Raw genomic sequence first — 57,105 nt, forward strand, 5'->3', positions numbered from 1 at the left:
ATAACGTCTTTGGTGCCGATAATGAAATAGTTCAAAATTATCAAGAGCGTTTTGTTCAGATTCAAAAAGCATTTGATAGGATTTGCACGAGCTTAAATTGAAGGAGAAGTGATGGAAGCAGAAAATATATCAGGACAAATTCCTAAAAAAAGAGGGGGAGTTTTTACATTTTTGCTAGGTTTTATGAGTGTATTGATCCTCTTTGGAACGCTTGCTGGGGTTGCTTATTATTTTTTTATTTTTAAGCAAGAATTAAAGCATCAAGAGGTAGATTCTAGTGTTTTGGAGAGCACGGAGGTTAAGAAGCTTGTCGAGCAGATTAAGGTTAAAAATAGTCAGATCAAGGTCTTGCAAGATGAGAATACTTTGCTAAGGGGAGAGGTATCAAATATAACTCAACGCTTGAAATATGTAATCAAGCCAAAAGCCCAGTTTGTAAGTGAATGCTATGATGCAAAGATTGGTGCTTGGAAACTCCCGCAAAAATGCTTCAATGAACTCAATCGCAATCTAGCTCAACTTCTTCAAAGTGATAAGCGTATTTTGGTTTTGGAAGTTATAGGGGTTGTTGATGAAAAAAAATATGCAGGAAGAAGTCCAGAGCTTAAGCAAGAGGGGCTTGCTTCATTCCGCGCTAAAAATGTGATTGAGCGATTACGCAAGGATTTTCCGCAAGTTGTGACACTTGAAGGTTTGAGCTTGCAGCAACCACAAAAGCGTGGGTTTGCAGTGCGTGCTTACTATGTTGAATAGGGCAAAGACTTGAAGAGTCTTGGGGTTTTTTTACGAAATGATGTTTATAAAATGGGGGAGATACTGCAATCTCTAGAAGAGATATGTCAGGCACACAAAGTTTCTTTATATTATGAAGAGGGGAATTCTTATGGGAAAGAGGGGATTGGTTTGCAAGAGATTCAAAAGCGGTGCCAGATTCTTTTATCTCTTGGGGGGGATGGAACTTTGATTTCGACTTTTCACAAAATCCCATCATTGCCAATTTTAGGAATCAATGCGGGTCATTTGGGGTTTTTGACTAGCGTGTCTTTGGAGAGTATGTCTGCATTTTTGCCTTGTTTGTTTGAGGGAAAGTATCAAATTTATACACACTCTATTCTTTCTGTTTATTTGGATGGGAGGAAAATCGCATGTGCGCTTAATGAGGTGTTGATTTCTAAAAAAATTTTTCCATCATTGATTGAAATCAGTGCAAAAATTCAAGGCAAGCAACTCAATCATTATCGTTGCGATGGCTTAATTGTCGCAACACCTACAGGATCAACAGCTTATAATATTTCTGCAGGAGGAAGCGTTGTCTATCCGTATTGTAAAAATATTTTGCTCACACCTTTGGCTCCTCACTCTTTAACACAACGTCCAATGATTGTGGGATCTGAGATGGTTTTGGAATTTGATGTTGGGCAAGATTCTCAAATCATTATTGATGGGCAAAAAGTTTTTCATTTTCCCAAAGGATCGCGTCTTGAAATTTGTGATGAGGGGGAGGTCGCTCAATTGGTCTATCCAAATGATTGGGATTATTTTGCCTTGCTACGTGAAAAATTTAATTGGGGAGATTAGGAATGCATATTCAGCAAATTCTCATTAAAGATTCGCCGAGTTTTGAGAATCTAGATCTGTGTTTTCATCAAGGGTTGAATGTGATTAGCGGATCAAGCGGGGCGGGAAAATCTGTATTTTTTGCCTCTCTTTTGGCTCTTTTTGGACACAAAGAAAGCAATGCAAGTGTGATTGAGGGGTTTTTGGAGGGAGATATAGAGCTTTTTGAATATTTAAGTGAAGAAGAGTTAAATATCCAGATTCTCAAAAAAGAAAAAACGCGCTATTTTATCAACCATCAAAGCACATCAAAAAAGCGTTTAAGTGAAATCTTTTCCCCTTATGCAAAATTTCTTAGCCATAAAAATTCCAATGAATTAGAGAGTGCATTTTTGCTCACATTGCTTGATGATATGATTGCAGATCCTCATCATCACCAGAATCTAAAGCTTTATCAAGAGCAGTTTTTGTACTCCCAGGCTCTTCAAGCTCAGCTCCAACGCTTAAGAGAAGATGCGCAGAGGCTTGTAGAGCTCAAGGAATTTGCACGATTTGAAATTGAGAGAATCTCAAGCATCAATCCGCGTGCTGGAGAGTATGAGGAGCTTTTAGAATATAAAAAAATGCTTTCAAAAAGAGAAAAATTGCAAAGCCTTGGAGCAGAGGCATTGGTAGCCTTAGAGCAAGCAAGGAAGATTAGTGTTTTTTTGGAGGCCTTGGAAGAGAGAGTTGAGGGATTTGATGAGATGATTTTGGAGCTTGATGCCAAAGTTGAGAGTGAAATGCAAAAACTTGCAGAGCTTGAGGAGCAAAACCCCGAAGAGGTTTTAGATCGATTATCAAAATTGTCTTCTTTGATTTCTCGTTATGGAGGAATTGATGAGGCTTTGGAATATTTGGAAGAGCAGAAAAATAAACTAGCAAGCTATGAAACCATTGAGGATAATCAAAAAGAGCTTGAATCTCAACTTAATCAGATTCAAAAAACTCTTCAAGAACTTGCTTGTAGTCTTTCTGAAAAAAGAAGCCAACATTTGAGGCTTTTTGAAGAAGAGATTAAGCAATATGCATCTTTGCTCTTGCTTTCTTGCGTCAATTTTTCTCTTCAAGAGAGCGCAATGCATCAGCTTGGGAGAGATTATCTTGAGGTTAGATTGGGATCTTCTTTGGTCCATACTCTTAGTTCTGGGGAATACAATCGTTTAAGGCTTGCTATTTTGGCTTTACAAAATAAAAAAAATATGGGGATTTTGTTGCTAGATGAAATTGATGCAAATTTGAGTGGGGAGGAGAGTGAAGGAGTGGCCAAAGTACTCAAAAAGCTTTCTTTGTCCTATCAAGTGTTTGCTATCTCTCACCAACCTCATCTGCCCTCTGTTGCCAATGCGCATTTTGTAGTCCAAAAAACTAATGAAGGAAGCAAAATGCAAGAGCTTGATCGCGAAGGTAGAATCAGGGAAATCGCGCGTATGATTAGTGGAGCGCATTTAACTCAAGAAGCGCTAGAGTTTGCTCGCAAGAAGGTAGAGGCGCAGTGAAATTAGAGCTTTTGGAGGCCATTGCTCAAAGATTTGGGCAATATGAAATGATTTTTAGCCTGCGTCGCATTGATGATAATTTGTTGCGATTGACTTTGGATTTTGATGAGTTTTATTTGGATATGAGCAAGTCTAAAAGTTCTATTTTTCAAACAAAAGAAAGAATTTTAGGAAATCCCTATCATTCTCCATTTGATTTAGCACTCACTCGATATTGCTCAAGGGCCAAGCTGATGGGCTGTCGCGTTGATGGAAAAAATCGCATTTTAATTGTTGAGTTTTTGCATTGTGCTGGATATAAGCAAAACCCATATGCTTTGCATTTTGAATTTACTGGGCGACACACAAATGTTATTTTGATTGATCAGAATCAGAGAGTTTTAGAAGCACTGCGACATATAGGTGAGAGCAAAAGTTCAAGGGTGATTAAACCCAATAAGCCATTTTCACCTCTTCCTCAACCCATTCAAGATTATCCCAATCATAAGCCTATTACCAATGAAGAATTGGATTTGTTGCTGATGGAGGCATATGCAGAAAGAATGCAATCAAGGATTGCGCAAAAAAAACAACTTCTCATCTCTCAAAGAAAGAAAAAAATAGATGATCTTGTTTTGTTGATAAAGCAATTGCCCGATCCTTATGATCTGCAAGATCAGGCACGAACTTATGCTTTGTGGGGGGAGTTGATTTTTTCCTCTCCTCTTCCTAAGCATTTTTCACATTCTTTTGTGTTGCAAGATTATGAGCATAGGGAGATTAAGATCGAATTGCCCTCTAGAATTAAATCATTTGCTCAAGGCGGAAATTTTTGTTTTGCACAAAGCAAAAAGCTTAAGCAAAAGCTTAAAAATCTTTCAATCCAAAAAGAATTTCTAGATTCTAAGATTGCGTTTTTAAAAAGAGAAATTGCCTATATTCAGAGTATTGAGCAAGAATGTGATTTGCAAGTCTTTCTTCAAAAAAAGCATAGGCATAGAGAAAAAGATAAAAAAGACTATGAAAGTTTTTTCATTGATGGGATTAAGGTCTCTATTGGGAAAAACGCCAAAGAGAATCAAAAGCTTCTTGAAGATGCAAAGGCTAATGATCTTTGGTTGCATATTCAAAATATCCCCTCTTCGCATATGATTATCCATTGTGGAAAGACGTATATAAGAGAAGAAATACTTATGCAAAGTGCAAAAATCCTCTTGGGGATGAATGGGATTTTGGATAAAAATATTTCAGTCGATTATACACAAAGGCGATTTGTCAAAATTATAGAAGGGGCAAATGTTTTGTATTCTAAGCAAAAAACCTTGAGGTTTTAGGAGGGATTTATGGCTGTATCATCGATTGGAAATTTAACTTATATCAATCAAAATGCGCAGATAGGTGCAAGTGCTCAAGCCCATGCTCAACATCGTGGCGATATTGCCCATCTTGCTAATATGCAAGACTTTCAAAATAGATTGGGCGAAGTGCAGGAAGTCAAAAAGCTTGAAGAAAATGAGGCGCTCAATCCAGATAGAGATTCCAAAAGACAAAGACAAGAAGATCAAGATCGTCAAAAAAGACATTTACAAGAGCAAGCAAAAGAAAAAACTTGTTTTGTAAGCGATCATATTTTAGATATTAAGGCATAAGATGAAGATCAGTGGTTTTACATTTTTGAAAAATGGAAATATCTTGGGGTACCCCTTTAGAGAATCTATTTTATCTATCTTGCCCTTGGTTGATGAGTTTATCGTCAATGTAGGTGAGAGTGAAGATGATACATTGGAACAAGTGTTGGCTTTGCAAAAAGAACATCCAAAAATCAAAGTGCTGACTTCATCTTGGTGTGAGAAGATGATAAGCAAGGGATATGTTTATGGACAGCAAAAAATGATCGCACAATTTCAATGCAGTGGAGATTGGGCATTTTATTTGGAAGCTGATGAGGTCTTACACGAGGAAGATTTGGAGCGCATCAAAAGTGCGATGGAAGCTTATTTGAATGATCCTGAAGTGGAGGCTTTGGCTTTTTCGTATCGTCATTTTTATGGCAATGCTCATACTTATGCTTCTTCTCCTGCATGGTATCGCTCTGAAGTGAGGGCAATCAAAACAAGTGTGAGGAGCTATGCCCCTGATGGACTTTTTTGGGTTGTTTTAGATGAGAGCAATAAAAAGGGGCGTTATCCTCAAGCAGTTTTAATCAATGCGACTATTTATCATTATGGTTGGGTTAGAAGCGAAGAAAAAATGACACTCAAACACAGCAAGGTCGCCAAATATTGGAAGCATCGTCCCAATACATATCATTACAGAGAGATTGATTCTCAAGTTTTGCATTTATTTAACGGGACGCATCCTCAGGTAGCACACAAATGGCTAGAAGAAAACACAGATCATTTTTCTGTCCATCAGCTTTTTGAGGCAAATCCTCGCCACAAGCTTACTTCAAGAGAAAAAAGGCATCGCATTTTAATGAAGTTTGAAAAACTCTTTGGATGCGATTTTTCACTGAAGCACTATAGGGCGATCAAAAAATCTCCCATTCAAATTTGTTGCCACAAAAAGCAGTGTTGCTGTTCTTAGTGAGATTGTAAGAGCTGTTGGGATATGTGGATTGTATCTGTAATGGCTTGATGGGAAGAAATTTGGTCCAAAATCACATAGTGCATTTGATCTCCTCCCCATTTGATTGTATCTTTATGTGAAAATAAACCAATACTTGGAATGCCAAGATTGTCTGCAATATGGATATTTCCTGTGCTTGGGGAGATAACTAAATTCATTCTTGTAATGAGTTCTACAAGATTAAGAAGATCTGAATTGTTTTCAAAGATAAAAAAATTAGGATGGTCAATCAACTCTTGGGAAAAAGTTTTGTAAATAAGCGTTGAGCGATTCTCAAAGGTGGGCAAGATGATGTTGTGTTGTTGTACTAAGTGAAGTGTGATCTGTTCATATTCTTGCAAGGTGAGATTGTTTTTTGCTGCAAAGCCAAAGGGATTGAGCATTACGATTGATTTTTGATCTTTTGCAAGGGGTGCAAGAAAAGAGTCGATGCGTTCTTTGTGTTTGGGAAGGGTTTGGAGTTTGTAATCTTGGATGTCTGAAAGCTTGAGTTTTGGGGATGGTAAGATCAGCTGAATAAGATCAAGAAGATTTTGTTTTTCGCTTTGGGGTTTAGCTTTATAAGAGATAAAGGTGGATTTGATTCTGAAATCAAAAAGATTATAGAGTTTAAGATAGGTGATGATTTTTTTGGCATTGCTCTGTTTAAGCATTGAAATGGTGCGTTTATCGCAATTGCTTGAGATGAGATAATCTAGATTAAAATGAGAGACTTGCGCAGGGTTTTGATAGGGAAGTATTTGCTCAATCTATGGGAGGCCTTGATAAAGGTTGAGGCCAATTTCATTGGTAAAAATGCAAAGAAAGCATGAAGGATAAGCTTGTTTTATAGCGCGAATAGCAGGGATTGCTACAACACTATCTCCAATCCTTGCATCAATATAAAAACCAATTTTCACTGCAACAATCTCCCAAATATTCGAATAGTTTCTTCAATCAGTTTATCTTCACAATCCTTGCTCATTTTTTCTTTTTTATAAGGAATGGGGATTAGATTTTCTAAAAGCATATTTTCTCCCCTCCAAAGGATTCTGTCCCTTTGGCTAAAAAGTCCCAAAAGAGGGATGTGTAGATTATTGGCAATGTGCGCATTCCCTGTGCTTGGAGAGATGAGCAATGAGAGTCTAGAGATAAGTTCAATAAGGTTAAATAAATCTGAATTATTTTTGAAAACAACAAGATTGGGGAGAGAGTATGGGAGCTTGAGATGAATTGGATTGCCTTCATAAGTTGGAAGAATGAAAAGGATGTGAGGATAGAGTGAAGCTAGAGTTTGGGAGAGTTTGAGCCATCCTTGAAGTGTGAGATTATGAGAACAGGTGCGCGAAAAGGGATTGATCATTACAAACTTAGAATAGGAGCGATAGGGAGTGAGAAAGGCATCAATATAGGCCTTGTTTGAAGGTTTGGTGCGCAAGATTGTAGGAGAAAAATCAATTGAGTGAATTTGAGAATCAAACACTTTGGGGTTGATCTCTCTGACTAGTCTAAGCATTCTTTGGTGTTGAGAGAGTGAGCTAAAGTTTCTTGAGATAAAAAGAGTGCGGAATTTGGTTTTAAAAATACTTCCTAAGCTCAAAAGAGAAATAACCACCTTGGCATTGGTTTGATTGATGAGTTTGCATCTCCAACGATTGGCTTGTGTCAAGATAAAAAAATCAAATTTATAAGAATTGATGTGTGCTTTGATGACTTCTTTTGATTGTGTTTGCATATTAAATAAGACATCAATAAAATCATATTGCTCATAAAGTTCCATTCCAATTGAATTGGTATAAACAATTAAAGTGCATTGCGGATAAAGGGCCTTGATAGCATACATTGCTGGGATAGAGACAAGATTGTCTCCGATGAGAGCATCACGATAAAAGCCAATTTGCATCTTGTTCCTTTTATTCTAAGGGGGTAATTGTTTTGAGATACACATTTTCGCTCAACATGACATAGAGGCGTCCTAGAAGATCTTTTTTGCTTTCTTCATTGAGATCTTCTCGTTCTTCGATTCTGAGCTTTAAGCGACGCTCGATTTCTTTAGTGTCATAATCAATATCATCAAGTGCATCAAGAATTGTTTGAGCCTCTAAAATATTGGTAATCTCATAGCCTTTATTGAGATCAGGATCAAGCACGACGCTAAATTCTGTAGGATGAGTGAAAAGATTGTGTCGCATTCCAAGCACTTCTTGATAGGCTCCTACTAGAAAAAATCCTAAGAAATAATCCTCTTTAGTGACATCTACATCATGTAAAAATAGGGGTTTTGAGCTATCAAAAGCAATCTCTCCATCACTATCACAAGTGATATCCCATAAGCTTGCACTTCGATTTGGGCGTTTATTGAGGCGATCTAGGGGCATAACAGGGAAAGTTTGTCCAAGCCCCCAATAATCAGGCAGGCTTTGGAAAAAAGAACAATTGAGCAAATAACGCTCTTGGACTTGTTCTTGGATTCTTAAAATCTCATTGTGATTTTTGTGTTTGAGCGTTTTGATGACTTTCTTGATTAGAAGATGGACTAAGACCTCTGTATTGCTTCGATCTTGCAAGTCGATATATCCTAGATCAAAGAGCGTCAAAAGAGATTCCATATGATCAAGGCTATCGTGCAAATACTCAATAGCATTTTTTTCATTGATGCTTTTATAAAGATCGTTGAGCTCTTCAATAAGTGGAGGGTTTTTGTCTTTAAGTTTCAGGGCTTTTTCATCAAACTCCTGCGAGAAGAGCTCTAAAACAGGGGCAATCAATACGGCATGAGAGGCTGCAATAAAACGCCCTGATTCGATATAAATATCGGGTTCGGGCTCTTTTTTGTTTTTAACAATTTCACGCAAAGAAAATACAACATCTCCGCTAAATTCACTTAAAGTGTAGTTGCGATGATTGATTCCGGGATGTTGAGTGTACTCTACAGCAAGCCCTCCGCCAATATTGACACATTTGAGATTTTTTGCTCCCATTTTGCGAAGTTCTGCATAAATGTTGCCCGCTTCTCTGATGGCTTTTTTGAGTGGAGATATATCACTGATTTGGCTTCCGATATGGAAATGAATCATTGTGAAGTGGCTTAGAAGATTGTGTTTTTCAAGCAAAGCAATGGCTTCCAAAAGTTCTGTGCTATTGAGACCAAATTTTGAATTGATCCCGCCACTTTTGGCCCACACGCCAATTCCTGTGCTATGTAGGCGGATTCGCAATCCAATATTGGGATAGGGGGGATTGAAGTCTTTGGCTACTTCGATAATGGTTTCAAGCTCATTGAGTCCTTCGATTGTTAGGGTGATCTCGTGCCCCATATTTGCAGCAATAAATCCTAGAGAAATCATTTCTTTGTCTTTAAAACCATTGACTGTAATGGGGGAGTTTTTATTAGTATAAGCCATTGCCAAGATTAATTCGGCTTTGCTTCCAGCCTCAAGTCCATAGCAACGATCTTGACTAAGTTCAACTAAAGGAAGGACAAAGTTTGGCATTTGATTAACTTTGAGGGGAAAAACCGCTTTAAATGCCCCTTTGTAGTTGTACTCCTTAATTGAGTGCTCAAAACAATTAAAAATTTTATCAATTTGATTCTTAATCAAATGAGGGAAGCGTAGCAAAAGAGGGCCACGATAGCCTTGATCGCGTATGTCTTTGACGATATCAATGAGTGCAGGCTTGGTCTGTGTGCCGATTTTGACAACCCCATCTTCAATAATAAAATCATTGTTTGACCAAAAATTTATTCCATAATCAACCATTGCAAAAACCCCTGTGATAGACTTTTGAGAAAAGAAAAAATTATATCAATAATGATAGGGTTTGAGAGTATGGTTTATTTTGAGAATCAAAGTGATCTAGAATTTGGTGAATTGGGACTTGAAAGATTAATTGAGGGGATGAGTGAGTCCCTTGTGGAAGTTTATGTGCTAAATGATAATGAGATGATTGAGCTTAATCGTGATTTTCGTCAAAAGAATGAATTGACTGATGTGCTTTCATTTCCCTGTGATGCTGTAGTCCCAAATTTGCCTTTGGGGAGTATTGTAATGAGTGCATCGCTAATTAAACAAAAGGCCAAAGAATTTGGACATAGTATTGAAGAGGAGCTTCAGCTTTTGTTTATCCATGGTTTTTTGCATCTTTTGGGATTTGATCATGAGGTGGATAGCGGAGAGCATCGTCAAAAAGAAGAAGAAATGATTAGAAAATTTGGATTGCCTGCAAGTTTAATTGTGCGTGTTTAATTTGTGATACCTTTCGCATTTTATTTTAAGTATGAGGGAAAAGATGAAATATTTGATTGCTCTGTGTTTGGGTTGTGTTCTTGCATTTGGTGCGCCCAAAGTCTATGTTTATTCAAGTCCAGGTTGAGGGTGTTGCGGGCTTTGGTCAAAGCACTTAAGAGAAAATGGATTTGAAGTTAAAGATATTAAAGATGTCCAAAAGTGGTTGGAGGTCAAGGCAAAATATAATTTGCCTCAAGATTTTAGAAGTTGCCATACTGCAGTTGTAGATGGGTACTTTTTAGAGGGCCATATTCCTGCTCAAGATATTCAGCGATTATTGCAAGAAAAACCTTCTGGAGTGATTGGGCTGAGTGTCCCTGGTATGCCAATTGGAAGCCCAGGAATGGAGCAGGGGAGCTATAGGGAATCTTATCGCGTATTTTATTTTACAAAGGATGGGGATGTGGGGATATGGGCTAGACATTGATTTTTGATTAATCAAAGAGCATATTTTTTGCTTTTTTACAGAATTCTTTTGTGTAAGGAATGGTGTATGCCTTTTGTATTTGATATGAGAAGAGTTTTGGTTTTTTGTCGCCTGTATTTGCTTCCTTTGTGTTCTGTTTTAATGGGGGTTGTTGTTTATGTGGTTTTTTATTTGAGTTTGAGCGCTCAAGTGCATTGGAAGTTTTTGTCCCTAGATTCTAGTAGGTCTATTGATGGCTCTCATCAGGCCAAATCAAATGAAGTCGGATCTGAAAATCTTTATAGTGTTTCTGTAAAAGCTTTAAATGTTCGCCAAGAACCAAATATTAAATCTGAGATTATAAAAACAATACCTCAATTTGAAAGAGTGTCTGTTTGGGAAGTTAGAAATGGCTGGGCACGCATTGATACTGGATGGGTGATGCTTAGGTTTTTGGGGAGAGAAAAATGAGGTATTTTGGAGTTATTGGATCCCCTATTCATCATTCTCTTTCGCCTTTAATCCATAATTTTTTATTTTCTTATTTGGGGATTTCTGCCCACTATGATAAGTTTGATATTCCCTCTCCCTCTCTTCTTGCATCAACTCTTCAATCTTTAAGCGGGGCAAATATCACTCTTCCTTACAAAGAGGAAGTTTTTGGTTTATGCGATGAGGTTAGGGGATTTGCCCAAGAAGTTGAAGCAGTCAATACGGTGTTGTGTAGAAATCAGAAGCTTTGTGGATTCAATACAGATGGTCTTGGGTTTTGGGAGTGTATTAAGAATCTTGAGTTGAAAACAGCACTGGTTTTGGGTGCTGGTGGGAGCGCTCGCGCAATTGCAATGATGCTAAAAAAACAAGGTGTGGATACAATGATTTATAATCGGACGCCTTCAAAGGTAGATTTTTTTCTCTCTAGGGGAATAGGGGTTTTGGAAACATTGGAAGTAAAAGAAGTCGATCTTTTGGTACATACAACAAGTGTTGGGCTGGATGGAAAATCTCTTCCTTATCAGCAAGAAAAGCTTCAATCTTTGGTGTCTAAAGCAAAATATGTTTTTGATGTGATCTATCCTTCTCAAAAGGGGATTGTTGGCATTGATCAATTTAGGGATTTTTTCTTATCTCGTCCAAAGACAGCTTTTCTTGGTTTGTCAAGTCAAGGAATGGATGGATTAGAAATGTTGCTTTATCAAGCTTTTTTTGCATTTGAGATTTTTTGTGATGGGCAATATTGCTTTGAGGAATTGAAGGCTTTGTTTTATAATTCTTTGAAATGATGATAAGGGAGTAGAAATGCAAATTGATGATGCATTGTTGGATAAACTGCAGAAATTAGGGATGGTCGAGATTGCTCAAGATAAGAGAGAAGAGGTGAAAAATCAACTTTCAGAGATTTTGAGATTTGTAGAGAATCTAAAAAATGTTCAAACAGATGAAGTCAGTCATGTATCAAGTCTCAAAACTCCACTAAGAGAGGACAAGGTGATTGATTCTCAAATACGCCATGATGTTCTTGCACATGCCCCAAAAACACAAGATGGGTTTTTTGTCGTTCCAAAGATTATTGAATAATGGATTTGGATCGCATCAAAATTTCTCAAGAGTGGAAAGAGGCTCTAAAAGAGGAGTTTTCTAAGCCTTATTTTGAAACAATTCGCTCTTGTTATATTGGTGCAAAGAAAAGGGGGGATGTGATTTTCCCTGCAGGAAGACTGACATTTGAGGCCCTAAACCGTGTAGCTCCAAAAGATTTAAAAGTTGTTGTTTTGGGGCAAGATCCTTATCATGGTGAGATTTGTGTTGATGGAAGATGGATCCCTCAGGCAATGGGACTTAGTTTTAGTGTTCCAAAACCGCTTCCTCCCCCTCCAAGTCTCAAAAATATCTATAAAGAACTTCAAGAATCTTTGGGCATTACCCCTCCTAAGCATGGAGATCTATCGCGATGGTGTGAGCAGGGCGTAATGCTTCTTAATGCGATCTTATCCGTCAAGAAAGGAGAGCCCGGATCTCATGCCTATTTTGGCTGGGAATATTTCACAGATTCGATCATTTCTTATATTTCTTCTCATCTTGATGGTGTTGTTTTTATGTTGTGGGGAAAGTATGCGCAAAAAAAGCTCTCTCTTATTGATTGTAAAAGGCACTGTGCTGTTATTGCTCCTCATCCTAGCCCCTTGGCAAGAGGATTTGTGGGGAGTGGAGCTTTTGTCAGTGCCAATGAGGCCTTAAAGAGATTTGGAAAATTGCCCATTGATTGGGGGAAGCTTTAAAATAGAGGTATTGAGCAGATGAGATTGAACGATAATATTTTGTTGCATTTTTTCTAGTAGAATGAAATAGGGTTTAGGAAATCCCTAAACTTTTATAGCTATATGTCGATTTAGTAAAGTATCTTTAAGCTAAAGATCATTTGGCTAAATTAAAAGGAGAAAAAATGAAGAAAAAAATCTTAAGTGTTGTTTTAGCTTCATGTGCTTTGGCTTCAATGGCTCAAGCAAGATTTTATGTTGGGATTGAGGGTGGATATAGTGCTCAGTCGGCTTATGATAGTAAGACAAGTGGAAAAAATACATTTGGTGCTACTTATGCTGGAACAGGAGTTATTAGTAATGCACTTAATAGTGGCTATAGTGGCTATAGTGTAGGGGGAGTATTTGGAACAGAAGATTTTTTTGGTAAGTATTTTGGGACAAGATGGGGACTTGGTGCTGGATACACTTCTGTTTCTAAGACAGAAAATGGAAGCACTCATACTTTTAATTCTGTAGATGCTGGATTAAGCGTTGATTTATTGCTCAATTTCTACAATAACGGAAGCTTTAGCTTTGGTGTATTTGGTGGAGCAAGTGCTGATTATCATTATGTGCTTAGTGGAAGATGGAATGGATTAAATGAACATTTGATGGATTTTTCAGGAAGAGTGGGTGTTACAACAATGATGGCAAAACATCATCGTATCGAGTTTATGGCCAAACTCCCAATTGCTTCAATGAATGCAACAAATTCTTCATCTAGCTATGTATTGGGAGGAGCTTTAGCTCCCGCAAGAACAACATTTAGCGCTAGCTATAAATTTGTTTTCTAATCGATCGTTAGAAAACTTTGAGGGGGGAGGGGGTGTTTATAAATCTTCTTAAATTAATATTTGAGACCTTCAGGAGGTTCCCATGAAAAGATTATCGATCTTGATAAGCACTATATTACTATCAACGACATTGGCTCAAGCAAGGTTTTATATTGGGATTGAGGGTGGATATAGTGTTGAAAAAAGTTATGAGGGGAATAACGCGTTTAATATTTCAAAAACTTATGTCATACGCGATGCTTTTAAAGAGGGTGCGAGGGGCTATAGCCTTGGGATTAATTTAGGAAGTGAAAACTTTTATGCGCCATATTTTGGAACGAGATTTGGGTTTGGGGTAGGATATACCTCTGTTGATCAAAAAGCGGATGGAAGTGGATTAGTAGATCAAAAATTATCTTATATAGATACAGGAATTTATTTTGATCTAATGACAAACCTTTATAGCAGTTCAAAATTTAGTTTTGGTGTTTTTGGTGGGGTTGATATGCGCTATCACTATCGTTTAAATAAGATTCAGATTCAAAAAGAAGAAGGGGAAATTGATTATTTCTTTGATGATCTTTTTGAGGATGTATTTTCTGATCTTGTGAATGGTCGCCATTTGGTTGATTTTGGTGGACGAGTTGGTATAAGCATGTTGATCGCTTCACATCATCGGATTGATTTGTTGGCAAGACTCCCTATTGCTTCGTTGAAATCGGGCTTTATCGGCGGATCCACACTTCCTGCAAAAACAAGTTTAAATGTAGGATATAGTTTTGTTTTCTAAAAAGAAATAGGGGAGGGGAGTGTAATTTTTTATTATCAATATTAAGCAGGAGAGGAAAATGCTTTTGCTTATTTTTTTAAAAGAGGATTTTGATTTAATTTTTGATTTGAAATTTCTATTTGTTAGTCCCCCTCCCCTTTTTTTAAGATAAATTATTTTTGTTTTCCGGCAATAATGAAGCGTAAGGCGTTGAGTTTAATAAAGCCTTGAGCATCAGCTTGATTATATACGCAATCTTCCTCAAAAGTTGAATAAGCTTCATCAAAAAGTGATTTGGGTGATTTTCGTCCAGTGACAATAATGTTTCCCTTATAAAGTTTTAATCTAACTTCCCCTTCAACATTTTCCTGTGTTTTATCAATGAGAGCTTGCAATGCTTCTCTTTCACGACTAAACCAATATCCATTATAAATAAGGGAGGCATATTTAGGCATCAATTCATCTTTAAGATGAGCCTCTTCTCGATCCAAAGTGATACTTTCGATTGCGCGGTGAGCCTTGAGAAGAATGCTTCCTCCTGGCGTTTCATAGCATCCTCTTGATTTCATTCCTACATAGCGATTTTCTACAATGTCAAGACGTCCGATTCCATGCTTTCCTCCAAGCGTATTGAGCTGACTTAAAAGATTGGCTGGACTTAGGACTGTTCCATTCAAGCTGATTGCATCACCATTTTTAAACCCAATTATGATTTCCTCAGCGGTATCTGGAGCATCAAATGGAGAGGTTGTCCATCTCCACATGCTTTCTTCGGGTTCTGCATAAGGATCTTCCAAAATCTGTCCCTCATAAGAAATATGCAAAAGATTTGCATCCATAGAATAGGGGGATTGGTTGGGTTTTTTATCAATAGGAATGCCTGCATTTTGTGCATACGTCAAGAGCTTTTCACGGCTATTAAGATCCCATTCTCTCCAAGGTGCAATTACTTTGATGGAAGGATTGAGGGCATAAGCTCCAAGCTCAAAGCGCACCTGATCATTTCCCTTTCCTGTTGCTCCATGAGCAATTGCATCAGCACCAACTTCTTTGGCGATTTCTATAAGCCTTTTGGTAATCAATGGGCGCGCAATGCTTGTACCAAGCAAATACTCCCCTTCATAAATTGTGTTGGCTCTAAACATTGGAAAAACAAAATCGCGTACAAATTCTTCTTGAAGATTCTCAATAAAGATATTTTCATCTTTAATTCCTAAAAGCTTTGCTTTGGCTCTTGCTGGCTCGACTTCTTCTCCTTGTCCAATATCTGCAGTAAAAGTTACAACCTCACATTGATAAGTATCTCCGAGCCATTTAAGAATGACGCTTGTATCCAATCCTCCAGAATAAGCTAAGACAACTTTTTTGATCTTTTGCATAATATCTCCTTTATTGACAGCATTTTGGTGTTTCATTAGTGGTCAAAAGCCCTTGAGCTTTCCAAGAAGCTAGATCTCCAATGAGGCGATAAACATTATGATAGCCCATTTTTTTGGCCCACATGCTTGCAATATCTGCTGGTGTAGCTTGATATGGGGAAGAAGTAGATTGGTCATAAAAAACAAGAGTAGCAAAAAGATTGTTACCCAATTTTTTGCTAAAACTTTCTTGAGAGCCTTTTTGGGGGTTCCAAGTGAGTTTTCCATCTGGAGAAAGAAAAGCAGAATCAAATTCAAAATGTTTGGTGCCCTTGAGATGTTCTAGAAGATATTTTCCTTTAGGAGAGGCATCAATGAGAACAACCTGCTTATCTTGAAGCCATTGTTTGAGCGTTTGAGCATTAATGAGTTGATAATTAAACGCATAGCTTCGATCTATCATCGTTTGAGCATCATCAATAGAAGTTTGCGGTACATTTGTAACCTTTTCTCCATTTTGAAGTTTTGTGATAATTTCCTCAAGCTGGACTTGATTTTGAGCGACATTGGAGGTCTCTTTGCATCCCATAAGGAACGCCAAAACAATGCAGGGGATTAAAAACTTTTTCATTTTATGTCCTTAATATTTTAAGTTGATTTTGGATTGCTTCAAGTTTTTCTTGTGCTTTTTGAAGCCCTTCTTGATTTGATTGTAGAACTTCAAGAGGAGCATTTTGCACAAATTTTTCATTTTTAAGTAAATTGGAAAGCTTGTTGATTTCTATTTCAAGCTTTTTGTGCTGATTTTCACATCTAGCGATAATGGAACTCAAATTGATCCCGCTAAGTTCTACATAACATTCGCAAAATTCCCCAATATCCCCAATGCAGCTTTGGGGCTTTTGTTCAACAATAATACATTGCTCAACTTTAGCAAGCTTGCATACAAAGAGATTAAAAATTTGAGAATCTTGAAAGTTTGTTTTGACAAAAACTGATCCTTTGAATTCTCCATTGAGATCAAGCATAATTTTTAGTCGTCTGATTGAAGTGATTGCATCTTTGATGATGCTAAACTCTTTTTCTCTTTGTGCGTGACGCTCTTTGGGCTGAGGGAATGGAGTTATCATAATTGAAGTAGAGTGCTCTAGTGTTTGTTTTTGGAGTGTGTGATAGAGATATTCGCTTAGAAATGGCATAAAAGGATGGAGCAATTTTAAGGCCTGCAAAAAGATACTACCAAGCTCTAAGAGGCTTTCTTTTTGGGCTTTTGCAAGCTCAATTCCCCAATCACAAAATTCACCCCAGAAGAAATGATAAAGAATACTTGCAGATTCATTAAAGCGATATGATTCTAATGCAGAAGAAAATTCAGAAATCGTATGGTTAAGACGAGAATGCAGATATTGTCCTAGGGGGGTGCTGTATTCTTGAAGCTCTTTGAAGCCCTCTTGAATTCCGGCTTGTTCAAGATTGAGGAGAAGAAAATTTCCTGCATTGAAAATTTTATTGGCGAAATTTTTGGCAAGGTCTAAATCTTTGTCAGAAAGTTTAATATCTCTTCCTTGTGCGCACAGATAAGCCAAAGCAAAGCGCAATGCATCCGCTCCATGGCTTTGAATTTTTTCCAAAGGATCAATCACATTTCCCACGCTTTTGCTCATCTTGCGTCCATACTGATCCCTTACAAGTGCATGTAAATAAATGTCTTTAAAGGGAATCTGCCCCAATGTAGATTCTCCACTTAAAAGCATTCTTGCAACCCAGAAAAAGAGAATATCAAATCCTGTAATAAGGAGTGAGTTGGGATAGAAGCGTTTTAAATCTTCTTCTTTCCACAAAATTCCCTTCCCCCATTCTCCATTTCCCCACCCCAATGTGCTAAATGCCCAAAGTCCAGAGCTAAACCACGTATCAAGCACATCAGAATCTTGAGTGATTTGATGTCCTCCACATTTGGGGCAAGCTTGAGGAGAATCTTCTAGGCTTACAAACTGTTCTCCACACTCACAATAAAAGACAGGAATCTGATGTCCCCACCAAAGTTGGCGAGAGATACACCATGGACGCAATTCTCTCATCCATGCATTGTAATTATTTTTCCATTGAGGGGGGAAAAATTGAGCTTTTCCATCATTAATGGCCTTAATTGCGCCTTCAGCAATTTTTGGAGACACAAACCATTGTTTGGAGATATAGGGCTCAACAATATTTCCACAACGATAGCATTTCCCTACCTGATTGGTGTATTCCTCTATTTTTTCGACAAAACCCATTTCCTGAAGCTTTTGTATGATGATTTCGCGAGCTTCTAGGCGCTCCAATCCTTGAAACTCTCCAGCATATTCATTAAGGATTCCGTGCTTGTCAAAGATTGTAATAAAATCTAGATTGTGTCGTTTTCCCACTTCATAATCATTGATATCGTGGGCTGGAGTAACCTTTACGCATCCTGTTCCAAACTCTATATCTACAGTCTCATCAGCAATAATGGGGATGGGGCGATTAAGAAGTGGCAGAATGGCGTTTTTTCCGATGAGGTGCGTATAGCGAGAATCGTTAGGATTGACCATAACAGCCGTATCTCCAAAAAATGTTTCAGGGCGAGTAGTTGCCACAATGATAAATTGATCTGAATCTTGTATGTGGTAGCGTAAGTGGTATAGTTTTCCTTGATTTTCCTCATACTCAACTTCAATATCAGATAGAGCTCCATCATGCGTGCACCAATTAATCATATAATTGCCCTGATAGATATAGCCCTTGTCATACCACTGCTTGAATGCTGTTTTAACTGAATGTTTAAGTCCATCATCAAGAGTAAAGCGTAATCTGCTCCATGCTGGAGTGATTCCGAGTTGTTCCATTTGAGAGAGGATGGCGCCTCCGCTTTTTTCTTTCCACTCCCAAACTTTTTGTATAAACTTTTCTCTTCCTAGGTCTTCTTTTTTGATTCCCTCTTTGAGGAGTTGTTTTTCTACGACATTTTGAGTGGCAATTCCTGCATGATCCATTCCAGGCTGATAAAGCGTGATATAGCCTTGCATTCTTTTGTATCGCGTAATAATATCTTGAAGCGTAAAAGTCAGAGCATGGCCAATATGAAGCACTCCTGTGACATTAGGAGGAGGCATCATGATGGCAAAAGTTTTGTCTTTTTGGGCAATTTCTGCATTGCCTTCTATTTCAAAATAACCCCTTTCTTTTGTGATTTGATAAATTTGATGTTCGATTTCTTGAGGATGATAATTTTTCATACACAATACCTTTTAAAAATATGCAAATTATAACATTGAAGTTTTTGTGAAATAGAAGTTGAGGGGCAGAGAAGTAAAAATTGTTGCCCCCCCCCCTTTTTTTTTGTTTATTTGGCTATTGATGCTTTTGAAGCATTTGATAAATTTCGTCTTTGAGTCGCAATTTTTCTTTTTTTAACTCATTAATTGTGGCATTAGATGCAATCTCAATGCCTGATTCCATATTGCGAATTTTTTGATCCAGATCGTTGTGTTGATCAAAAATTTTTGCAAAATGCGCATTGGTTTGTTTGAGCTGAGAGATTTCTTCTCGGTATTCGTGTAGCATTTTTTCTCCTTGATTTGAAATCTCTTTATCGTGCCACGAGTTTTTAAATCTTCATTAAAAAGTAAAACTTCCTCCGATTTTTGCTGAGATGAAGTGTGGGATTTTGTAACTTTTAGCTTCAAACATTTTAGAGCTTGCTTGAATAGCAAGGTCAAGAAAACCTAAAAGATTAATGCCTCCAGTCATAATCACGCCTTCTTCAAATTTGTTTGCCATATCTCCCATAAGACCAAAACGCAAATCAATATATTTAAAATCCATCAAAAGCCCCCCTCCAAGCATTTGTGTTTTTGGAGAATTTTCAAACAAAAAGGAGTTGGGGGTCAAGTCCGCATCAAAAGTAAGTGCAAAATATTTGGCAAACTCATAAGAGATTCCAAAGCGCACTTGAGGAAGGATTTTGAATTTTTGGCCCAAGAGGTCAAAGCTTGGAACATTGATATTTTTGGCTACAAGTCCTAGATGGACGCTTTCAATTGGACTATAAAGGATTCCCAAATCAATTCCAAACCAATGAGATAAGTGAAGATTTTGAGGAGCTGTGGTTGAGAGGGCATAGTTTGTTTCTGTGATTGAAGCTGAGATGGAAGAGTGGATTCCCATTGCTCCCATATACTTAATGCTTGCACCAATGCTTACATCTCCACCATTTGTTTCAAATCTCCACCCCCAGCCAATGGGAACTTCAATTAGAGCGACACTTGAAAGGAGTCCTTGTGCTTGGATTGTTTTGTCTTGAAGAGTTGCAGTGATATCTCCAGATCCATAAACAGACAGAAAGCTTGCCATGGTAAAAGCTCCATAGGGATTGCGTTTTTCTATCATCTCTCCTGTTGGGATGCCTTCTTGATTGAGCTTGGGGACTTTGTGTTCCCCTCCAGTGATTTGTATCACAATACCATTTTGTGAGCTTAGGCTAAGTGAATGTGTAGGGCGAGATTGAAAACGATCATAAATTTCTTGTATATTGTTTGTTCCTTGATTAAGAAAAATAGAAACGATATCTTCTAGTCCTTTTTCTTTTGCCTCTATTCCAAAGCTATAGCCAAATTTTCCGCGATTATCGCTTGCCAAAAGTGCGGGGTTGTAGTAGATTCCCCAAGCTGATTTACGCAAGGCAACTCCGCTGTTTCCAAGACCAGCAGAAGTGTTTCCCATCCCTCCAAAACTAAGTGCAAAAAGCCCATAACTTAAGCTTAAAAATAGAGTGATTTTTTTCATATTTTTCTCCTTTAACTTCGATAATCTGAATTGATTTTGACATATGTATGGCCCAAATCGCAGGCATAAGTCGTAAATTCTCCTTCCGCGATTCCCAAATCACATGTGATTGAAAAGCTTTCTTGTTGCATGATTTTTGCAGCTTTTTGTTCTATTTCTTCTGTAAAGAGAATTTTTCCACAGTCAAAAACACAGATGGAGCCTATAAGGATTTTTAATCGATTTTCATAAGCCTCTACTCCACATGATCCAATAGTGGATGCTATTCTCCCCCAATTGGGGTCGCAACCAAAAAGAGCGGTTTTGACAAGCAGGGAGTTTGCAAGTGCTTTGCCTGCGCGCATCGCTTCTTCCTTTGTTTTGGCTCCTTTGATTTGGAATGATACAAGTTTGCTTGCTCCCTCTCCATCCCGAACAATATCAAGGGCAAGTTTTTTCATAATCATTGCAAGGGCTTGATTGAAAGCGTTTTTTTCATAGGCTCCACTTAACCCATTAGCAAAGACAAAAACAGAATCATTGGTGCTTGTATCGCCATCGACACTGATTGCATTGAAAGTAGCTTGAAGGTTTTGATCAACTACTTCTTTGAGTTCTTCTTGTGTAATATGGGCATCTGTAGTAATAAAGCAGAGCATTGTTGCCATAGAGGGTTCTATCATTCCAGCTCCTTTTGCCATTGCTCCAATGCAAAAAGAGCTTCCATCTTCTAAGACAACTTTAAGTGCAATTTCTTTGGCAAACGAGTCTGTTGTGCGTATCGCTTGGCTTGCCCGATGAGCAGATTCTGGAGTATTTTGAGAAAGATCAAAGAGATTGAAGGAATTGATAAGTTTTTGTGTGTCAAGACGCACGCCAATGACGCCTGTGCTTGAGGGAATTGGGTTTTGGATTTGGGGAAAATGTTTTTGAAGTTCTTGCATGACTTGTGCGATGTCTTCTATCCCCTCTTTACCTGTGAGTGCATTGGCATTTTTTGTATTGATTAAAACAAAATTGCTTTTTTTCTCTTTGAGATTTTGTTTGTAATACTGAATGGGTGCAGCTTGAAAACGATTTGTTGTAAAGACTGCGTATGGAGTGATTGGCGGGTCCATATAGATAAATGCTATATCTAGAGCGTGATTTGGCTTAAATCCAGCACTGATTCCATCAGCAAAAAACCCTAAAGGAGCACATATGCCGCCATGGATTGGATAGATTTCATAAGTTTTCATGGGAGTGTATCCTTGGCTAGAGATTGTTTAAATTTTACAGGTTTATTTCTTGACATAATTAATTGTTTTGTTTCTCTAATTCCTTCGCTTGTGCCAATCATGAGGAGCTTAGATTCACTTGGAATGATTGTTTCTCCTGTGGGCATTGTGATATATTTCCCATCTTTTTGTGTAATGCCTACAATAGAGACATTGGTCAGTGTTCTAAAGTTGGCATCTTTAAGTTTTTTGAGGACAACCCAACTGTATTTTGGAACAACAACTTCTTCTAAATCAAGCAGAGTGTCTTTTTTGTAGGCAAATTGTTCTAAGAGGTTTTCCATATCTGGACGCACAGCCATGGCACTTACCCGTTGAGCCATTAGGTCTGTTGGGGAAACGACAGAATTAGCGCCAAGTTTTTTTAATCTCTCAATATCTTCTTGGGTATATGCACTTGCGATAATGTAGTATGGGCGTCGTCCAATTTCTTTTTCAAAAAGCCTTGCTGAAGCGATGAGAGCGATATTATCAGCAGGGGTTTTTGAGAAAGCTACGATACCTTTTGCACTGGCCAAATTTGATTTTGAGATAGCACTATCTGTATGTGGATCACCCATAATGTAATAGGGATATTTATGTTTTTTGGCTTCTTCTTCAAAATTTGGACTGTTATCAACAACAATAAAAGGGATTTGAGCTTCGCGGAATTTTTTAGAAAGCTCAATAGTGTATTCATTGTGATAGCAAACAACATAGTGTCTTTTGAGTCGAACAATCTTTTGCACCATTTTTCGCTCCTTGATGAGTTGGATTAGGATTCCATTATTTAAAATACTAATAACTGTTGCGATACTAAAAGCGATAACTCCTGCTCCTGCAAACATAATAAATGCAGTAAAAAGAATTGCCATAGGGCCAAAATCTTTTTCTTTGAGTGCGCCAAAACCTGTATTTGTAAAGGTATATGCCGTTTGGAAAAATGCATCCATAAGGGAATAATCTTCAAGCCAAATATAGCCCAAAGTTCCAATTAGAAGAAAAATTTGAATTAATAGAAGAGGGAGTCTAAAGTATTTGAGTTGGCCATATAATTCAGAATCTAAATTCTGTGTCGCTTGATATTTAGATTCTCGCCAATGAAGAAGTTTTTTGATATTCCTAAACAAAGGCTCACGCCCCCGATTTTAGGAGCGTTTTTTCATTGTTCTCAAAGTTGAAGCTGCAACCTTGATTTTCATTGTTGTCCCATCTGCCAAGGCAACACGAACGCTTCTGAGGTTTGGAAGCGATCTTTTCTTGGTTTTATTGTTGGCGTGACTGACATTGTTTCCAACCATTGGCCCCTTGCCTGTAAAAAAACATTTTCTTGCCATTTTCTAACCTTTTAAGAAATATTAAACTTGTGATTATATAGATTTAAACCCAGTTTTTGCTCTAAAGTTTCAATCTTTTGGCAATTTCTTGGGCAATTTTATATCCATGATTGAGTCCAATCGCAATTGATCCTCCGCTAGATAGGGCAATATCTCCAGCAATAAAAAGCCCCGTAATAGATGTTTCATAAATTTCAGAGCTTTTGGGAGTTTGAGAATCATCAAGTTCAAGTTTGCATTTTTGGAGAAAGTCAAGAGGTGTAGCTCCCCCTATAGCGTAAATAACGCGATCATAGATGATTTTTTCTCCATCTGTAAACTCAACGCCCACTTTGCCATCTTCGTTGCTGAGGCCTACAATATCAACCCCAAGTTTTGTTTGAAGCTCTCCACTTGCTATAACCTTTTGGAGTTCTTCGGCGTTAGTATCATTGATTCTGGCAAATTCTGTTCGTCTGTAATTAAGGGTTGTTGGGTTGGTCTTGCATAGATCATAAGCATATTCAACGGCTGAATTTCCCCCACCTACAATAAGGAGTTTTTCATCACTTTTGACACTATTTGCATTGAAATTAACCAAAGAGCGAATAGGAAGAGGGATGGGATAGCTTGGTTTGTTGGGTTGTCCCATTTTTCCAATTGCAATGACTGCAAAGCGTGCCATAAATGTTTCGCCACCACTAGAGGTAATTTCAAATCCATTATCCTTTTTTTCAACTTTTTCAATATCTGTATGTAGTCTAAGATCGAGCTGATGTGAGGTAATAAGAGATTCAAAGAGTTCAAGCGTGCTTTCTTTATTTCCATCTTGAAAATCAATGCTTCCCTCTAGTGTGACTTCTTGTCCTTTGTAGTCTTTATCTACGCGTTTTCCATCTTTGTAAAATTTGCGAATTGTCATTGAATGGGAATCTCCCTTTTCAAATAAGACAATCTTTTGAATCCCTAGATTTTTTGCTTCTATTGCCGTAGAAATTCCTGTCGTTCCTGCTCCGATAATGGCTAAATCAATCATTTTTTCTCCTTTTTTCTTCTTTTTCTCTAGCAAAGTTTAATTCTTCTTCATCATCAAGAAGAGCGCCTTGCATCATTTTTTGCGCATCATCAAATTGATGATTTTTGATAGCCCAAATAAAGGCAATGAGGCCTATAAAACCCAAAAAAAGAGAGACATACAACATCACTCCCAAGATTCCGACGCTCATTATTTCCTTTCTAGAATATTTAATGCATATTCTTTGGCTCTTTGTAGGGCTTGAGTGATTTTGCTTGCATCTTTTCCTCCAGCTGTTGCAAAATCATCTCTTCCCCCTCCATTTCCTCCTAAGATTTGCGCAATCTCTTTGATCCATTCTCCAGCTTTGATTGGGGCATTTTTAACGCCCGAAACAAGTGAGATTTTATCCCCATTTTGGATAATCAAAAGAATGGCGACTTGAGAGTATTGATTTTTTAGATGATCAACAATCTCTTTCCCTTCTCCTTGAGATTGCGAAACAATCAGAGAAACTTCCCCAATTTGTTCGACAGAAAAGTCATTTTGTATTTTACCTTTTGATTCTTTTTTGAGTCGTTTATTTTCTTCTTGGAGTTTTGAAATAGCCAAGAAAAGATCTTGAGTTTTAAGCAGGGCTTTGAGTTCTTTGAGCGTTTCTTGTAGGTCTTGAGAGAAGAAAAGTCCGGCTTTTCCACAAACTGCTTCAATGCGTCTTACTCCACTGCTCACACCGCTTTCTTTGAGAATGTAAAAATTTCCAATCATTCCTGTGTTGGCAACATGCAGTCCTCCACATAGTTCACAGCCTGCATTATCAAAACTTACAACACGTACGATATTTCCATATTTTTCTCCAAAAAGTGCCATTGCTCCCTGTTCTTTAGCTTGTTGGATAGGCATTTCTTTGATCTTGGATTCTTGACAAGATAAGATTATGGCATTGACTTTGTTTTGGATTTGCGTAATTTCATCATGATTTAGGGCTCGTGGAAAACTAAAATCAAATCTTAGGCGATTAGATTCAACCAAGCTTCCTGCTTGAGCAACATTTGAGCCAAGCACTTCTCTTAAAACAAAATGTAGAAGGTGGGTTGCAGAGTGGTGCTTGCGGACTTCAAGCTGAAATGCATCATCGACTTGAGCTAAGAGCGAATCATAAAGAGAAAGGGAAGAGGAAGCATTGACTTTGCAGAGTTCTTTTTGAAAAAAGGTACGCGTATCTAGGACCTCTGCTATGACTGTTTCATTTTTTAAAAGCCATCCTCTATCCCCGATAGCTCCTCCTCCTTGAGCATAGAAAGGATTCTCTTCAAGCATTGCCCATCCTGTTTGTCCACAAAGCGTTTGTACTGCTTTTCCATTCTCATCAAAGAGAGCGATCAGTTTGCTTGTATGGGTTGTGATGTTTTGTTTGGAGAGGGAGATTTGAGGTAGAGAAGCAATGCTCCCAAAGTCTCCTTTTTGGATCTCATCACCACTTCCTTTCCAAGAGGCTTTGGCAAGAGTTTTTTGATGTTGCATGCACTGCTCAAACTCTTCCAAATTTAAGGAGAGCTGGTGTTCTTTGAGCATATCAAGTGTTAAATCAAGTGGAAAACCATAAGTATCATAAAGTTTAAAGGCTACTTCGCCACTAAAGATTTCTTGACAATTCTGCAATTCTTTTTTAAAAAGACTCATCCCAAGTTCAAGTGTTTCAAAAAATCTTTTTTCTTCATTTTTGCACTGTTGGAGAATGTAGTCTTGTTTTTCAATGAGATAAGGATAGACTTGTCCCATTTGGATGCAGACCTCTTTTGCAATTTCAAACAAAAATGGCTTTTTGATTCCCAAAAGATATCCGTGACGCACAGCTCTTCGCAGGATTCTTCTTAAAACATATCCTCGACCTTCTTTGTCAAAATGCACTCCTTGAGCAAGTAAAAAGGCCACAGATCTTGCATGGTCAGCTATGACGCGATAGCTTTCTCCTTTTTCATAGATGTAGGGTTTGTTACAGATAGAAGCAACCTTTTGGATAAGGGGCATAAAGATGGAGCTATCAAAATTGCTTCGTTTCCCTTCTAGAAGTGCGACTACGCGCTCAAGCCCCATTCCTGTATCAATGCTTGGTTTGGGAAGTGGGGTGAGGGAGCCATCACTGTGGCGTTCATATTGCATAAACACTAGATTCCAAATTTCCAAAAATCGATCTCCATCTCCTCCAAAATAGTCTTCTTCTCCCTGAAAATGTTCTGCTCCTTGATCAACAAAGATTTCGCTACAGGGTCCGCAAGGTCCAGTATCTCCCATTTGCCAGAAATTATCCTTATCTCCCATTCTTTTGATTCTATCTTGCTGAATATGCTTACTCCAAATCTCAAAAGCTTCATCATCACTCTCATGGATTGTGACATAGAGCACGCTTTTATCAAATCCTAAGACCTCTGTTACAAATTCCCAAGCATAGGCGATGGCTTGCTCTTTGAAGTAATCTCCAAAGCTAAAGTTGCCCAGCATTTCAAAAAGCGTATGGTGGCGTGCGGTATAGCCGACATTTTCCAAATCATTGTGTTTGCCTCCTGCTCGAATGCAAAGTTGGGAACTTGTAGCACGAGGAAACTCTGGACGTGCAACCTTGCCTGTAAAAATATCTTTAAATTGCACCATTCCTGCATTGGTAAAGAGAAGAGTTGGATCTTGGGGAACAAGAGGCATACTCTCATAAACTTGATGCCCCTTTGAGGCAAAAAACTCTAAGAATTTTGTTCTTACATCAATATTCATTTAAGCATTCCTTGAAATGGGATTTAGATGAATAGGATTTTAGCAAACAAGGTGCTTTTGTGTTTGGTGGATTTTGATCTTACAAAAGACAGAATCTTTTAAAAATGTCTAGATAAAAATTCTCAAAGCTTCTTTTTGGACTGATATTTAGATACCAATAGTAACCATCGGAATATTTTTGTTTTATTTGTGTGGAGCGGATGATGTGAATCATTGGTTTTTTATCATACTGATGAGAACTCTTAAAGAAAGGAAACCTATGAAAACACAATCATCTATTCGATGGCTTACTTTTATTGTTTTGATTATTGGTGCGGGAACGGTTTTTAAGCTTTCCTCATTAAAGGATGCTTTTTATATTCCAATGCAGACTTTTATGGGATTGACAAATACTCAAATTGGAGTTGCCTTATCTGTATATGGGATTGTGCAAACAATTGGAAATTTTGCTTCTATTTATATTGCTGATCGATTTTCTAAAAGGATTCTTATTCCATTATCATTGGTTTGTGTTGGAATTGTAGGGATTTATATTTCTACCTTTCCTTCATATTATGGAATTTTGGTTGCATGGGGATTGCTTTCTCTTTTTGGAGAAGTTGTGTATTGGCCTGTATTGCTTAAGGCAGTGAGATTGCTCGGAGATTCTACACAGCAAGGCAGACTTTTTGGTTTCTTGGAAGCTGGGCGAGGTGTTGTTGATACGATCGTGGCTTTTAGTGCGCTAGGATTATTTGTTTTTATGGGGAAGGGAGAGAATGGATTAAAGAGTGCAATTTTGTTTTATAGTCTTTGTGTGATTGTGGCTGGAGTTTTGGCGTATTTTATGCTTGAAGATGATGAGATAAGGACTACAGATGAGGAAGGGCATATGATAAGCAGAAATCAGGTTGCATGGAATGGAGTTAAGCAAGCGGTTAAAACCCCAGAAATATGGGTTGTTTCATTGGCAATTTTTACGATTTATTCTGTGTATTGTGGATTGACATATTTTATTCCATTTCTAAAAGAAATTTATGGGATGCCTGTTGCACTTGTAGGAGCATATGGAATCATCAATCAATATACTTTGAAATTTGTAGGTGGTCCAATTGGGGGGTATTTGGCAGATCAAAGTTTCCATTCATCGACGAGATATCTTAGATTTGCTTTGATTTTGGCAAGTGCTTCTATCTTGATTTTTGTTTTTATGCCTCACCAAACGCTTAATATTTATTTTGGAATGAGTTTGACATTGGGGTTTGCGGCTTTGGTTTTTACAATGAGAGCCACATTTTTTGCTCCAGTTGATGAGATTCAAATCCCTAGAGAAATCAGTGGAGCTGCAATGAGTATTGCTTGTATTTTTGGATATTCTCCTCAACTTTTTTGTTTTGCCTTATATGGATACCTTATTGATTCTTTTCCTGGAATTAGAGGGTATCAGATTGTTTTTTCAATTATGGGGGGATTTGCTCTTGCTGGGGTGATTGTGACAACTTATTTGCTTAAAATAATTCAAAGAAAAAAGGAGATGGCCGTATGAAAATAGGACTTGAGACGGAAAGTTTGCATCTTTGGTTTCAAAATCAGAAGATGGATATTTTTGATTTTATTGATTTTGCAAAAGAAGAGGGGTGTGATGGAGTGATGATTAATATTATCAAAGATTATGGGCTTGATGAAGAGTGGGGATGTTTGGGCAATGATTCTCAATCTCATCTTGAGCAAATTGCTCAAAAACTTGAACGATATGGAATGTATTGTGAGATTGATGCCAAGGGGTTTGATTATGATAAGTTTGAAAAAATCGCACGTGTATCTAAGATTTTAAATGCAAAAGTGATTCGCTCTTATGTTCCATTGACTGATCGCACAAAGAACGCTATTTATGCAAGTGATGGTGCATATGATGATTCAAAAATTGATGCAAAATTTGACAAAAAAGAGTTTTTAGAATCTGTGAGTGAGATTAGAAAACTTATCCCTTTATTGGAAAAGTATGATCTTAAACTGGCAATTGAGAATCACGAGTATCAAACAAGTCGGGATTTGTTAGATTTACTTTTTTTGATCCATCATCCCAATATTGGATTTTTATATGACTTTGGAAATTCTATGATGGCTTATGAGGATCCCATTTTGGCATGTCAAAATATGGCTCCATATACCTTTAGTACACATGTCAAAGATCATATTGTCTTAGTCGAAGAAGGGGTGCATTATATTTGTGGAGTTCCCCTTGGAGAGGGAAATTTGGAGATTCAAAGATGTATTGAGATCTTAAAATCTTATGGTTTAAGTCATCTTAATGTGGAGCAATGCTTCCCTTATTGTGCAACCTTTAAGCGACCAAAGGGAACAGGCGGAGTGTGGAAAGTGGGGGAAGGTGCGTTTAAGGTAAGAGAGGCATTGTTTAAAGACTTGCGAGCATTACAATATTATTATCCTCAAGAAGTCTCTCAAGAGTCTTTGGATAAGCTTTTGTTCGCTCAAAAAGAAGGTTGCAAAAGAAGCATTGCTTATCTTAAAAGGCTTTGTGTATAAGACATTGTATAAAGCATTGAGAGGCAGGGGGGAGTAGTATCAGCGATGCTCTTAAGGATGGGGGGAGATTTGATATAGATTTTTTGTTTTGTAGATCAATATTTTCTAGTTTGAAGATTTTAATGAGGTTGTGTTTTGATACAAAGAGATTTTGCAAGATGTGCTTCATGTGGACACAACGATAGAGGCGAAGTCTATTAGGATTGATTTGGATACATTAAAAAGCGTTATTTGGGGTGGTGAGATTGTAATGTGTATTTTGAAATGTTTCTAAAAGCTGAGTAATGTTTTTTGGAATCAGGTAAGAAATATATTTTGAATTTAAAATAAGAAATCTTAAAAAATAATGCAATAAGCTTGGTTTTGCAAGAAGTGATTAGGGGCCATTTACTTTCCTCCGCTGAAATATTTGTTTTTATGAAAATAAAGAAGTAGTGGAGACAAGAGCGTGTTGAGAAGATGGGCGTATAGAAAGATGTCTCTTTGAGTTGGATTGAGGGAGCTTGATATAATAAGACATCCAAATTTTTTTAAGGTTGAATCTTGAAGGTCTCTTATCATTGGGTAATTATTGGCGTTTCTTTGCTTTTGGCTGTTTGGGGAAATACGTATTTTTTGAGTTTGATTGCTCCAAATTTTGGCATAGGGACTTTAATTTTGGTGGGTGTATTTTTATGTGCTTTGTTTGCTCTAATGCTTGAGCTTTTATGTATCCGTTGGAGCTACAAAATCATTCTGACGCTTGTGCTATTGATTTCTTCTGGGGCATCCTATAGTATCAATGCACTACATTCGGGAATGACGCCTGATTTGATTTATAGTATTCTTACGGCTAATCCAAGAGAGACTAAAGAGACGCTTAATTTGTCGTTTTTGATGCATATTTTAGTGTTGTTTGTTATTCCTTGCAGTGCAGTTTGGGCATCAAAGACCCCAAAAGTGAAAGTAATGAGAGGGGTGATTGAAAAGTTTGGCTTAATTGCTGTGTATAGCTCAATCATTGTGGGGCTTTGGTTTGGCGTGATTGGCAAAGATATTACTTTTTTGTTTAAGCAAAATCGCCCTTTGTATTATGTTGTAAATCCCATTTCTCCCATTCGTTCTTTTATCCAATATCTAGGCGATCAAGGGAAGAAAAATCTTGTTTATACCCAAGTTGCATTAGATGCAAAGCTCATTTCAAGCACGAAGCCAAAAATGATTGTTTTTGTGATTGGGGAGAGCGCAAGGGGGATGAATTTTTCTTTAAATGGATATGTAAAACAAACTAATCCTCTTTTATCTCAATATGATCACTTAATAAGCTTTCAGAATTTTTCTTCTTGTGGTGTGATTACTGCTATTTCTGTGCCTTGTATGATGACGGACTATACACGTAAAACTTACACTAAGAGATATTTATCAGACTTTAGAGATAACCTTTTGGATATCACACAAAGGGTGGGAATCAAAACTTATTATCTGGGTAATAATGGAGGAGGGTGTATTGGCAATATTTGCATCAGACTTCCAAAGGATCAAGTGAAGTTTTATAATGATGGAAGTCTTGATGGCGTGATGCTAAAAGATTTGGATCAAATTATTCAAAAAGCAAATGGGAATACTTTTGTTGTATTGCACCAAATGGGGAGCCATGGGCAGAGCTATTATAAACGCTATCCCAAAGAATTTAAATATTTTAAACCAACTTGCGATACAGCTCAAATTCAAGAATGTTCTCCAGAAAGTTTAAAAAATACTTATGATAATTCAATTCTTTATACAGACTTTTTCCTCAATGAGGTGATTCAAAGACTTCAAGAGATTGAAAATCGTTTTGATGTGATGCTTTGGTATGTAAGTGATCATGGAGAGAGCTTGGGAGAGAATGGAATGTATATGCATGGTGGACTCCCTTATTTCTTGGCTCCCAAAACGCAAACTTTGATTCCATCTATTGTTTGGTTTGGAAATGGGTTTGATTGGGGATATCAAGCCTTAAAAACAAAAGAAAAAAGAGAACTTAGTCAAGATTATGTTTTTCACACTTTGTTGAGGTTGTGGGGGATTGAGACCAAAGATTATGATGCTAAGCTTGATTTGACGCGTTAGGAACTTTGCTAATGTTTGTAGATCTCTGAATATTTGCTTTTAAAGCGTTTGTGAAACCAAAAATAACTTGAAGGATTGGATTGGATGATTTGTTGCGTAAGATCAGCTTGCTTTTGAGTGGCCCAAATGATATCTTCTTGCATATTGTGTGTGTTGGGGCAGAAAAATGGCTCACAAAAGGTGACTTTAAATCGCGTATAATCCTCATTTAAATCAATAAAGACGGGCAAAATTTGAATGCCAAAACGGCGAGAAAGGATTGAGGCGACAGGAGTGTGCGTCACATCTTTTCCAAAAAACTTGACCCACACTCCTTCGTTTTCAGATACATTTTGATCAATAATGATTCCTGCAATTTGTTTGGGCTTGGCATAAAGTTTTAAAAGACTTTTGAGCGCGCCTTGTTTGTTGATAAGTGTTACGCCATAAGCTTCTCTGCTTTGGATGATGAGTTGATTGATGGCATCAAATTGTGTAAGGCGACCAAGAGAATAGCGACCATATCCTTGGGCAAATCTTGGTAATGCACTTCCAATGGCTTCCCAATACCCAAAATGAGCTGAAATCATCACTGCACTTTTCCCTTCTTTGACGCAGTCTGTTAGATAGTGAAGGTTTTCAAAATCAAACTCTTCAAAATGTTTTTCTTTTTGGAGATAAATCGTTCTTAGTGCTTGAAGAAGGACAAAGGCAAAATTGCGATAAGCACGATAAATGATTGCGTGTTTTTCTTGAGGGGTTTTGCTTTCTCCAAAGACAAAATGAAGATTGCTCATCGCATCTTTGTATCTTCTGCGATCCAAGAGGCGAAAGATAAATGCCAAAAAATCAACACAGGCAATAAACATTTTATGCGGAAGTAGAGCCAAGATTTGAGCAATGATTCTGATGCAAATCACAACAAAAGATCCAAATAAATTCTTCACAGAATCTCCAATAAATGTTTTTTGATTTCAAGGGGAGAAATATTGCCAATAGAAAAATCATTTTTATCATAGTTTGCATGTGGATTACCGCTAAGGGAAATGTTTTTTTCTCCATGAAGGCAGAAACGCTCTAGTGGAGTATTTCCATATAAAGTGATTGAGGGCTTATTCATCGCCCAAGCAAGATGCGTGATTCCTGTATCTCCTCCAATTACAGCATCAACGCTTGAAACAAGAGCTTTGATCTCATCAAGGTTGAGTTTGGGAAGCAAGGTAGCTTGAGTATCTGCACAAAACTCTTGGGCCTCTTTGGGATACATATGGTGAGGGACAAGAAAGGTGATATTCTCATTTTTAAGGCTTTCGCAAAGAGTTTTAAAATGCAAAAGTGGATACATTTTTGTGGGCCTTGAGGCCTCAAGAAGTAGAAGAACTTTTTTGGAGGGAGAGTTGAGGAGGTTGCTGATTGTTTTTTGGGCTTGAGGAGAATATCCAAAGGCATCTTTTGTGCAAGAAGGAATGGGGAGGGAGAGAAGCTTTGCGTTACGCTTTAGGATATTGGCCTGATAGGAAATGTGCACGCGTTGGGAGTAAAAAAGAGCCGAGAGAGATTCTTTGCATGATGAGAAGCCAAATCCTCTAAAGACTTTTTTGGGAATCCACTTTCCTATAATTGCTGATTTGATGAGTCCTTGCATATCAATGAGTAGATCATATTGGGGACATTGTTTGAGCTGTTTGTAGATCTGAGGGATTGTAGAGTAGTTTTTGGATTTGATGGCTTGTTTGAGTGGAAGGGAGATAAGGTTGTCAATACAAGGAGAGTGATGGGCAATTTCTTCAAAACAAGAATCAATAAACCAATCAATCTCGTGCCCTTGTGCCTTAAGCATTGGCAAAAAACTCATTGCAACGACAATATCTCCTAGGCTTGAAAGCTTAATAATCCCAATTTTCACTAGATATACACCCTGTGATGATATTTGTCCATTTTTGCCTCTTGAAAGCGAACCTTGAAATCAAGAATTTTTGCACTTTTAAGGATTTGTTCTTGTGCCAAATAAGATGCGCCTCCAATGAACAAAGTTTCCTCATCAAGCAATTGATAGGTAAGGATTGATGGGGTAATTGTGAGAAATTTGGAGAGTGTAAGGATGGAGATAAGGAGCCTTAGATTTGAGAGTGGGATAAGGTCGCTTTTGTTTTCCTTAGGAAGCTTTTTGCTTGAATGCTCAAGAATGATTCTGATGAGATTTCTTTCTTCAAAAGAGTAGCCATATTCAAGTCCATAAAAGGCCAAATAACCACTATGAAAACACTGCATATGAGATCCAATAGATTCTCCAATGCACGCAAGAGAAGAGGCGATTGCGAGAATTTTTTTGAGAAAGAAGTCGTTTTGATGAATGGGTGAGAAGGTATCAAAAATTCTTAAGGCTTCTTTTTTGATCAATTTGCTTTTTGATTTTTTAGAATCAAAGCGATCAAGAAGGCATCGCAAGGATGGGTTGAAGTTTGAGGGAAATCGATTGTGATGACCTCTTAAAAGATTCTCTAAAAAAACTCCTTCACGCACGCCAACACCGCTTGTAATGACTGTTTTGGCATTTAAATGCTCTAAAAAAGTAGCAAAGATAAGGGCTCCGCTTCGGATGCTATCGATTCTATCTTCCCCAAATCCTAATTTTCTAAGCATATCTGATGATGAAGAAATGATTTTTTGACAAAACGCAATATAGGCTTGAGCCTGAATTTCCATTCCGTGAAAAAATTGCGTCTTGGAATCTTTGAGAATGATTTTTGTAATAGCCCTAATGCTTCCACCAATCCCAAATACACAATCACTTTTGAGCTGAGAAGGGAGGGAAGAAAGAGCTTGGGCAATGAATTTTTGAGCACCCTCAAGATTATCTCCCTTATCAAAAAACAGCTCTTTTAATCTAATGGCTCCAATATCAAGAGAAAACAAATCTTGGATTTTTCCATTTTTTAAAATCGCATATTCACTTGATCCTCCCCCCACATCAATGCTGACCCCTTCTGTTTGATGCAATAAATTTGCACAAGCTAATGCTCCATAGTAGGCTTCTTGTTCTCCATTAATGATCCTAATTTGCAATCCACATTCTTCTTTTGCTCTTTTGAGAAAATCTTTTTTGTTGGGAGCATCGCGCAGGGCACTTGTAGCAACACAAAGGATTTTATGACAGCCTCTTGCTTTAGCGATCTGGACAAATCCATTGAGTGCATTGAGTGTGCGTCTGATTGGTTCTTCTTGCAGATAGCCTTGATTCTCATAGCTTCCCTCAGAGATTCTGACACGAGACTTTTTTTCTTCAAGGAGATAAAAACCAAAGCGACTTGTTCTTGCAAAGATCGCCATTCTTGCGGAATTTGAGCCAATATCAATGACGCTTACAGTTTTTGGCATAGAAGCTCTTATTCGCCTCTTTGGATTTGCTCAAATTTAAGCTTAAGTTCCTCCATACTCTCTGCATTATCTGGATCTGGACCAATTGCATCAACAGGGCAAACACTGATGCAAGCAGGCTCATCATAGTGTCCAATACACTCTGTGCATAAATCTGGATCTACACAATAAATAGGATCCCCTTCCTCAATTGCCTCATTGGGGCATTCTTCTCTACATGCATCACAAGCAATACAATCTTCACCGATTAAAACTGACATATTTCTTCCTTTCTTAGTGGCCTAGAATAATAAACTGCGTATTCTACTCTGAATTACAAGAAGAAAGTAACTCTTTGTGTTTTTTTAGCTCAGGATTTGTTTGGATTTTGTCTTGTGGAATTTTTTCAAATTCTTTTTGGGCCTTGGAGCACTCTTTGAGTTTATAATATCCCCATGCCAAAGAATCAATAAATTCTATATTTTCAGAGTTAATTGCAAGAGCTTGCTGAATATAGGTGATTCCCTCCTTGACTGCTATATCATAATCGATCATGAGGTATCCTAAGAAATTTAGATAATTTGCATAAATCTCTGTTTTTTGATTCTCATCTTTTGATAATTCTTTGATGCCTTTTTTGAGATTTTGAATAATGTGTTGCACTTCCTGCTTGTTTGCGTTGTCTTTGATGAGCTCGAATTGGTAGATTTGTGCAAGAATTAGAAATTCTGGATTTTTTTCTTCTTTGTAGATTAGAAGCGAGAGGTCTTTTGCTTGTTTGAAATCTTTTTTGCCTACATAGAGCTCAAGGAGAATGCTTCGATTGAGAGGATATTTTTTGGCAATCTCTAGAGCTTGATCAAATTTTTTTTGATAGGCATAAACTGCGATGAGATTGGTAGCATTTTGGATGGTGGGGGATCGCATTTCAATTTGTTCTAAAATTTTCTCTACACGACTGATTTGTTTTGTCTTGATATAAAACTCAATGCTACGCTTACATAAATCTTGAGAGCACCCATATTTTTCTAAATGGGTATTGAGCAGATCTCCTGCTAGACCTGTTTTTTCTGTATTGAGATAAATGGCAATAATTTTTTCCAAACTTCCCTCACTGTGGCTTGAGCTATAGGCCTCATTGAGCTCTTTGAGGGCATCATCAAAGCGTTGTGTCTGCATATAAAGTCCGCCCAAAATTTCATGAATGAGTGGAGAGTTTTCTTTATTCTTGATTTGTTCAATTGTTGAGATTGAATTGGGGACATCGCCAAGTTTCAAATAAGAATCAGCTAAGACTTTTTCTACATCAAGATCATATTCTTTGTTTTTAGCATGATAGGAGCGTATGAGATTGATTGTTCCTTGTGGATCGTTTAATAGAGCTGAAACAAGGATGCTCTCTCGCAAATACTCTATTTTTCCACTTTCATCATACAAAACAAGATAAAGATCTCTGGCTTGATCGTATTTTTGGGCATCAATAGCATTGAGAGCTTCATTGACCATATCATCTTCATTAAATCCCCATAGACTTAAAAAGGAGATAAAGAGAGCTAAAATAATTTTATTCAAGGGGTTTTTCCTTCCTTTTTACCCCTTTGCACTCCTTGAGGAGTTGGGGGAGATTTTTTTCATCTAAATAAATTTCCCAAAATGGAAAATCTCTACATTGTTTTGGTCGCACTTCATAGATAGAGCAACATTGATGCTCTGTGTCAAAAAAGATGCATGCATATTCGTGATTGATCTTTTTTTCGATCAAAGAAAATCTGTATCCTACCTTTTTGACATAGCGTAAAAGAAAATCATTGAAAGGAATTTGCAAAAAAAGTGCAATTTTTTCTAATTCACTAATTGAAGCAAAGATATAGCCACTCTCGCCTGTGCAACATTTTCCACCACAGTCTTTGCAGGCTTTAGAATCAAAGCAAAAAGAAAATGGACTCATGCTTTTTTAAGATCCTTTTGAAAAAAGATGAGGAATAAAATGCAAATCATTCCAATCATTACAACTTCGCCAAAAGATCTTAATGCTTTTGTGTTGCTAAAAAGAAAAATCCCAAATGAGCAAAGTGTTGTAAGCGTGGAAAACAAAATGGCGTGTTTGGCTTGTATATCGTCTTTTTCTTTGATGTGGTAGATTCCATAATCAATGCTAACAACAACAATAAGAAGCATCGCAAAAAGGTGCATGATATTGATTGGAATATGCATACTAGATAGATAGAAGAGTGTGCACGCTAAGGGCAGAGTAACAAAACCAAGAGAATCAATGATTCTTGTTCCAGAAATCACAGCAAGAACAGCAATCACTGCGATAAAAGCAAGGGCCAAAATGCTAATCATTGGCGCATAAACACTATTTGTAATTTCTTGCATCAATGATTGGGGTTGTTGTGTGATGACATTGTAGAATTGGGCGATTTTTGAAACATCCGGTAGGGATCCCTGCATATAAAATTGCCCATTATATTGAAGAACATCCAATCCCAAAGATTGCAAATCAGTCAGAGTGATTTGAGAAAAAGTTTTGGGAAAAGAGCGGTAGGCATCTTTAAGCATTTGGGCAAGTTCGGGATTATTTTTTTGAATGCGATAAATGGCTTGTTTGAGCTTGTTTTTTTGATCAGCAAAGCTAAAAGATTTGAAGTATCGTTGTCTGGTGCGAATCTCTTTTTGTGTTGGGAGAATGCTTAAAATCCCAAGATTTTCTTGTGAGATTTTTGAAATTTGTTTGGCTTCCCCAATGAGGGCATTGATTGTTGGAGCTTGGATGAGGAAAAGCTCTTTGGAATAAAGAGAGGCAAAAAATTCTTTTTGATTCTCAAAGTCTTTGTTTTGGTAATCTAATTTGGACAAATCAAAGTCTCTTTGAGTTTGAGTGAGGGCATATCCTCCTAGGGCAAGAGAAAAAATAAGCAAGAGCCATGATGGGAATAGGGGTATATGAAACTTGTTGATGAGTGTGCAGTATTTGGGAGAGGAGAAGCCGATCTTTTGATAAAGAAATGCAAAGCACAAATAAGCAACACTAAGATTTACAATAGCATAAAGAGAAAGTTGATTAAGAAGAGGGAATGGGACAAAAAGACAGATTAAAAATCCAACGAGTGTTGTGATAAAGCCATAAAAGACGGGTTGATTGAACTTAACTTTGCGCGATTGATAGTAGCCCAAGAAATGATGATGCAGCATATAATCAATGCAAATATTACTAATCCCAATCCCAAAGCTCAAAGACATAATGCTTACTTGTGGATAAAAAGAGATAAGAGAAAAAATAGCAACAACATTGGAAAAAAGAATTGTAAGCAGGCTATTGAGTGTCAAAAAAGGCATTCTTAGAATTAAAAGATAAAGCAAAGCAAAAAAGGCTAGGGCAATCCCTCCTAAATAATTGACTTCTTGTATTGCAAATTGTGGATTGACGACATTGACAAAAGAGGGAGAAAAATAGTGTGTAATCCCAAATGTTTGGGCAAGAGAGGAAAATTTTTCATAAAGTTTATAAATATCTTGAGCATTGATATCTTTAAGTTTGATAATGATAAGTGGAAGATTCTGAACTTGTAGTTGAGAGCCAATATCGGAGATATGGATTAGTCCAAGAGGATCGATAGGGTTAAGTGTGTCTTGAGAAAAGTCTTTGAGGATTTTTTGTTCGATTTCTTGAGCAGAGAGTGTAGAGGGGTGGAAATTGCCAAGATAAAAATAATTTTGGGTTATAAAGTCTCTGAATCGAAGATTGAGTGAGTTGTTTGTAACGATTTCTTTGACTTGGGGCAAAGATCGGACTTCATTTAAGAATGCATCAAATTCCTGATCTAGGATTTGATGGTCCTTGGTGACTAGGATAGTGTTTGTATCTCCTATTTTCCTATAAATTTCAATTATTGCTCGATCTTTATTTGAAGGGAACAAATCCAAAACATCAAAAGTAATTTTTGATTTTAGATCAATTTTTTCAAAGAAAATAGCCCCTCCAGCCAAAAGACAAATAATCAAAAATAAAATTAGATTTTGTAATCTCAAGTGTCGCCCTCTTTTTTAAGGATTGTTTAAGATTGTTATTGGTTGGACAAATAATTTTTTGTTTGGCAATCAAAACAAGATGATTAGTCTTTTGAATTATAATACACGATTGCAAAAAACATCAAATTGAGAAGAGAAATGAGTGAAAAAAGTTTTGAAGTTTTGATAGAGCAGGCTAAAGAAGCTCTTAATCGTTTAAATCAAGGAGATCTAAGCCTAAAAGAGAGTCTAGAAATTTATAAAAGTGGTCTTGAAAGCTTGCAGAAAGCGCAAGATCTTTTGGAAAAAGCAAAACTCGAATACTCTCACCTTGAAGAGCCCAAAGATTTGGTATAATCCGTGCCTTTTATTTATCTTCAAAAGATACAAATTGAAACAAAAATTCTCCAATTGAAAGGGTATCAGAGATGGCAGAAACGAGCAAGAAAAAAGACATCTTAAGCGATCTTGAAGATTTGTTTAGAGATGAGGAGATTCCCTATATCTCTTATGAAAAAATTGCGCAAGTTTTGCAAACGATCCCAACAAGTACCCAAGTAAAAAAAATTCGAGATTTAGCAGATACATATAACAAGCAATTAATGAGCTCTTCAGAAGTTGCAAAGCTTCTAAACATCCAAGATAAGACCAAGCTTCAAGAAGAGAAGCGCAAGATTTTGGATGGAGAGCTTGAAGAAGAATTTGACTTTATGAAAGAAAGAGAGCTTCTTGAGTGGAGCAGAAGTGATAGCCCAGTGCGAATGTATTTGCGTGAAATGGGTCAAATCCCCTTGCTCACAAAAGAAGAAGAAATTGTTTTGAGTAAGCAAATTGAATTTGGCGAAAACACTATTTTAGATGCCATTTGTTCTGTGCCTTATTTGATTGATTTTATTCATGATTATCGTGATGCGTTGATTAATCGAGAAAGACGCGTTAAGGAGTTATTCAAAAACTTTGATGATGAGGGAGATGAAGAAGAGAGCGAGAGTGATCAATTTGATGAAAATGGAGAGCAAAAACCAGTTTCTAAAAAAGATCAAAAGCGTATTGCAAATGTCATTGAGAGTTTTAAAAATCTCCAAATCGCCAAGGAAGAGTGGCTTAAGGTTTTGGAATCTGAGCCAAATGCCAAGCAAGATGAGATGATACATATCTTAACTCTTGCACACAAAAAATGTTTGCTCAAAGAGAGACTCTTGGAGCTTGGGCCTACAAGTAAGCTAATCAATGAGCTTGTAAAGGCAATGGAAAATACGCTTAAAAACGGCGATGGGTTTGAAAAAGAGCTTAAAAGATTGGAATATAAACTTCCTTTGTTTAATGAAGCTCTTGTTGAGAATCATAAAAAAATCTTAGAAAAAATTACCACTATGAGTCGAGAGGAGATCGCAGCTTCTGTTCCTGAAAGCACGATGGTGAGTGTATATATCGAGCTTAAGAAGCTTTTTCAAACCAAAGAGGCGAGTGAGGGGGGGTTTAATCTTGAGCCAGAAAAACTCAAAGAAATTTTGGAACAAATCAAGAGGGGGAAAAGTATTTCTGATAAAGCTAAAGCAAAGATGGCGAGATCTAATTTGCGTCTTGTTGTTAGCATTGCGAAGCGTTATACAAATCGAGGACTTCCGTTTTTGGATCTTATTCAAGAGGGAAATATCGGCTTAATGAAGGCTGTAGATAAGTTTGAATATCAAAAAGGATTTAAATTTTCAACTTATGCAACTTGGTGGATTCGTCAAGCGATTTCTCGAGCAATTGCTGATCAGGCTAGAACGATACGAATCCCAATTCATATGATTGAAACAATCAATCGTATTCATAAGATTATGAGAAAGCATATTCAAGAGCACGGCAAAGAACCTGATGTTGAGGTAATTGCTGAAGAGGTGGGGCTAAGTGTGGAGAAAGTTAAAAATGTCATCAAAATCACAAAAGAGCCTGTCAGCCTTGAAGCTCCTATTGGAAATGATGATGATGGGAAATTTGGTGATTTTGTTGAGGATAAAAATGCGACAAGCCCTATGGATCATATTTTAAAAGAGGATTTGAGGGGTCAGATTGATATTATCTTGGATCAGCTTAATGAAAGAGAAAAAGCCGTGATTCGCATGCGTTATGGATTGCTTGATGATGAGAGCGATCGAACTTTGGAAGAAATTGGAAAAGAGCTCAATGTAACAAGGGAGCGTGTAAGACAAATTGAATCAAGTGCTATTAAAAAGCTCAAACACCCAAAAGTTGGACGACAGCTTAGAAATTATATGGAAGAGTAGCTGTGCAAAATGGAGAGGCGATTAGGCCTTGCTCCAAAACGTGCTGATACCATCTATTGCTAGACTTATCCCAAAAAGACCAAAGATACCCATAACAACAAAATCAATCCATTTAGAATAATGCATAAAGATTTTAAAGAATCTTTGGATTGTGAAGATTTTAATAACGCAGAAAAACCAAATAGCAGGAATGAGTGTCATTAATATGAGTAAGATGATAGAGATTTCTAGAGAAAGCGTTTGTGGAAGCTTGCTTAAAATAATGCTTACAAAAATAGGGGGTTTTGGATTGGAAAGATTTGTCAAGATTCCTTGAGATAAGTTTTTCCAGTGATTTTGATCCATATGTTTTTCTGTATTTTCTATCGATGGGTGTTTGTTTTTCAAAGAGAGAAAAATTTGCCAAGCCATATAAAACAAATAACATCCTCCCAAGATTTGAACAATCTCAAAGAAAGATGTTTGTGATAGGGCTTTGATAAAAAAGAATCCAACAATAAGCCACACGAGTGTTCCAATAATGATTCCAGCTGTGGAAAAATAGGCGCATTTTTGACCTTGTGAGATGGCAGTGCGTATAATCAAAAACATATCAGCTCCAGGCATAATGACAGCCCAAAACCAGATCGAAATCACGCTCCAAAAAGCACTTGTTGCAAAAAAATCCAATGTTTAACTCCTTGGTGGGGTAGAATGTAAAAATTTTGGAGTATATCAAAAGGTCATCAGGGCTTAAGCATTTTATTGTGAGGATTGAAGAGGATTTTTCAATAATAAAAATGATTATCATAATGATATAATTTAAAAGAATGATTGTATTAACTAAGAGGAAGTATGGATTTCTTAAGACTTTATCTAGATTGTATTATCTTCTCGATTTTGGGTTTTATGGGCTTTGTGGCAATTTGGCTAAGTGTTGAGCGAATAATTTTTTTCTCTAAAATCAAGCTTGAAGATTTTAAGTGTTTTCATGATTTGGAGGAGGCGCTGACAAAACACATGACGACGCTTTATATTATTTATTCCAATGCTCCATATATTGGTCTCCTTGGGACTGTTGGAGGGATTATTGTGACATTTTATGGCATGAGTGAGGGGGGTGGAGTTGATGCAAAGAAAATTATGGGGGATTTGTCTTTGGCTTTAGAGGCTACAGGGGCGGGTTTGCTGGTAGCGATCCCTGTTTTGGTTGTTTATAATGCATTATTAAGAAAGATTGATGTTTTACTAAATCGCTATAGGGCAAAGCATGAGGCTTAGGAGAGGAGAGGGGTTAAACCTAGTTCCTTTTATTGATATTGTGCTTGTTCTTTTGGCTATTATTTTGTCTGTTTCAACCTTTATTGCTCAGGGCCAAATTCCTGTTGAGATTCCCAAGGCAAGTGCTTCACAAACTCCACGCAATGAAAAGAAAATGAGTCTTATTATTGATAGGCAAAATCGTCTTTTTGTTGATGGAAAAGAAATGGATTTAAAGTCTTTAAATCAAATAATAGATCAAGTTTCGCCCCAAACTCTGATAGAGCTAAGAAGTGATAAGGAATCTAAGTTTGAATCCTTTATTCAAGTCTTAAATATCCTCAAAGAGCATCAACATGAAAATTTTGCAATTTCTACGCAAAAAGATTGAAGCCCCTATCTTTTTGGGCTTTATGAGTGCCTTGGCGGTGTATGGTATAGGTGGAGTTTGGGTTTTTGGAGTTAAGAATCAACAACAAATGCGTATCAAGCAAGATGGAGCTCATCATTTTGTAATGAGGCTTGCTAGCATCAACAATGGAGGAGAGCAAACACAATTTAATCCACAATCTTCTCCCACTCCTCCCAAAAAAAGAGTTCAAAAAAAACACAAGCAACTTCCAAAGAAAGTTGTGACCCCAAATCATACTTCACCCATTCCCCCAGAGGAAAATACAGAAACTCAACAACATATTGCTTCAAATCTTACGCAAGAGGGTGGGGAGGCACAGGTTTTGGCTTATAATGAGGGCGTAAGTGATGAATTTCTCTCTCAGATTCGCATTGCAATTTCTTCACACAATCCCTATCCAAGAATGGCTAGGATGAGAAAGATGGAGGGTGAAGTTGTTTTAGAGTTTATTTTGGATGTAAATGGAGATCTTGATGGGGTTAAGATCTTATCAAGCACAGCTGGAGATTTGCTAAATAAGAGCGCAATTAGTGCACTTCATAAAGCTTCAAAAGATTTCCCAATCCCTCCTCAAAGGGTTAGGATCAAGGTGCCAATTGTTTATAGTCTAAGGACCTAAGGGTTTTTGGGGAAAGAATTGGCAGCAAGATGGACAATTTGTCTTGCAACCTCAAAACTTGCCTCAAAAGAGCTGATGGGTAAGAATTCAAATCTTGAGTGAAAATTATGTGCTCCTGTAAAAAAGTTGGGGACAAAAAGTCCTTTAGCACTGAGTGCACTGCCATCTGTTCCTCCGCGCATGCAAATCACCTTTTCTTCAACCTGAGCATTTTTGAAAGCTTCTTTGAGGAGTTTGAGTGCTTCATCTGATGTCATTGAATCTTTGATGTTGTGGTATATATCTTCCAATTTAAGCTGGATGGAAGCTTTGGGATAGCGTTTTTGTATAAGTGAGACGACTTCTTGAAGATAAAGCTTTTTTTCTTCATAGAGGGTTTTGTGGTGATCTCTGATTTGCAAAAGCATGGAGGCATTATTTTGATCTGAGTGGATTTCATTGAGCCAAATATATCCTTCATTAGATTGTGTATTTTCTGGAGTTTGAAGACGATCAAGACAGTTGGCGATATCAACAGCAATCAGTGTGGGATTGACTAAGATTCCTTTGGCATTCATGGGGTGTGCACTTATTCCTTTGATCTCAATAATAGCACTCCCTGCATTGAAGGTTTCATAAACAAGTTCTCCTTTTTGACAACAATCGATTGTATAGGCATAATCTGCGGGGAAGTCTTTGAGATCCAAAGCCTTAGCCCCCCTTAAACCAATTTCTTCATCGGGCAAAAAACACACATAAACATCCCCCCTAGGTTCATTAGAAGAAATGAGGGATTCTAAAAGGCACATGATGATAGAGATGGCTGATTTGTTGTCCGCACCCAATATACTTGTCCCATCGCTAAAAATAATTTCTTCATTGAGGTAGAGATTAAGTTCTGGATGAGTTTGAGGATCAATCCAAATTTGCTGATCTTGATTGAGTAAAAGGGGGGTTCCAGTATATTTAAGAATCTGGGGCTTGATCACTGGGGAAAGTCCAACATCCACAGTGTCTAGATGGGCGCAAAATCCGATGCTTTTGATATTTGGGGTGTTGCCTTTGAGCTTGGCTGTTAGAATCGCATTATCTTGCAACAATACATTTTCTAATTCAAGTTCAAGCAATTCTTGTTCAAGTAGTTTTGCAAGTTCATACTGTCCTTGTGAGCTTGGGAGCGTGGTTGTCTTTGCATCACTTTGTGAGGGGATAGCTAGATAGTTAAAAAATCTTTTAATGAGTTTATGGCGCATGTTTATGATCCTTGAGAAAAATGATAGAGATAAGAACTTTCAAAGCCAAGTGGTATATTAAAAAACCAAAATAGATAAAGAGTAAGCGTAAGAACAATCATCAATCCAATACTATAGGGAAACATAATTGAGCTTAATGTCCCCACCCCCATTTGAAGACAATATTTGCGAGCATAAAAAATAATGAGAGGATAAAAAGCAAAGAGTGGGGTGATGATATTGATTGCGCTATCGCTAATTCGAAAGGCTGCTTGCGTTAGCTCCGGAGAAATGCCAAGTAACATCAGCATTGGAACAAACACAGGAGCAAGAACAGACCATTTGGAGGTCGCTGAAGTGATAAAAAGATTGAGAAAGCCTGTGATAAGAATGATGCCAAGAATTGTTAGGGGGGCAGGAAGGGCTAGATTTTTGAGAAAGTCAGCCCCACTGATTGCAAGCAATTTTGAAAGATTGGAAGCATTAAACACATACAAAAATTGCGCACAAATAAAGCTAAAAACAATAAAGTCACCAAGAGGCTTGAGAGAATCTCTCATTGCGACACTTAGCTCTTTTGTTTGATGGTATTTTCCGCTTGTTTTTCCAAAGACATAGCCAGAAATAGCAAAGAAACAGAACAAAAGTGGAACAAGACTTTTCATCAACAGGCTATCTCCAGAAGTCAGACTACCATCGCTTCCTCTAAGAAGAGAATCTTTTGGATAACACAATAAGAAAAGAAGTAGGCACATTAATCCAAAGACAAACATTGTTTTTTTGAGTGCTTTATTTTCTTGAGGGGTGATGCTTTGTGGTGAAAAATCTTGATTATCACTTGAATCAATTGGAAGATGTTTTTTTAAAAAGGGTTCGACAATATAGTCACAAATTAACCAGCAGACAAGAACAACTCCCACTACTCCAGCCAAAGAGATAAAGTAATTACACAATACATTGATTCTAAGATCAGGATCAATGATATGCGCGGCTTTTTGAGTGAGTTCTTGCATGATGGGATCGATTGCTGAGGGTGTTAATGAGGCAGAAAATCCTCCAGCCAATCCAGCAAAAGCGACGCTGATTCCAGCTACAGGATGTCGCCCAAAAGACATAAACAATGCTGCTGAAATGGGCATTAAAAAAACATAAGCACTGTCTGCTATGACGTGAGAAAGAATAGCAATAAGCGTAATGATTGGGACAATGAGGCACTGAGGCGTGATGGAGGTAATCTTAATTAGTAAAACTCTAAGGAGTCCAGAATGCTCTGCAATTCCAATCCCCATTGTAACAACAAGGGTGATTGCAAGAGGGGGGAATGATATGAAGTTTTGAACCATTTTGGAGATAAAATCAAGAAGGTTGGGGACAAAAAGTAGGCTATGAATAACAATTTTTTCTTCTTCCCCTTGAGAGTTTAAAAGTGTGTAATTAAAGTCAAAAAATGAGAGAAAAACTGAAAGTAAAAACACAAATGCAAGAGCAAATAAAAACAAAAGATTGATGTCTGGAAGCTTGTTTCCAAGTGTTTCGATTTTTTTCAAAAAGTGTTCCATTTGTTTCCTTTATAAGAGTGTGAGTTCTGATTATAGCTTGCTAATTTTGTAGAAAAGAAAGATTTAGAATCAATGAAGGTGGATTTGCAGATGAGGATAAAAGATCACCCCATCAATTCCAAGTGTGGCTAATTTTTCAATTTCATTTTCATCTTCAATGATGCAAAGCAATAAACAATCAAGAAGATATTCTTTGATGATGGATTGAAATTGTTGTGCTTTTGGTGTTGTGGTGATGAGATATTTTGCCCCTAAATGAGCAAAGAAAATCAATTCTTTGAGGTGTGAGACTTGGACAGCGTATTGAATTTTGTTTTCTTGACAAAATTTGGCTAGGGAGAGGTCAGGATCTTGGGAGGCATCCCACCAAACAATGCAATTGGCCAAAACAGAATCAATATCTTGATGGGATTGGATGTGGATGAATTTTTGTGATGGAATAAAAGGATGACCGATGATTTGCATTTTTAACCTTGTAGTAAGCATTCTTTGGAGCAATAGTAAGCACCATTGGACAAAATAGCCTCATTTTGCAAGACAAAGGTTTTGCATTTTTGACACTCTACCATTGCATTGATTTTTGATGACGTTGTGCGAGTGGATTTTGGACGCTTTTTGAAGAAAAAGAACCAAATGATTAAAGCAAGGATTCCTAAAAATAGTAATGTTTTCAACATTGATTTCTCCGATAAAAGTAGATTTGACGATGAGGTGAAGTAAAAATCTCATGATCTTTGATTTCTTCCCCTTCATATAAGAGATTTGATCCTTTGTAAAATAAAAATGCCCCCATTGGAGAAAGAAGATGCTTAGAAATTTTGATTAGAGAGGGGGTAGAGGCTACTGCCCTTGAGGTGATGAGATCAACTTGTGGAAGCTGAGTATCTTCAAGGCGATGGGGAAAAATTTGGATATTTTTAAGCTCTAGTTCAAAAGCAAGCATTTGCAAGAAGCTAGCCCTCTTTTTTCGCGGTTCTGTGAGGTAAAAAATGCTTTTAGGACAAGCAATTGCTAACGGAATGGCGGGGAAACCACATCCTGACCCAATATCAATGACACTTTCAAAAGGAGTGACAAAATCAAGGGGATAGAGACAATCTTGAATATTGTCTTGGATCTCTTGAAGTGTTTTTGCTCCACTGAGATTATGGGTTTGATTCCACTTAAGAAGTAATGTTGCGTAGTGTTGAAGTTGAATGTGCATACTCATAAGATAAGCATCCCATCCCCATAGGAATAAAAGCGGTATTTGTGCTTGATTGCTTCAGCATAGAGATCTAGGCATTTTTTTCTCCCTACAAGCGAGCTAACAAGCATAATGAGTGTTGATTTGGGGAGATGAAAGTTTGTAAGAAGCGCATTGAGTTTTTGTGGGGGATTGAGCGGGTGTAAAAAGATATTGCATTCTCCTTGAAGTGAAGGGCTTGAAAAATGTGGGGGATTGGCATAGAGATATTCTACAACCCTTGCACTTGTTGTGCCAACGCAAAGTATGTTGTTTGAATTTGAGATCTTTTCCCAACTTGCTTGAGTGATGCTAAATGATTCTGTGTGGATTGTATGGTTTCTAATATCTTGTGTTTCGACGCTAAGGAATGTTCCAGCACCCACATGAAGAGTGACAAAGCAATGGTCATAATGAGATTGAAGATAAGAGATATCGCTAAAATGAAGAGAGGCCGTGGGCGCAGCAACAGCACCACTTTCTTGAGCAAAAACGCTCTGATATTCACTTTCATCAAGCTTTTGATCTTGGCGTTTGATATAGGGAGGAAGAGGGACATGCCCTAAAAGATCAATTTGCGTAAGTACTTCTTGGATAGAGGCCTTTGTGTTGTGAAATAAGAATTCCACTTCCCTAAACCCAGAATCTAATAGCTTGCATACTTTGAGAGAAAAAGAATCTGTAAAAACAATCCGTGTTTCTTCTTGAACCTTTCCTCGTATTTGAACCAAAAAGCGATTGTGTTGAAGTGGGCGATGATAGAAGACTTCTACCCTTCCCCCCAAGATTCCTTTGTTGAGTTTTTTCCCAAACAGGCGCGCTTTGATCACTTTAGTGTTATTAAGAACAAAAAGCGTATCAGGAGCGATAAAGTCAAAGAAGTGCCAAAAATCAGTATGGATAATCGTGTCATTTTTTCGATTATATACAAGGAGTTTTGCACTTTCTCTTGGTGAGGCAGGGTGTGTGGCGATGAGTTCTTGAGGTAGAGAGTAGTCGTAGTTTTGAAGAAGATGATCTTGCATTAATCTTCTTCTTTTTCTGCAGGAGGGGCAGGGTTGATGATCTTTGCAATTAAAATAGATATTCCATAAAGTCCAATAAGGGGAATAGCCATAAAAAATTGAGAGAGCACATCAGGGGGTGTAATAATGGCTGCGATGATGAAAATAATCACAATAGCATATTTAAAAAATCCCTTAAGGGTTTCATCTGTGATTAAGCCAACTTTTGCCAAAAAATAGCTCAAAACAGGTAGTTCAAAAGCGATTCCAAAACCAAGAATTAGCCGTGTGAAGAATGTGACATAGTTTTCAACGCTAATATTGGCGCTAAAAAATTCATTTCCAAACAATAAGACATATTTAATCACATAAGGAAAAACAATAAAGTATGCAAAGCTTGCACCAATGGCAAACATCAAAGTTGCAAAAAACACAAAAGGAATAATGATCATTTTTTCATGTTTATAAAGACCGGGTGCGATAAAGAGCCATATTTGCCAGAAAATTACAGGCATTGAAATAGCAAGAGAGGCAAAAAAGCTAACTTTCATTGCTGTGAAAACACCTTCTGCTGGAGAGAGTTGGACAAGCTCTCCTCTGACATCATTCTGAAAAGCTTGTGTGAGGGGAAGCTTAATCCACTCAAAAATATGATCCCAAAAAGAAAAGCAAACTAAAAATACAACAATCAATGTAAGGCACGAAATAATCAAGCGTTTGCGCAAATCTTGGATGTGAGGCTTTAAATCTTCAAACATTTATGAATCCTTACTTTTGTAGGAAATTTCTTGTATTTGATCAGTGGGCTTGATTTCTAGATTGTTGGAGTGTTGGCTTTGCTCTTGAGCTTTGTTTTCTAAGCTTTGAGCATTAAGTGCATCTTGAAGCTCTTGTGAAGGTTTTGGCTTCTCATCAAGAATTGAATGAAAAGAATCAAATGTATCTTTATTAAGCGTTTCTAAGCCTTGGGTAAGAGAGCTTTTGTATTCAAGTGCTTCTTTTTTGAGTTCTTCAAGATGGAGTTCTTTATCAAGATTGCTTTTTGCATCATCAAGAGTCTTTTTTACAGCTTTGAAAAATTTCGCAAGATCTATCATGGCCTGAGGAAGTTTGTCGGGACCCAAAAAGATGATTGCAATAACAATGATTGCAAAAATCTCAAAAAAACCCATTCCAAACATTGCTTCATCCTTGCTTAAAATATAAAAATGGCGATGATTTATCCCTCTTTTAAATGTGTATTTTACACTTAAAATATAAAAACTTTTATCGTGTTTGTGGAATAAAAATAGCTTGATAAGTTAATATTCTAAGAAGAGTTAAAAATAGAGATTCGGAGGGTTTTGCTATGATTGATACAAGATTGCTTTTGAATAATTTTGATGAAGTTGCCAAAAAGCTTGAAATTAAAAAGATAGATTTATCCACGCTTGATCAATTAAAGCATTGTGCTTTGGAATACAAAAAAAGTAAGCAAGATTTGGAGGAATTGCAAGCTAAGCAAAATGCAGATTCTAAGCGTTTTGGAGAATGGATGAGGGAGGGGAAAGCAATAGATGAGCTCAAAAAGAGCCTTGAAGAAAATAAAAAGAAGATTCAAGAATTGCTTGGCAAGGTGGCGCAATATGAGGAGAATCTAACCAAGCTTTTGCATGCTATTCCCAATATTCCCGATGAAAGGACGCCAAAAGGAGAGGATGAAAAAGATAATGTTGAGCTCAAAAGAATCTTGGAGCCAAAAACATTTGATTTTCCTCCAAAAGAGCACTGGGAGTTGGGACAAAAGAATGGATGGATTGATTTTGAGGGGGGAGTTAGACTGGCAAAAAGTCGCTTTAGTGTTCTAAGGGGTGAGGGGGCAAGACTCAATCGTGCTTTGATTAATTTTATGCTTGATTACAACGAAAAAAGAGGCTTTGAGGTTGTTTCAACTCCTGTGATTGCAAATGCGAAATGCTTGTTTGGAACAGGGCAATTGCCAAAGTTTGAAGAAGATATGTTTAAAATTTCTGGAAAAACAGAAGAAAGTGATGGGAGTGAATGTAGAAGCGAGCTTTATTTGATTTCAACTTCTGAGATTACTTTGACCAATCTTTACAATGACACAATTATTCCCCTAGAGGCCCTTCCAATTAAGATGACTGCACATACGCCTTGTTTTAGAAAAGAAGCTGGAAGTGCAGGAAGAGATACAAGAGGGATGATTCGTCAGCATCAATTTGATAAGGTTGAGCTTGTGGCTATCACCCATCCTAGCCAAAGCGATGCGATGCAGGAATATATGCTTGAAACAGCATCAGGAATCCTCCGTGAGCTTGGGCTTCCTCATCGAATGATTCAGCTTTGTGGCGGGGATCTTGGTTTTAGCGCAAGCAATACGGTTGATCTTGAGGTGTGGCTGCCTGGACAAAATACATATCGTGAAATTAGTTCTGTTTCAAATACACGAGATTTTCAAGCAAGGCGAGCTAAGATTCGTTTCAAAGAGGGGGGAAAGAATTCTCTTGTGCATACTCTGAATGGCTCATCTTTGGCAGTTGGTCGCACTCTTGTGGCGATTATAGAAAACTATCAAAATCAAGATGGAAGCATTGATATTCCTAGTGCTTTAAGAAGGTATTTATAGAATGCAAGATAAAAAGCCCCTGCATTCTAAAATACAGACGCGATTGAGGCTGATACTTACATCGTTAAAAAAAATGGTTTTCATTCGTGAAAATAAAACATTTGTTTATTCTGTTCTTGTTTTGATTGGGGCTTTGCTGATTGCGTTAGTGGTATTTTTTATCTTTAAAGTATTTAATCAAAAGGAGGTGGAAAATCTAGATTCGCAAAAAGAGGTTTTTGCTCCACAAACCCAAATATCTACAAACCAATCATCTTTGCAAGAAGGGCCCATTACTTCTGCAAAAGATTTTTATACAAAGCCCAAGGGGGAGCTTTCGGAATTGATTCAAAAGGCCAATATTTTATATGATAATGGACGCGTGGATGAAGCACTTGAGATTTTTAAAAATATCTCACTTTACTCTCAATCTTTGGCAAATTACAATTTGGGTGTTATCTATACAGGAGAAAAGGATTTTGCTCTTGCAAAGAAAAAATTTGAAGATGCGATTGAGGGAGGAGATGATGTTGCGCTAAGCTCAATAAATGCTGCTTATAGTGCTCTAAGAATGAAAGATGAAAAATCATTTGCGCATTTTCTTAAGCTAGCAGAGCAAACTTTATCTGATTCGGCAAGAGCTCCTTTTTATTCGTATTTATACGGCCTTGTTTCTTTTTATAAAAACCAATATTTCGAATCTCTTTCCCCTTTGCTTAATCCCAATTCTTCCAACTATCAAATTCAAAATAATGCTTTGGCTTCAGAGATGTTTTTGGTTTTGGGAGATGATTATAATGCATTGCAATATCTCAAAAAAGATCACTCAAATCAAAATATGTTGGCCTTGGGAATGTTGTATGCGCGCAATGGAGATTATAAGAGCGCTAGAGATAAAATCCAAGAATATCTTTTGCATTATCCTGACAACCAAGAAGCAATCAGTGCTTTAGAGCTTGTTGAGCTTAAGTTGGGAAATTTTTCAGAGAGTGCAAATCTTTTGATGAGTCTAAAAAATCAAAAGCCTTTTTTTAAGATTCGGGTTGAACTTGATCCTTATTTGTTTGATATCCAAGAAGCGCAAAAGCGTTTTTGGGATACAAAATTTGAATCACGCCAATCATTACAATACAAAATTTTGTTTTATTATGCGCCCTATAGGGTATTTGATGCACAACAGGTTTTTCAATTTTTGTCTGAGGGTGGATTTGAGTGGAGTGTAGGGAATATTGATGAGGCAAGTGATTCTTATACAAGGGGAGAGGTTTTTTCGCGTATCAATCGTGATATTGCCCAAGGGCTTAAGGAAGTGTATTCTGGGGATTTGAGAAAGGCATTGCAGATTTTCTTAAAAAAAGTCAAAACCCATGCTCAGCATCCTGTGCTTTATTACAATATCGGTCTTGTTTATGCGCAATTGGGGGATTTTGAAAATGCTCATTTGTATTTTTCTAAGGCATATTATTTGGACAATGCAGACTTGATGGCAGGAATTTTTGCCATTATGACGGGGAAAATAACATATCAAAATGTCTCAAAAATGACTGAAATGCTAGGGGGAGATTTTTTGAGGGTTGATTTTAAGGATGAAGATCAAAGAATGTTCTTGCATGAACTTTTTTCTTATGCAAAAGGCAAGATGAGTGAAGCTTTTGATTTTGTCAATCAGTTTAAAAACCCCAAACCTATTCATTTTGCACTCCAAGCAATCTATGCTATGGGGCAAGGTGATCAAGAAAAGATAAGCCAATACTTCACACTTCTTAAGCAAAAACTTCCCAAAGATTTGACGACAGATATGATGTATCAAGTTGCTCGAAATTACAAGGGAAATCTCAAAGATATTTCTCTTGAATTTTCTGGTTTTTTTAGAAAAGGAAGTTTTGCAGATATGCATTCCCTCTATTATGGAGGAAGTTTGACGCGTGAGCTTTATATTTATCTAGCTTTTGTGACAGGGAATCTTTCTTTTGTGATTACGCATTTGCAAGACAAACTTACAACACAAGAGGAATCTCCTGTGGGGATTATGCAAGCATTAGGGTTGGCTTATATTTATAACCAAGAGTTTGAAAAAGCGTTTGTGCTTTATAATGATTTGATTGATGGATTAAAGCAAACAGACCCAGCAACAAAGTTTATGGGGGCGGTTGCAGCGATTGGTTCTGGGCATCACAATAATGCTGTTGCACTTTTGCAGATTTCAAAGATTGATTCAAGTGCGACTTTGGAGAGTCGTTATGCATTGGCCCTTCTCTATCAGCAAGAAGGGAATATCAAAAGTGCTATTTCTTTGTTTCAGGGCATTGCAAAAAAGGGATTTGTCTCAGAATTTTTTGATTTTAAGATTGATACAAGTGAGATTTTAGAAAAGGCACAGCAGTGAGATTGGAAGATCTAAATCCTGAGCAAAGACAGGCTGTTGAGCATATTGATGGCCCACTCTTACTTTTAGCGGGTGCTGGGAGTGGAAAAACCAAGACTTTAACGACGCGTCTTGCTTATTTGATCAAAGAAATTGGAATCCCTGCAAGCTCTATTTTGTGTTTGACTTTTACAAACAAGGCCAGTCAAGAGATGCGCGAAAGGGCGTTGAGGCTGATAGGAGGTGATCAAATATCCTATCCGCTTTTATGCACTTTTCATAAATTTGGCTTAATGTTTTTGAAAAAATTTATTTCTCTTCTTGATCGTCCTTCTTCGTTTGTTTTGCTTGATAGAGATGATGTCAAAAAGATTATCCAATCCTTTAAATCCCCTTTTTCTCCCTCTGTGGTGATCAGCTATATTTCTTATTATAAAAATCAGATTCTCTCCCCACAAGAAGTTTTCAAACAAGCAAAATCTGAAGAAAGTAAGCTTATGGCTGAGCTTTATGATCAATATCAGACTTATTTAAATGAATATCATTTGCTGGATTTTGATGATTTGCTCTATTTGTCTTATTTGATATTGGAGAAAAATCCCTCTTTGGCTCAAGAGATGAGTAAGCAGTATCAATACATTATGGTAGATGAGTATCAGGATACAAATTTTTTGCAATATAAACTTCTAAGACTTTTAACTTGTGCACATCAGAATCTTTGTGTTGTGGGAGATGAGGATCAGAGCATTTATGGATGGAGGGGGGCAGATATTCGCAATATTTTGGAATTTGAGAAAGATTTCAAAGAGGCAACTGTGATTAAGCTTGAAAAAAATTATCGCTCTACTCCACAGATCTTGCAATTTGCCAATCAGCTCATCTCTTGCAATACTCAGCGTCTTGGAAAAACATTGTTTGCAACAAAAGAAGATGGGGAGGAAGTGCAGATTTTTTCTTTTTTGAGTGAAAGAGAAGAAATGTCCTTTGTTGCTTGCGAGATAGAAAGTCTTTTACAAAGTGGAATTAGGCCTGAAGAAATTGCGATTTTGTATCGAGTCAATGCGCTAAGTCGTAATGTTGAAGAGGGGCTAAATCGAGCCAAGATTCCTTACAAGCTTATTGGTTCTGTGCATTTTTATGAGAGGGCAGAGGTTAAGGATGCATTAAGTTATTTGCGTTTGATGGTCAATATTTGTGATGATTTTTCGCTTTTGAGAGTGATTAATAAACCCAAAAGAGGACTTGGAAAGGTCTCACAAGACAAGCTTCAAGAAGGTGCAAAGGGCACAAGCATTTATCAATATTTTCAAACCCATCCTCATCAGCTTGCACCAAAGACTTATGAGGTTTTAAAAGATTTTTTTGCTTTGATTGCGGAGATGAAGCAAGCCTTGCGTGTTTCAATGGATGCATTTAAGCATTTGTTTGAGAAAAAAATCCCCTTGCTTGATGAGTATGCAGAATATGAAAGAGATGATCGTAAAGCAAACCTTGATGAACTTTTTGGATATTTGAGAGAGTTTATGGAAGAAAATCCAAATCAATCCCTAGAAGATTTTCTGAATGATTTGAGCTTATCTTCAGAATCTGATAAAGAAGTGGGAAGTAAGATTTCTTGTATGAGTATGCATTCTAGCAAGGGCTTGGAATTTGATTATGTTTTTGTGATTGGGTGTGAGGATGGAGTTTTCCCACTTATTAAAGATGAAGGGAATCTAGAAGAAGAGAGAAGGCTAGGATATGTGGCTTTTACACGAGCCAAAAAAAGATTGTGTTTGAGCCATGTCTCATCTAGATCTCAAAGGGGCAAACGCACCATGATGACTCCATCAAGATTCTTACATGAGGGACAAAGTGGCATATCAGAGAAGAGGGAAATACAAAAAAACTCTTTAGTTAGGCATAAGGTTTTTGGGATTGGAAGGGTTCAAGAGGTCAATGGAAGGGGGAAGGAAGCAAAAGCTAGAGTCAATTTTGGAGGAAATGAACGTGTGATTTTGTTGAGCTTTTTGGAGTTTGTGCAGTGATAAGAGCTATTGTGCTTGGAATGCTTTGTGTGATGTTGGGGGCCAAGGAATTAAAAGAGCATTATTGGGTGATGGAAGATAAGGTCCTTTCAACGCTTTTATTTCCCCAATCTCCCTCATTTGTGATCGCTTCTTTTGGAGAGCAATTTGAGATAAAGATCCCTGTCTCTGAGCTTTCAAAGCTTTTTGAATCTAGAGGATTTGCTTTGGGTGAGCAAAAACTCAAAGAGGTGAAGTTTTCTTATCGCTTGCCTTGGGATGATTCAAAGATCAAAGATCAAATACGCTCCACTTTTGAAACACTTTATGCTTCTTGCAAGCCTCAAGTCAAAGAGATTTGGCTTAAGCCATTGGGAAATATAAAGGGGAAGAATATTTCTTTGCTTGGTGTGGAGCTAGATGAAAAGGCATTCAAAAAAAATCGTTTTGTTGTAATGGTAGAGGTGCAAGAGGATGGAAAGCGTTCTTTGAAGCCTTTTTATTGTGAGATTGTGGCAAGTTTAGAGGCTTATGTCGCTTTTCAGGATCTAAGAGCTGGAGAGGATTTGAGCTTGGGAAATGTCGCGCTTCAAAGAATCCCATTTTCTTCTTTTGTATCTCGTATTGCTACTAAAGAAGAGATTCTCTCTTCTTCTCTTCGGAGTTTTGTTTCCAAAGATCAAGTGTTGTTGAGCTCAAAGCTTAAGCCTAAAGTTTTGGTTAGGCGTGGAGATTGGATTGATGTGAAATATCAAGAGAAGGGGGTGGTGATTGAGGGTAGGCTAGAGGCAATGCAAAATGGGGCGATGAATGATGAGATCATGGCTAGAAATCCTGAGAGCAAAAAGCAGATTAAAATCAAAATTATTGGAGAGAGAAAGGCGATCATTCGATGAAAAAGGTAGTTGTAGGAATAGGGGGGGCAAGCGGGATAAGACTGGGTTTGCGTTTGATTGAAGAGATGCAAAAAAGCACAAAGTGTCATATTGTCCTTTCAGAATCCGCTCAGCTTGTATGGAAAAAAGAGACTTGCAAGAATCTTTTGGAGGAGATTGAGGCGCGCGGAGGGATTTTGTATGAGGAGAGGGAAATTTGGGCAGATATTGCTTCAGGTAGCTTTGGTGCGGATATGATGGCAATCGTCCCAACAAGTATGAATTTACTTGCAAAGATTGCTTGTGGGATTGGAGATGAGCTTATTTCACGCTGTGCAAGTGTGATGATCAAAGAAAAAAAGACATTGCTTCTAGCCCCAAGAGAAATGCCTTTTTCAAGTATTGCTTTGGAGAATATGCTCAAGCTTTCCAATCTTGGTGTGATTATTGCTCCGCCTATCTTGGCTTATTATGCCAAGATAGAGACCTTGGAGGAGATGGAAAACTTTTTGATAGGGAAATGGCTAGATGTATTGGGGATTCGTAATGAGCTTTATCAAAGATGGGCAGGAGGAAAATGAGAGCGATTTATCCAGGGACATTTGATCCTTGCACAAATGGACATTATGATTTGTTGATTAGGAGTGCTGAGCTTTTTGATGAGGTGGTTGTTGCGATTGCAAAGAATGTTTCTAAGACTCCTTTATTGAGCTTGGAAGATCGATATGAGATTTTGAGACGTTGCACACAAGAACATTCTAAGATTAGGATTGAGACTTTTGATTGTTTGCTAGTAGAGTTTGCACAGAGTTTGGGGGCAAAGGTCGTGATTAGAGGGCTTAGGGCTGTGAGTGATTTTGAATATGAATTGCAAATGGGATATGCCAATCAATCTTTGAATCCTCAAATTGAGATTCTCTATCTTATGCCTTCTCTCCAAAATGCATTTGTTAGCTCATCAATTGTGCGTAGCATCATTGAATATGGTGGGAAGATTTCGCATTTGGTTCCAAAAGAAGCCTGCCAATTTT

At 37.4% G+C, this 57,105-nt stretch carries 60 protein-coding genes (2 of these 60 cut by a window edge); 29 read left to right on the forward strand and 31 right to left on the reverse strand.

Features of this window, described 5'->3' with window-relative positions; all coding sequences use genetic code 11:
- The 7 genes in view from LW137_RS07225 to LW137_RS02330 are tightly spaced (at most 51 nt apart) and all read left to right on the forward strand, a layout consistent with a single transcriptional unit that may run on beyond the window.
- Nucleotides 1-101, forward strand: the final stretch of a protein-coding gene (locus LW137_RS07225; protein ID WP_233032821.1) for a J domain-containing protein. Its footprint begins 625 nt before the window's first position; the window shows 101 of its 726 coding nt (coding positions 626-726); its start codon lies off the left edge, out of view; the stop codon is at nt 99-101.
- A gap of 10 nt (nt 102-111) precedes the next feature.
- On the forward strand, nt 112-753 hold the full coding sequence (locus LW137_RS02305) for a hypothetical protein (protein ID WP_233032822.1): 642 nt from the start codon (nt 112-114) through the stop codon (nt 751-753).
- Between the two features lie 51 nt (nt 754-804).
- On the forward strand, nt 805-1,578 hold the full coding sequence (locus LW137_RS02310) for an NAD(+)/NADH kinase (RefSeq protein WP_233032824.1): 774 nt from the start codon (nt 805-807) through the stop codon (nt 1,576-1,578).
- Nucleotides 1,579-1,580: 2 nt separating this feature from the next.
- Nucleotides 1,581-3,095, forward strand: coding sequence for a DNA repair protein RecN (locus tag LW137_RS02315; RefSeq protein ID WP_233032825.1), 1,515 nt, complete (start codon nt 1,581-1,583; stop codon nt 3,093-3,095).
- Complete coding sequence (locus LW137_RS02320) at nt 3,092-4,408, forward strand: NFACT family protein (protein WP_233032826.1); 1,317 nt, start codon at nt 3,092-3,094, stop codon at nt 4,406-4,408. The genes LW137_RS02315 and LW137_RS02320 overlap by 4 nt, the downstream gene beginning before the upstream one ends.
- Before the next feature lie 9 nt (nt 4,409-4,417).
- On the forward strand, nt 4,418-4,723 hold the full coding sequence (locus LW137_RS02325; protein ID WP_233032827.1) for a hypothetical protein: 306 nt from the start codon (nt 4,418-4,420) through the stop codon (nt 4,721-4,723).
- Between the two features lies 1 nt (nt 4,724).
- Nucleotides 4,725-5,660: a glycosyltransferase family 2 protein gene (locus LW137_RS02330; RefSeq protein ID WP_233032828.1), complete on the forward strand. Its 936-nt coding sequence runs from the start codon at nt 4,725-4,727 to the stop codon at nt 5,658-5,660.
- Here LW137_RS02330 and LW137_RS02335 read toward each other — a convergent pair.
- From LW137_RS02335 to speA, 4 genes are all read right to left on the reverse strand, one after another.
- Complete coding sequence (locus LW137_RS02335; RefSeq protein WP_233032830.1) at nt 5,657-6,355, reverse strand: glycosyltransferase family 9 protein; 699 nt, start codon at nt 6,353-6,355, stop codon at nt 5,657-5,659. The two genes, LW137_RS02330 and LW137_RS02335, sit on opposite strands and share 4 nt — an antisense overlap.
- Nucleotides 6,356-6,451: 96 nt before the next feature.
- Complete coding sequence (locus LW137_RS02340; RefSeq protein ID WP_233032831.1) at nt 6,452-6,601, reverse strand: hypothetical protein; 150 nt, start codon at nt 6,599-6,601, stop codon at nt 6,452-6,454.
- The gene (locus tag LW137_RS02345; RefSeq protein WP_233032833.1) at nt 6,598-7,584 is read right to left on the reverse strand and encodes a glycosyltransferase family 9 protein; all 987 of its coding nucleotides are present in this window, start codon (nt 7,582-7,584) and stop codon (nt 6,598-6,600) included. Before LW137_RS02345 ends, LW137_RS02340 begins: the two co-directional genes overlap by 4 nt.
- Before the next feature lie 10 nt (nt 7,585-7,594).
- Nucleotides 7,595-9,442, reverse strand: coding sequence for an arginine decarboxylase (gene speA / locus LW137_RS02350; RefSeq protein ID WP_233032835.1), 1,848 nt, complete (start codon nt 9,440-9,442; stop codon nt 7,595-7,597).
- A gap of 69 nt (nt 9,443-9,511) precedes the next feature.
- Here speA and ybeY point away from each other — a divergent pair, with 69 nt between their 5' ends.
- The 8 genes from ybeY (at nt 9,512) to LW137_RS02390 (ending at nt 14,239) form a co-directional block, all read left to right on the forward strand.
- Nucleotides 9,512-9,928, forward strand: coding sequence for an rRNA maturation RNase YbeY (gene ybeY, locus LW137_RS02355; protein WP_233033155.1), 417 nt, complete (start codon nt 9,512-9,514; stop codon nt 9,926-9,928).
- 205 nt (nt 9,929-10,133) lie between these two features.
- Complete coding sequence (locus tag LW137_RS02360; RefSeq protein WP_233032836.1) at nt 10,134-10,397, forward strand: DUF411 domain-containing protein; 264 nt, start codon at nt 10,134-10,136, stop codon at nt 10,395-10,397.
- 66 nt (nt 10,398-10,463) lie between these two features.
- Nucleotides 10,464-10,847: an SH3 domain-containing protein gene (locus tag LW137_RS02365; RefSeq protein ID WP_233032838.1), complete on the forward strand. Its 384-nt coding sequence runs from the start codon at nt 10,464-10,466 to the stop codon at nt 10,845-10,847.
- Nucleotides 10,844-11,659 (forward strand): shikimate dehydrogenase, encoded by an 816-nt coding sequence (locus tag LW137_RS02370; RefSeq protein WP_233032840.1) that lies wholly within the window; start codon nt 10,844-10,846, stop codon nt 11,657-11,659. The genes LW137_RS02365 and LW137_RS02370 overlap by 4 nt, the downstream gene beginning before the upstream one ends.
- Nucleotides 11,660-11,675: 16 nt before the next feature.
- Complete coding sequence (gene gatC, locus LW137_RS02375) at nt 11,676-11,954, forward strand: Asp-tRNA(Asn)/Glu-tRNA(Gln) amidotransferase subunit GatC (protein WP_233032841.1); 279 nt, start codon at nt 11,676-11,678, stop codon at nt 11,952-11,954.
- Nucleotides 11,954-12,655, forward strand: a complete 702-nt coding sequence (ung, locus tag LW137_RS02380; RefSeq protein ID WP_233032844.1) for a uracil-DNA glycosylase — start codon at nt 11,954-11,956, stop codon at nt 12,653-12,655. The genes gatC and ung overlap by 1 nt, the downstream gene beginning before the upstream one ends.
- A 164-nt stretch (nt 12,656-12,819) precedes the next feature.
- Nucleotides 12,820-13,470 (forward strand): outer membrane beta-barrel protein, encoded by a 651-nt coding sequence (locus LW137_RS02385; RefSeq protein WP_233032846.1) that lies wholly within the window; start codon nt 12,820-12,822, stop codon nt 13,468-13,470.
- A gap of 82 nt (nt 13,471-13,552) precedes the next feature.
- Complete coding sequence (locus LW137_RS02390) at nt 13,553-14,239, forward strand: outer membrane beta-barrel protein (RefSeq protein WP_233032847.1); 687 nt, start codon at nt 13,553-13,555, stop codon at nt 14,237-14,239.
- A gap of 152 nt (nt 14,240-14,391) precedes the next feature.
- Here the strand turns inward: LW137_RS02390 and LW137_RS02395 are convergent, their stop codons facing one another.
- The 11 genes from LW137_RS02395 to alaS form a co-directional block, all read right to left on the reverse strand.
- A complete protein-coding gene (locus LW137_RS02395; protein ID WP_233032848.1) occupies nt 14,392-15,597 on the reverse strand; it encodes an argininosuccinate synthase in 1,206 nt (401 codons plus the stop codon).
- A 10-nt stretch (nt 15,598-15,607) separates the two neighbouring features.
- Nucleotides 15,608-16,207 (reverse strand): rhodanese-like domain-containing protein, encoded by a 600-nt coding sequence (locus LW137_RS02400; protein WP_233032849.1) that lies wholly within the window; start codon nt 16,205-16,207, stop codon nt 15,608-15,610.
- A gap of 1 nt (nt 16,208) precedes the next feature.
- Entirely contained in the window at nt 16,209-18,833 is a 2,625-nt protein-coding gene (locus LW137_RS02405) for a valine--tRNA ligase (protein ID WP_233032850.1), read from the reverse strand.
- 115 nt (nt 18,834-18,948) lie between these two features.
- Nucleotides 18,949-19,161, reverse strand: coding sequence for an HP1242/YdcH family protein (locus tag LW137_RS02410; protein WP_233032851.1), 213 nt, complete (start codon nt 19,159-19,161; stop codon nt 18,949-18,951).
- Between the two features lie 54 nt (nt 19,162-19,215).
- On the reverse strand, nt 19,216-20,382 hold the full coding sequence (gene traF, locus LW137_RS02415) for a conjugal transfer protein TraF (protein WP_233032852.1): 1,167 nt from the start codon (nt 20,380-20,382) through the stop codon (nt 19,216-19,218).
- An 11-nt stretch (nt 20,383-20,393) separates the two neighbouring features.
- Nucleotides 20,394-21,599, reverse strand: coding sequence for a bifunctional glutamate N-acetyltransferase/amino-acid acetyltransferase ArgJ (argJ, locus tag LW137_RS02420; RefSeq protein ID WP_233032853.1), 1,206 nt, complete (start codon nt 21,597-21,599; stop codon nt 20,394-20,396).
- Nucleotides 21,596-22,747: a potassium channel family protein gene (locus tag LW137_RS02425; RefSeq protein WP_233032854.1), complete on the reverse strand. Its 1,152-nt coding sequence runs from the start codon at nt 22,745-22,747 to the stop codon at nt 21,596-21,598. The genes argJ and LW137_RS02425 overlap by 4 nt, the downstream gene beginning before the upstream one ends.
- Before the next feature lie 18 nt (nt 22,748-22,765).
- Nucleotides 22,766-22,954 (reverse strand): 50S ribosomal protein L28, encoded by a 189-nt coding sequence (gene rpmB, locus LW137_RS02430; protein WP_233032855.1) that lies wholly within the window; start codon nt 22,952-22,954, stop codon nt 22,766-22,768.
- A 61-nt stretch (nt 22,955-23,015) separates the two neighbouring features.
- Complete coding sequence (locus LW137_RS02435; RefSeq protein WP_233032856.1) at nt 23,016-23,969, reverse strand: NAD(P)-binding domain-containing protein; 954 nt, start codon at nt 23,967-23,969, stop codon at nt 23,016-23,018.
- Complete coding sequence (gene ccoS / locus LW137_RS02440; RefSeq protein ID WP_233032857.1) at nt 23,962-24,159, reverse strand: cbb3-type cytochrome oxidase assembly protein CcoS; 198 nt, start codon at nt 24,157-24,159, stop codon at nt 23,962-23,964. The genes LW137_RS02435 and ccoS overlap by 8 nt, the downstream gene beginning before the upstream one ends.
- Entirely contained in the window at nt 24,159-26,711 is a 2,553-nt protein-coding gene (gene alaS, locus LW137_RS02445; protein WP_233033157.1) for an alanine--tRNA ligase, read from the reverse strand. Before alaS ends, ccoS begins: the two co-directional genes overlap by 1 nt.
- A gap of 265 nt (nt 26,712-26,976) precedes the next feature.
- Between alaS and LW137_RS02450 the strand changes: the two genes are divergently transcribed.
- The 3 genes from LW137_RS02450 to LW137_RS02460 all read left to right on the forward strand — a co-directional run bounded on the left by LW137_RS02450 (nt 26,977) and on the right by LW137_RS02460 (nt 31,334).
- On the forward strand, nt 26,977-28,242 hold the full coding sequence (locus LW137_RS02450; RefSeq protein WP_233032858.1) for an MFS transporter: 1,266 nt from the start codon (nt 26,977-26,979) through the stop codon (nt 28,240-28,242).
- Nucleotides 28,239-29,243 carry a sugar phosphate isomerase/epimerase family protein gene (locus LW137_RS02455; RefSeq protein WP_233032859.1) on the forward strand — a complete coding sequence of 335 codons (1,005 nt, stop codon included), beginning with the start codon at nt 28,239-28,241 and terminating at the stop codon, nt 29,241-29,243. Before LW137_RS02450 ends, LW137_RS02455 begins: the two co-directional genes overlap by 4 nt.
- 543 nt (nt 29,244-29,786) lie before the next feature.
- Nucleotides 29,787-31,334 carry a phosphoethanolamine transferase gene (locus LW137_RS02460; protein WP_233032860.1) on the forward strand — a complete coding sequence of 516 codons (1,548 nt, stop codon included), beginning with the start codon at nt 29,787-29,789 and terminating at the stop codon, nt 31,332-31,334.
- Between the two features lie 8 nt (nt 31,335-31,342).
- On the opposite strand, the gene LW137_RS02465 is transcribed toward LW137_RS02460, so the two are convergent.
- Genes LW137_RS02465 through LW137_RS02495 form a run of 7 tightly spaced genes read right to left on the reverse strand, consistent with a single transcriptional unit; the run spans nt 31,343 to nt 38,675 of the window.
- Nucleotides 31,343-32,260, reverse strand: coding sequence for a lipid A biosynthesis lauroyl acyltransferase (locus tag LW137_RS02465; protein ID WP_233032861.1), 918 nt, complete (start codon nt 32,258-32,260; stop codon nt 31,343-31,345).
- A complete protein-coding gene (gene waaC, locus LW137_RS02470) occupies nt 32,257-33,219 on the reverse strand; it encodes a lipopolysaccharide heptosyltransferase I (RefSeq protein ID WP_233032862.1) in 963 nt (320 codons plus the stop codon). The genes LW137_RS02465 and waaC overlap by 4 nt, the downstream gene beginning before the upstream one ends.
- Entirely contained in the window at nt 33,219-34,691 is a 1,473-nt protein-coding gene (locus LW137_RS02475; protein WP_233032863.1) for a Ppx/GppA phosphatase family protein, read from the reverse strand. The genes waaC and LW137_RS02475 overlap by 1 nt, the downstream gene beginning before the upstream one ends.
- 8 nt (nt 34,692-34,699) lie before the next feature.
- Nucleotides 34,700-34,951: a YfhL family 4Fe-4S dicluster ferredoxin gene (locus tag LW137_RS02480; RefSeq protein ID WP_233032864.1), complete on the reverse strand. Its 252-nt coding sequence runs from the start codon at nt 34,949-34,951 to the stop codon at nt 34,700-34,702.
- Between the two features lie 43 nt (nt 34,952-34,994).
- Entirely contained in the window at nt 34,995-36,242 is a 1,248-nt protein-coding gene (locus LW137_RS02485) for a tetratricopeptide repeat protein (protein WP_233032865.1), read from the reverse strand.
- On the reverse strand, nt 36,235-36,618 hold the full coding sequence (locus LW137_RS02490) for a YkgJ family cysteine cluster protein (protein WP_233032866.1): 384 nt from the start codon (nt 36,616-36,618) through the stop codon (nt 36,235-36,237). The genes LW137_RS02485 and LW137_RS02490 overlap by 8 nt, the downstream gene beginning before the upstream one ends.
- Complete coding sequence (locus LW137_RS02495) at nt 36,615-38,675, reverse strand: MMPL family transporter (protein WP_233032867.1); 2,061 nt, start codon at nt 38,673-38,675, stop codon at nt 36,615-36,617. Before LW137_RS02495 ends, LW137_RS02490 begins: the two co-directional genes overlap by 4 nt.
- A gap of 165 nt (nt 38,676-38,840) precedes the next feature.
- Here LW137_RS02495 and xseB point away from each other — a divergent pair, with 165 nt between their 5' ends.
- Nucleotides 38,841-39,038 (forward strand): exodeoxyribonuclease VII small subunit, encoded by a 198-nt coding sequence (gene xseB / locus LW137_RS02500; protein ID WP_233032868.1) that lies wholly within the window; start codon nt 38,841-38,843, stop codon nt 39,036-39,038.
- 71 nt (nt 39,039-39,109) lie between these two features.
- Nucleotides 39,110-40,954: an RNA polymerase sigma factor RpoD gene (gene rpoD, locus LW137_RS02505; protein ID WP_233032869.1), complete on the forward strand. Its 1,845-nt coding sequence runs from the start codon at nt 39,110-39,112 to the stop codon at nt 40,952-40,954.
- Nucleotides 40,955-40,975: 21 nt separating this feature from the next.
- On the opposite strand, the gene LW137_RS02510 is transcribed toward rpoD, so the two are convergent.
- Nucleotides 40,976-41,623, reverse strand: a complete 648-nt coding sequence (locus LW137_RS02510; RefSeq protein WP_233032870.1) for a LysE family translocator — start codon at nt 41,621-41,623, stop codon at nt 40,976-40,978.
- Between the two features lie 165 nt (nt 41,624-41,788).
- On the opposite strand from LW137_RS02510, the gene exbB reads away from it, so the two are divergent.
- From exbB to LW137_RS02525, 3 genes are read left to right on the forward strand one after another with little or no spacing between them, the layout of a single operon-like run.
- Nucleotides 41,789-42,214: a TonB-system energizer ExbB gene (gene exbB, locus LW137_RS02515; protein ID WP_233032871.1), complete on the forward strand. Its 426-nt coding sequence runs from the start codon at nt 41,789-41,791 to the stop codon at nt 42,212-42,214.
- Complete coding sequence (exbD, locus tag LW137_RS02520; RefSeq protein ID WP_233032872.1) at nt 42,204-42,584, forward strand: TonB system transport protein ExbD; 381 nt, start codon at nt 42,204-42,206, stop codon at nt 42,582-42,584. Before exbB ends, exbD begins: the two co-directional genes overlap by 11 nt.
- Complete coding sequence (locus LW137_RS02525) at nt 42,550-43,224, forward strand: energy transducer TonB (RefSeq protein WP_233032873.1); 675 nt, start codon at nt 42,550-42,552, stop codon at nt 43,222-43,224. The genes exbD and LW137_RS02525 overlap by 35 nt, the downstream gene beginning before the upstream one ends.
- On the opposite strand, the gene pepT is transcribed toward LW137_RS02525, so the two are convergent.
- The 8 genes from pepT to tatB all read right to left on the reverse strand — a co-directional run bounded on the left by pepT (nt 43,221) and on the right by tatB (nt 49,404).
- Complete coding sequence (pepT, locus tag LW137_RS02530) at nt 43,221-44,456, reverse strand: peptidase T (protein ID WP_233032875.1); 1,236 nt, start codon at nt 44,454-44,456, stop codon at nt 43,221-43,223. The genes LW137_RS02525 and pepT overlap by 4 nt on opposite strands.
- 2 nt (nt 44,457-44,458) lie before the next feature.
- Nucleotides 44,459-45,994 carry an AbgT family transporter gene (locus tag LW137_RS02535; RefSeq protein WP_233032877.1) on the reverse strand — a complete coding sequence of 512 codons (1,536 nt, stop codon included), beginning with the start codon at nt 45,992-45,994 and terminating at the stop codon, nt 44,459-44,461.
- Nucleotides 45,995-46,063: 69 nt separating this feature from the next.
- Nucleotides 46,064-46,459 carry a hypothetical protein gene (locus tag LW137_RS02540; protein WP_233032879.1) on the reverse strand — a complete coding sequence of 132 codons (396 nt, stop codon included), beginning with the start codon at nt 46,457-46,459 and terminating at the stop codon, nt 46,064-46,066.
- Between the two features lie 2 nt (nt 46,460-46,461).
- Nucleotides 46,462-46,671: a PP0621 family protein gene (locus tag LW137_RS02545; protein ID WP_233032881.1), complete on the reverse strand. Its 210-nt coding sequence runs from the start codon at nt 46,669-46,671 to the stop codon at nt 46,462-46,464.
- Nucleotides 46,665-47,198, reverse strand: coding sequence for a 16S rRNA (guanine(527)-N(7))-methyltransferase RsmG (gene rsmG / locus LW137_RS02550; RefSeq protein ID WP_233032884.1), 534 nt, complete (start codon nt 47,196-47,198; stop codon nt 46,665-46,667). The genes LW137_RS02545 and rsmG overlap by 7 nt, the downstream gene beginning before the upstream one ends.
- 2 nt (nt 47,199-47,200) lie before the next feature.
- Complete coding sequence (gene queA, locus LW137_RS02555) at nt 47,201-48,244, reverse strand: tRNA preQ1(34) S-adenosylmethionine ribosyltransferase-isomerase QueA (protein ID WP_233032886.1); 1,044 nt, start codon at nt 48,242-48,244, stop codon at nt 47,201-47,203.
- Nucleotides 48,244-48,981, reverse strand: coding sequence for a twin-arginine translocase subunit TatC (tatC, locus tag LW137_RS02560; RefSeq protein ID WP_233032888.1), 738 nt, complete (start codon nt 48,979-48,981; stop codon nt 48,244-48,246). The genes queA and tatC overlap by 1 nt, the downstream gene beginning before the upstream one ends.
- A complete protein-coding gene (gene tatB / locus LW137_RS02565) occupies nt 48,982-49,404 on the reverse strand; it encodes a Sec-independent protein translocase protein TatB (RefSeq protein ID WP_233032890.1) in 423 nt (140 codons plus the stop codon).
- Nucleotides 49,405-49,571: 167 nt separating this feature from the next.
- Here tatB and serS point away from each other — a divergent pair, with 167 nt between their 5' ends.
- The 6 genes in view from serS to coaD are tightly spaced (at most 1 nt apart) and all read left to right on the forward strand, a layout consistent with a single transcriptional unit that may run on beyond the window.
- Nucleotides 49,572-50,849: a serine--tRNA ligase gene (gene serS / locus LW137_RS02570; RefSeq protein WP_233032892.1), complete on the forward strand. Its 1,278-nt coding sequence runs from the start codon at nt 49,572-49,574 to the stop codon at nt 50,847-50,849.
- Between the two features lies 1 nt (nt 50,850).
- Complete coding sequence (locus LW137_RS02575) at nt 50,851-53,214, forward strand: tetratricopeptide repeat protein (protein WP_233032894.1); 2,364 nt, start codon at nt 50,851-50,853, stop codon at nt 53,212-53,214.
- Nucleotides 53,211-55,220, forward strand: a complete 2,010-nt coding sequence (locus LW137_RS02580) for an ATP-dependent helicase (protein WP_233032895.1) — start codon at nt 53,211-53,213, stop codon at nt 55,218-55,220. The genes LW137_RS02575 and LW137_RS02580 overlap by 4 nt, the downstream gene beginning before the upstream one ends.
- On the forward strand, nt 55,217-56,095 hold the full coding sequence (gene flgA / locus LW137_RS07230; RefSeq protein WP_233032896.1) for a flagellar basal body P-ring formation chaperone FlgA: 879 nt from the start codon (nt 55,217-55,219) through the stop codon (nt 56,093-56,095). Before LW137_RS02580 ends, flgA begins: the two co-directional genes overlap by 4 nt.
- Nucleotides 56,092-56,655: a UbiX family flavin prenyltransferase gene (locus LW137_RS02590; RefSeq protein ID WP_233032897.1), complete on the forward strand. Its 564-nt coding sequence runs from the start codon at nt 56,092-56,094 to the stop codon at nt 56,653-56,655. Before flgA ends, LW137_RS02590 begins: the two co-directional genes overlap by 4 nt.
- Nucleotides 56,652-57,105, forward strand: the 5' portion of a protein-coding gene (coaD, locus tag LW137_RS02595; protein WP_233032898.1) for a pantetheine-phosphate adenylyltransferase. Its footprint extends 29 nt past the window's final position; the window shows 454 of its 483 coding nt (coding positions 1-454); the start codon lies at nt 56,652-56,654; the stop codon falls past the right edge of the window. The genes LW137_RS02590 and coaD overlap by 4 nt, the downstream gene beginning before the upstream one ends.

The organism is Helicobacter kayseriensis, from assembly GCF_021300655.1.
Classification (GTDB): Bacteria; Campylobacterota; Campylobacteria; order Campylobacterales; family Helicobacteraceae; genus Helicobacter_G; species Helicobacter_G kayseriensis.

Excerpts from the sequence above, each read along its gene's own strand:
- LW137_RS02450 (WP_233032858.1), top strand. The coding sequence starts at position 26,977 with ATGAAAACACAATCATCTATTCGATGGCTTACTTTTATTGTTTTGATT.
- LW137_RS02370 (WP_233032840.1), top strand. The coding sequence starts at position 10,844 with ATGAGGTATTTTGGAGTTATTGGATCCCCTATTCATCATTCTCTTTCG.
- LW137_RS02310 (WP_233032824.1), top strand. The coding sequence starts at position 805 with ATGGGGGAGATACTGCAATCTCTAGAAGAGATATGTCAGGCACACAAA.
- LW137_RS02410 (WP_233032851.1), bottom strand. The coding sequence starts at position 19,161 with ATGCTACACGAATACCGAGAAGAAATCTCTCAGCTCAAACAAACCAAT.
- LW137_RS02385 (WP_233032846.1), top strand. The coding sequence starts at position 12,820 with ATGAAGAAAAAAATCTTAAGTGTTGTTTTAGCTTCATGTGCTTTGGCT.
- LW137_RS02545 (WP_233032881.1), bottom strand. The coding sequence starts at position 46,671 with ATGTTGAAAACATTACTATTTTTAGGAATCCTTGCTTTAATCATTTGG.
- ccoS (WP_233032857.1), bottom strand. The coding sequence starts at position 24,159 with ATGAGCGTCGGAATCTTGGGAGTGATGTTGTATGTCTCTCTTTTTTTG.
- tatC (WP_233032888.1), bottom strand. The coding sequence starts at position 48,981 with ATGTTTGAAGATTTAAAGCCTCACATCCAAGATTTGCGCAAACGCTTG.
- speA (WP_233032835.1), bottom strand. The coding sequence starts at position 9,442 with ATGGTTGATTATGGAATAAATTTTTGGTCAAACAATGATTTTATTATT.
- queA (WP_233032886.1), bottom strand. The coding sequence starts at position 48,244 with ATGCAAGATCATCTTCTTCAAAACTACGACTACTCTCTACCTCAAGAA.
- LW137_RS02335 (WP_233032830.1), bottom strand. The coding sequence starts at position 6,355 with ATGCTTAAACAGAGCAATGCCAAAAAAATCATCACCTATCTTAAACTC.
- exbD (WP_233032872.1), top strand. The coding sequence starts at position 42,204 with ATGAGGCTTAGGAGAGGAGAGGGGTTAAACCTAGTTCCTTTTATTGAT.
- exbB (WP_233032871.1), top strand. The coding sequence starts at position 41,789 with ATGGATTTCTTAAGACTTTATCTAGATTGTATTATCTTCTCGATTTTG.
- LW137_RS02330 (WP_233032828.1), top strand. The coding sequence starts at position 4,725 with ATGAAGATCAGTGGTTTTACATTTTTGAAAAATGGAAATATCTTGGGG.
- LW137_RS02590 (WP_233032897.1), top strand. The coding sequence starts at position 56,092 with ATGAAAAAGGTAGTTGTAGGAATAGGGGGGGCAAGCGGGATAAGACTG.
- LW137_RS02525 (WP_233032873.1), top strand. The coding sequence starts at position 42,550 with ATGAAAATTTTGCAATTTCTACGCAAAAAGATTGAAGCCCCTATCTTT.
- xseB (WP_233032868.1), top strand. The coding sequence starts at position 38,841 with ATGAGTGAAAAAAGTTTTGAAGTTTTGATAGAGCAGGCTAAAGAAGCT.
- LW137_RS02305 (WP_233032822.1), top strand. The coding sequence starts at position 112 with ATGGAAGCAGAAAATATATCAGGACAAATTCCTAAAAAAAGAGGGGGA.
- LW137_RS02365 (WP_233032838.1), top strand. The coding sequence starts at position 10,464 with ATGCCTTTTGTATTTGATATGAGAAGAGTTTTGGTTTTTTGTCGCCTG.
- LW137_RS02455 (WP_233032859.1), top strand. The coding sequence starts at position 28,239 with ATGAAAATAGGACTTGAGACGGAAAGTTTGCATCTTTGGTTTCAAAAT.
- ybeY (WP_233033155.1), top strand. The coding sequence starts at position 9,512 with ATGGTTTATTTTGAGAATCAAAGTGATCTAGAATTTGGTGAATTGGGA.
- LW137_RS02390 (WP_233032847.1), top strand. The coding sequence starts at position 13,553 with ATGAAAAGATTATCGATCTTGATAAGCACTATATTACTATCAACGACA.
- traF (WP_233032852.1), bottom strand. The coding sequence starts at position 20,382 with ATGAAAAAAATCACTCTATTTTTAAGCTTAAGTTATGGGCTTTTTGCA.
- tatB (WP_233032890.1), bottom strand. The coding sequence starts at position 49,404 with ATGTTTGGAATGGGTTTTTTTGAGATTTTTGCAATCATTGTTATTGCA.
- gatC (WP_233032841.1), top strand. The coding sequence starts at position 11,676 with ATGCAAATTGATGATGCATTGTTGGATAAACTGCAGAAATTAGGGATG.
- LW137_RS02475 (WP_233032863.1), bottom strand. The coding sequence starts at position 34,691 with ATGCCAAAAACTGTAAGCGTCATTGATATTGGCTCAAATTCCGCAAGA.
- serS (WP_233032892.1), top strand. The coding sequence starts at position 49,572 with ATGATTGATACAAGATTGCTTTTGAATAATTTTGATGAAGTTGCCAAA.
- LW137_RS02575 (WP_233032894.1), top strand. The coding sequence starts at position 50,851 with ATGCAAGATAAAAAGCCCCTGCATTCTAAAATACAGACGCGATTGAGG.
- LW137_RS02490 (WP_233032866.1), bottom strand. The coding sequence starts at position 36,618 with ATGAGTCCATTTTCTTTTTGCTTTGATTCTAAAGCCTGCAAAGACTGT.
- LW137_RS02345 (WP_233032833.1), bottom strand. The coding sequence starts at position 7,584 with ATGCAAATTGGCTTTTATCGTGATGCTCTCATCGGAGACAATCTTGTC.
- argJ (WP_233032853.1), bottom strand. The coding sequence starts at position 21,599 with ATGAAAACTTATGAAATCTATCCAATCCATGGCGGCATATGTGCTCCT.
- LW137_RS02400 (WP_233032849.1), bottom strand. The coding sequence starts at position 16,207 with ATGAAAAAGTTTTTAATCCCCTGCATTGTTTTGGCGTTCCTTATGGGA.
- LW137_RS02435 (WP_233032856.1), bottom strand. The coding sequence starts at position 23,969 with ATGATTGATTTAGCCATTATCGGAGCAGGAACGACAGGAATTTCTACG.
- ung (WP_233032844.1), top strand. The coding sequence starts at position 11,954 with ATGGATTTGGATCGCATCAAAATTTCTCAAGAGTGGAAAGAGGCTCTA.
- LW137_RS02480 (WP_233032864.1), bottom strand. The coding sequence starts at position 34,951 with ATGTCAGTTTTAATCGGTGAAGATTGTATTGCTTGTGATGCATGTAGA.
- LW137_RS02315 (WP_233032825.1), top strand. The coding sequence starts at position 1,581 with ATGCATATTCAGCAAATTCTCATTAAAGATTCGCCGAGTTTTGAGAAT.
- LW137_RS02540 (WP_233032879.1), bottom strand. The coding sequence starts at position 46,459 with ATGCAAATCATCGGTCATCCTTTTATTCCATCACAAAAATTCATCCAC.
- rsmG (WP_233032884.1), bottom strand. The coding sequence starts at position 47,198 with ATGCACATTCAACTTCAACACTACGCAACATTACTTCTTAAGTGGAAT.
- rpmB (WP_233032855.1), bottom strand. The coding sequence starts at position 22,954 with ATGGCAAGAAAATGTTTTTTTACAGGCAAGGGGCCAATGGTTGGAAAC.
- LW137_RS02325 (WP_233032827.1), top strand. The coding sequence starts at position 4,418 with ATGGCTGTATCATCGATTGGAAATTTAACTTATATCAATCAAAATGCG.
- LW137_RS02405 (WP_233032850.1), bottom strand. The coding sequence starts at position 18,833 with ATGAAAAATTATCATCCTCAAGAAATCGAACATCAAATTTATCAAATC.
- rpoD (WP_233032869.1), top strand. The coding sequence starts at position 39,110 with ATGGCAGAAACGAGCAAGAAAAAAGACATCTTAAGCGATCTTGAAGAT.
- LW137_RS02395 (WP_233032848.1), bottom strand. The coding sequence starts at position 15,597 with ATGCAAAAGATCAAAAAAGTTGTCTTAGCTTATTCTGGAGGATTGGAT.
- LW137_RS02535 (WP_233032877.1), bottom strand. The coding sequence starts at position 45,994 with ATGGAACACTTTTTGAAAAAAATCGAAACACTTGGAAACAAGCTTCCA.
- pepT (WP_233032875.1), bottom strand. The coding sequence starts at position 44,456 with ATGCGCCATAAACTCATTAAAAGATTTTTTAACTATCTAGCTATCCCC.